Consider the following 57,315-nt stretch of genomic DNA (forward strand, 5'->3'; position numbering starts at 1 on the left):
ACCGCCACCGGCACCACCACGGCCAGCCCCAACTGGGGCAGATAGCGCGCGAAGTAGTCGTCCAGCGCGTCGATGCCCCGGGTGGCGAGGGTGGTGAGTTCGCCGGTCCGCTGGGAGTCCAGCCAGCTCGGCCCCAGCCGTACGGCCCGCTCCAGCAGCCGCAGCCGCAGCTCCGACTTGACCGCCGCACCGGCTCGATGGGCGGCCAGCTCGGTCAGCCAGGAGACGATCGCCCGGCCGGCGGCGACCAGCGCCAGCAGCCCCAGCGGAAGCGTCAGCGCCGTCACTCCGTCGCCCCGCTGGAAGGCGCCCACCACGATCTCGGCGATCAGCATCGCCTGCGCGATGACCAGTCCCGCTCCGGCCAGACCCAGCGCCACGGAGGCGGCGAGGAAGAAGCGGGTGGCCCGTGCGTACCGCAGCAGTCGGGGGTCGATTGGTTTCACGTGAAACACCGCACCCGCGTCAGTGGGCGGCGGGGATGTGCCGGGTACCGATGCGCTTACGGAAGACCCAGTACGTCCACGCCTGGTAGGCCATGATCAGCGGCATCATGATGACGCCGACCCACGTCATGATCTTGAGCGGGTAGGGGCTGGAGGCAGCGTTCGCCGCCGTCAGGCTCCACGCCGGATCCAGCGAGGAGGGCATGACGTCGGGAAAGAGCGCCAGGAAGAGCATCGCGACGGCCGCCGCGACGGCCACCCCGGACAGCCCGAACGCCCATCCCTCACGCCCCCGCTGGTTCATGATCAGCGCTGCGGCCAGGGCCAGAACGGCGATGACGGCCGCGACCAGGCTCCGGGCGTTCCCGCTGTCGCCCTGCGTCCAGCCGAGGAACGGCACCGCGACCACGACGGTGGCCAGACCGAGCCGGGCCGCGCACCGCCGCGCCCTGGTCCGGATGTCCCCGTCCGTCTTGAGCGCGGCGAAGACGGCGCCGTGGAAGGTGAACAGCACCAGCGTGACCGCCCCGCCCAGCAGGGCGTACGGCGTGATCAGGTCCGACAGACCGCCCGCGTAGTTCCCGTCCCGGCCGATCGGTACCCCGTGCACCAGATTGGCGAAGATCGCTCCCCAGAGGAACGCGGGCAGCAGCGAGCACCAGAAGATCGCATGCTCCCAGTTGCGCTGCCAGCGGTCCTCGGGGCGCTTGTGCCGGTACTCGAAGGCGACACCGCGCAGGATGAGGCAGACCAGGATGGCCAGCAGCGGCAGATAGAAGCCGCTGAAGAGCGTCGCGTACCAGTCGGGGAAGGCGGCGAAGGTGGCCCCGGCCGCCGTGATCAGCCAGACCTCGTTGCCGTCCCACACCGGCCCGATCGTGTTGATCAGGACCCTGCGCTCGGTGCGGTCGCGGGCGAGCAGCTTGGTCAGCACGCCGATGCCGAAGTCGAAGCCCTCCAGGAAGAAGTAGCCCGTCCACAGGAAGGCGATCAGCAGGAACCAGAAGTCGTGAAGGTGCATGATTCTCTCCGGTGATCCTCTACGGCCGTCAGTACGCGAAGGTCAGCGGCTTGTCGGCGTCCTCGTCCTCGGCGGAGGCCCCGCCGTCCGGACCGCCAGGACCCCCCGGACCGCCCCGGCCCCCCGGGCCGCTCGAGGGCAGCCGCAGCTTCGGGTCCTTGGCGGGCGGCTTCTCGTCGATGTCCGGTCCGGCCTTGGCGTACTTGGTCAGCAGCCGCACCTCGATCACCGCGAGCACCCCGTACAGCAGCGTGAAGACACCGAGCGAGATCAGCACCTCGGTCTGGCTGACGCCGGGGGAGACCGCGTCGGCGGTCTTCATCAGTCCGTAGACCGCCCAGGGCTGCCGGCCCATCTCGGTGAAGATCCAGCCGAAGGAGTTGGCGATCAGCGGAAAGCCCATCGTGAGGATGCCGATCCGCCAGGACCAGGTGGACAGCAGCGGGCCCATCTCACGCTTCTTGGTGAGCATGAGCCGGGGCACCTCGTCCTCGCCGGTGCGGAACGCGAGCGCCAGCCACCGCTTGCGGCGGGTCGTCCACAGCCCGATCAGACCGGCGACGAACGAGGTCATCCCGAAGCCGATCATCAGCCGGAAGCCCCAGAAGGTCATGAAGATGCTGGGGATGTAGTCATCGGGCTGACCGCCGTAGGCGTCGGCCTCCCGCTGGGCGATGTCGTTGATACCGGGGACGGAGTCGGTGAAGTTGCTGTGCGCCAGGAAGGAGAGCACCCCGGGGACCTCCAGCTCGACGCTGTTGTGCCCCTTGCTGACATCGCCGACGGCGAAGACCGAGAAGGGCGCGGGCGCCTGGGTTTCCCAGAGGGCCTCGGCCGCCGCCATCTTCATCGGCTGCTGCTCGAACATCACCTTGCCGAGCTGGTCACCGCTGATCGCCGTGCCGAGCCCCGCGATGACCGCGACGACCAGGCCCACCCGCAGCGAGGCCCGCATCGCCCCGATCTGCTTCTTGCGCCGCTCGCCCAGCTCCTCGCCGCGCTCCCGGCGGCGCTTGGCCCGCAGCAGATGGAAGGAGGAGATCCCGATGATGAAGGCGGCGCCGGTGAGGAAGGCCGCGGTCAGCGTGTGGAAGACCACGACCAGGGTGGTGTTCTGGGTCAGTACCGCCCAGATGTCGGTGAGCTGGGCCTTTCCGGTGGCCTTGTCGATCGTGTAGCCGGTCGGGTGCTGCATCCAGGAGTTGGCGGCCAGGATGAAGTACGACGAGAGGATCGTGCCGAGCGAGACGATCCAGATGCAGGCACAGTGGATCTTCTTGGGCAGCTTGTCCCAGCCGAAGATCCACAGACCTATGAAGGTGGATTCGAAGAAGAAGGCCAGCAGGGCCTCCATCGCGAGCGGGGCGCCGAAGACATCACCGACGAAGCGGGAGTAGTCCGACCAGTTCATGCCGAACTGGAACTCCTGCACGATGCCGGTGACCACACCCATCGCGATGTTGATCAGGAAGAGCTTCCCCCAGAACTTGGTGGCATGGAAGTACTTCTCCTTGCCGGTGCGGACCCAGGCGGTCTCCAGACCCGCCGTGATCGCGGCGAGAGAGATCGTCAGCGGCACGAAGAGGAAGTGGTAGACCGTCGTGATGCCGAACTGCCATCGGGCCAGAGTCTCCGGCGCCAGAGCCAGATTCACCTGAATCTCTCCTTACGGTCGTGCCTGCCCGCGGAGCGAGCTTGTGAACGTATTCACATTCACAAGCAATGATACGCACACGGCTTCGCCCCCTCCCACCGGGGGTGGTAGGGGGCGAATGGGACACGTATGGGTATGCTGCGCACCCCTCGGAAGGGCCGTTGGGCCCCTTGCGAGGCCCTTGCCAATGGCCCTCGACGGCTCCGAAAGACGGCGTCTCGCCCCGCGGCCGTTCCGCGCGGTGGCCGGACCCGCCGGGGCGGCGGCCGGCCCGCCCGGCTCAGAGCTCCTTGCGGTACGCCTCCGCCGTCCGCAGGAAGATCTCGTTCGCCTCGCGCTCGCCGATGGTCACCCGCACCCCCTCACCCGGGAACGGACGGATCACCACGCCCGCCGCCTCGCACACCTTCGCAAAGTCGGCCGTGCGCTCCCCCAGCCGCAGCCAGACGAAGTTCGCCTGGGAGTCCGCGACCGTCCACCCCTGGGCGGTCAGCGCCTCCCACACCCGGCCCCGCTCGGTGACCAGCGCGTCCACCCGCTCCCGCAGCGCGTCCTCGCTGCGCAGCGAGGCCACCGCCGCGTCCTGGGCGAGCTGGCTGACGCCGAACGGCACCGCGGTCTTGCGCAGCGCCGCCGCCACCGGCTCATGGGCGATCGCGAAGCCGACCCGCAGCCCGGCCAAGCCGTACGCCTTGGAGAAGGTGCGCAGCACACACACATTCGGCCGGTCCCGGTAGAGATCGATCCCGTTGGGGACCCGCTCGTCCCGGATGAACTCGATGTACGCCTCGTCCAGCACCACCAGCACATCGGACGGCACCCGCTCCAGGAACCGCTCCAGCTCCGCCCGGCGCACCACGGTGCTGGTCGGGTTGTTGGGGTTACAGACGAAAATCAGCCGGGTGCGGTCGGTGATGGCGTCCGCCATCGCCTCCAGGTCGTGCTCCTCGGCATCGTTCAGCGGGACCCGCACCGACGTCGCCCCGGCGATCTGAGTGATGATCGGATATGCCTCGAAGGACCGCCAGGCGTAGATCACCTCATCGCCCGGCCCCGCCGTGGACTGGACCAGCTGCTGGGCCACGCCGACCGAGCCGGTCCCGGTGGCCAGATGCTCCAGCGGTACGTCGAAGCGGCTCGCCAGCTCGGCGATCAGCTCGGTGCAGGCGAGGTCCGGGTAGCGGTTGAAGGAGGCGGCAGCGTTCGCGGCGGTCTCCAGCACCCCGGCCAGCGGCGGATAGGGGTTCTCGTTGGAGGAGAGCTTGAAGGCCAGGGGGCCGCCCGCGGCGGCCGGCTTACCGGGCTTGTACGTCGGAATGCCGTCCAGCTCGGCGCGCAGCTTGGGGCTCTTCTCGGTCACCGACAGTCCTCCTCGACCCATCCTGTTCCGGGCCGTGCACAGCGTTCGCACACGGCAATACTGCACACCTTATGAGGATTCCCCCGTCTCGCGTACCCGCCGGGCGCCGCCGCGTATCCGCCCCCGGCGCCCGCGTACCCATCGGGGGGAGCGCCCCGCTTTTTCACGCGCGCCGGTGGCGAGCGCCGTGGCGCGCATCACCCGTGCAGGTGAGTTGAGACCTCTTCGAGACATGTATCAATCACCAGGCGTGGATATGCCAGGGGCGATCAGAGGCCCGATGAAACCCCCAACTGGCTTCACTTCCAAGGGAATTGGGGAAGGCGCTCATGCAGAAACGTGCCTTCCGAATACCGATGGCGGAATCGCGCAACCCGCCCACCCGCGCCCTACTATCGGCTGGCCATGACAGCAGCAGGGAAGCACCAGGTGAGCCGGTCGGCCGGCCGCCGGTTAGGGCGGGCGGGCATCCGGGACGTGGCCGCCGCCGCCGGGGTCTCCATCACGACCGTCTCCGACGCGCTCAACGGCAAGGGCCGGCTCCCGGAGGCCACCCGCCGCCATGTCCGCGAGGTCGCCGAGCGGCTGGGCTATCGCCCGTCCGCAGCGGCCCGCACGCTCCGTACCGGCAAGTCCGGCCTCATCGGCCTGACCGTGACCACGTACGGGGATGAACCTTTCACCTTCACCGAGTTCGCCTACTTCGCCGAGATGGCGCGAGCCGCCACCTCCGCCGCGCTGGCCCGCGGCTACGCCCTCGTCATCCTCCCCGCCACCTCCCGCCACGACGTGTGGTCCAACGTCGCCCTCGACGGCACCGTGGTGATCGACCCCTCCGACCACGATCCGGTCGTCACCGAGCTCTTACGCCAGGGCATCCCCGTCGTCAGCGACGGCCGCCCCGCCGGCGCCCTCCCCGTCACCGCCTGGGTCGACAACGACCACGAGGCGGCGGTGCTGGGACTGCTCGACCATCTCGCCGAGGCCGGCGCCCGCCGGATCGGACTGCTCACCGGGACCTCCACCGACACCTACACCCGGCTGTCCACCACGGCGTACCTGCAGTGGTGCGAACGGGTGGGGCAGGATCCGGTCTATGAGGCGTACCCGGCCCACGATCCTTGTGCCGGTGCCGTCGCCGCCGACCGGCTGCTCGCCCGCCCCGACCGCCCCGACGCGGTCTACGGCCTCTTCGACCCCAACGGCACCGATCTGCTCGCCGCCGCCCGCCGCTACGGACTGCGGGTCCCCGACGATCTGCTGCTGGTGTGCTGCAGCGAATCGACCGTCTACCGCACCACCGAGCCGCCCATCACGACCCTCTCACTCAAACCCCGCCGGATCGGCACGGCGGTCGTCCAGTTGCTCATCGACGCCATCGAGGGCCTTGACACCGACCAGCCCGTTGAACAGGTCATACCCACCGAATTGATGGTGCGGACGTCCTCACAGCGCCGTCCGCCGCGTACGACGGTCAGCGCCCCGCGCAGCCGTGCTGGAGGCTGACCTGAGGGCGACTCAAGGATTACCCGAGGAGGACCTGAGGCCAATGGGCTTCCCCTACTGGGCCAATCCGGGATAAAAGTCCGACGAAGCAGGAACGAGCAGCGATTGACGGCACCCTGGTGCGTCACAAGCCCTCACGGACATTCCTATGATGGGCGGACGACACTGCGGACCGCCGTCGACCAGGCAAGGTCCACAAGGTGGCACGGCGGCGTGATGGTGGAGGGGTCGATGACTCAGGGGGCCGGTCTGGAAGCCACGGCAGGGACCACGGCTGCGATCCCTCCTGTGCTCGCGTACGGGGCGTACACCCCGCCCGGCATGGTCGCGCCCGGAGCCGTGCCGCCCGGGTCCGCGCCCGGCGCGCCGGGCACCGCGGCGCCCGTGCCGCAGCCCGCGCCCGCGCCCGAGGAGCCGGCGCCCGGCGCGCCCGCTCCCGGCGCACCGGCGCCCGAGGCGCCCGCGCCTGAGGCACCCGCGCCCGGAGCACCCGCGCCGGACACGCCCACGCCCCTGCCCGCCGAGTACACCCCGACCGAGCGGCTCCCGGTCCTGGTCATGGGCCCGGGGCACACCGTCCCGGACACCCCGCTCGTGCCGCCGCAGGACCGCCCCACCGTGGCGCTCGCCCCGGTGCCCGAGCCCGAGGACGGCCCGCTGGCCCAGGACGAGGGCCCCGGCCCGCTGTACGTCGTGGGCGATGTCCACGGCTACCACGAGGAGCTGCGCGAGGCGCTCGCCGCCGAGGGCCTGATCGACGCCAAGGGCAACTGGTCCGCGGGGAACGCCCGGTTGTGGTTCCTCGGCGACTTCACCGACCGCGGCCCGGACGGCATCGGCGTCATCGACCTGGTCATGCAGCTCTCCGCCGAGGCGGCCGCCGCGGGCGGCTACTGCAAGGCACTGATGGGCAATCACGAGCTGCTGCTGATCGGCGCCAAGCGGTTCGGCGACACGCCGGTCAACTCCGGTGCCGGAACGGCCTCCTTCCAGGCGGCCTGGCTGCTCAACGGCGGCCAGCGCAGCGATATGGAGCGGCTCGAGGACCACCACCTCCAGTGGATGTCCCGGCTGGACGCGATGGCGGAGGAGGACGACCATCTGCTGGTCCACTCCGACACCACCGCCTATCTGGAGTACGGCGACTCCATCGAGGCCGTCAACGACACCGTCACCGAGACGCTGCAGCGCAGCGACGCCGACGAGTGCTGGGACCTGTTCCGCAAATTCACCAAGCGGTTCGCCTTCCGCGACGAGGACGCCGGGCCCACGGCGGCCCGCGAATTGCTCGACACCTACGGCGGGGAGCGCGTCGTCCACGGCCACAGCCCCATCCCGTATCTGCTCGGCGAGGTCGGCTCCGAGGACGGCGAGGACGGCGGCACGCCCGCGGTCGAGGGCCCGCATGTCTACGCGGACAATCTCGCCGTGGCCATGGACGGCGGCATCACGATGGCCGGAAAACTGCTGGTCGTTCAACTTCCCCTGGCGAACTGAGGATTCAGCGGACGCTGTCCGGGGCAGATAGAGAGTTTCACCGACGCGGGAGCAATTCGGGAAACTTGCTGTCACCCCGCGCCGGATCGGCTCTACCATCGGCTTATCCGTCGCAGGCTCTCCTCCGTTTCCGCCCGACTGCCCGGCGAAAGCCGGCCGTCACGGCCCTACGGAGCATCGGGGGATGCACCATGAAAAGCGCTCCGCACCTGCTGACCGAGGACCGCCCGGAGTTCGAGCGGGTTCTCGACGAGGCACTGCGCACCGCGGACCGTCGCCCGGACCTCAGAGGTATCGGGCAGCGGCTCACTGCCGAGCAGCTGCGCACGATGGCGCTCGGGGCATCGACCGCGATAGCGGCATGCGCGGCCGACGAATACCAGACCTACCGCGACACTCGCGCCAAACTGCGCGAGCCCGCCCCGCTCTTCCCGCTCGCCGGGGACGTGGGCCAGCGCGAGCAGCCGGACGGCACGGTGGGGCTCGCCGGTGCGATGCAGGACGCCGCGGGGGCGGGGCTCGTCGCCATGCTCGCGGTGCTGGCCCCGGTGCTCGCCGGCACCGCCGCGATCATCTTCCTCATCGTCGGCTATGTCCTCAACGTCCTCGACCCGGCCCCGTCCATCGCCCAGCCGATGGTCACCGCGGGCTGGTTCTTCGCCGCGCTGACCGCCGCGGGCATCCTGATCGCCGCCGTCGGACTGCTCCTGACCGCGCTGCGCAACGGCTCGAGCGCGATCCGCGGCGAGGCGCGCAGCGAGCGGCTGGAGGAGGTGGACCGCGCGCGCGAGGTCTGGCGGGACGCCCTGCTGGAACGCGGCATCCTGCCGTTCCTCCGCGAGGCCCTGGCCAACCCCTCGGCCCCGTCCCCCTCCGCGTACGTCCCGATCGCCCCCGAGGCGGTCAGCCGCACCCCGCACCTCGGCTACAGCCGCCCCGGCTTCAGCACCGACGGCGAAGCCCCCAAGGCCCGCCCCCGCTACAGCAGCCCGGACTACACCAGCCCCGACTACGGCGGGCCGGAGCACCAGCCGGACTAGCACTGACGAGCGGTTCGTCCTCGGATTGACCGATTACCCACCGATCGAGCGAACTTCCGCCTATTCGAGGGAATTGATGGGCGGTGATGTTTAGCGTCCTCGGTGGAGGTGATGCGCGATGCGCAAACACAACACACCGCCGGGCCCGTCTGCCCGGCACGACGCCATGGACGTCAACGACTTCGTCTACGCGGCCACGGGGGCCCGGGTCCGAAGGCTGACCATGCCGGATGGCGAGCACTGGTTCCCGACGGTCGACGTCTGCACGGAACTCGGTCATACCAACCCACGAAAGGCGTTGGCAGATCATGTACAAGCTGGCGGAAAGTCTACGCTCGAGAACGTAACCTCACGTTACGGTCTCAGCATTCCCGCAGGTAGGGAGTGGCGCCGAGACTTGCATCTGGTGAATCTGCAAGGGCTGATTCAGCTGGTGAACGGCTGCACCAAGCCCGCGTGCCTGCCCTTCAAACAATGGGTCTCCAGAGTGATCGCCACCGTCCAGCGCGAGGGCTCATACGCGCTGGAGGTCTCCGAGATCTCCCGCCCCACTCCACCGAGCGAGCTCATGGACGCGATCGTCCGACTGGAGATGCGGACCGAGCGCTTCCATACGGAGGTACTGGATTCCCTGCACCGGTCCGAGCAGGCCTGGTCTCAGATCCTCGACGCGCTGGGCTGCCGACCGGGCGCAGAGCCCGAGCCGGACAAGCGGGAGCTGAGGCTCAGGACGGAGAACCTGTTCGCACAGTGGAAGGACCGGCTGAGCATCACCGAGGACGTGTGGGCGGTGGCCGTCTACATCCTTCCCACGCTGGCGGAAGCGGGCCAGGTCGGCCACTCGCCGGAGACGCTCGCGGCCAGGACGGGGCTCACCCGGCAGCGGGTGCACGACTGTCTGCGCTTTCTCCAGAAGCACCGCTGCATCCGTCAGAACGGGCTGACGGACAGCGGCAACCCGGTCTACGTGGCTGAGCTTCCGCCCGCGTAGCGGCATGGAGAGGGTCCGAAGTCGCAAATCCAAGTTGCGGCTTCGGACCCGCCCCGTAGCGTATCGCCTGGTTCATTCCGCAGGCGCCGCTTTGCCAGGCTCCACCCGCGTTCTCGGCCTACGCGTCCGCGCCTCAGTCCGCGATCGGCAGATACACGCGGTTGCCCGCCTCCGCGAACTCCTTGGACTTCTGAGCCATACCCGCCTCGGCCTCCGCCTCAACCGCGTCCATCGCGACGCCGTGCTCGCGGCGGATGTCCTGGGAGATCTTCATCGAGCAGAACTTCGGCCCGCACATCGAGCAGAAATGCGCCGTCTTGGCCGGCTCCGCCGGGAGCGTCTCGTCGTGGAAGGAGCGGGCCGTGTCCGGGTCGAGGGCCAGGTTGAACTGGTCCTCCCAGCGGAATTCGAAGCGCGCGTCGGAGAGCGCGTCGTCCCATGCCTGGGCGTCCGGATGGCCCTTGGCCAGGTCGGCCGCGTGGGCGGCGATCTTGTAGGTGATCACGCCGGTCTTGACGTCATCACGGTCGGGCAGGCCCAGGTGCTCCTTGGGGGTGACGTAGCAGAGCATCGCAGTGCCCCACCAGGCGATCATCGCGGCGCCGATGCCCGAGGTGATGTGGTCGTAGGCGGGGGCGATATCGGTGGTGAGGGGGCCCAGGGTGTAGAAGGGGGCCTCCTCGCAGACCTCCTGCTGGAGGTCGACGTTTTCCTTGATCTTGTGCATCGGGACATGGCCCGGGCCTTCGATCATCGTCTGGACGCCGTGCTCCTTGGCGACGCGGTTGAGCTCGCCGAGGGTGCGCAACTCCGCGAACTGGGCCTCGTCGTTGGCGTCGGCGATCGACCCCGGGCGCAGTCCGTCGCCCAGCGAGTAGGTGACGTCGTACGCCGCGAGGATCTCGCACAGCTCCTCGAAGTGGGTGTAGAGGAAGGACTCCTGGTGGTGGGCGAGGCACCAGGCCGCCATGATGGAGCCGCCGCGGGAGACGATGCCGGTCTTGCGGCGGGCGGTCAGGGGGACGTACGGCAGCCGGACGCCGGCGTGGACGGTCATGTAGTCGACGCCCTGCTCGGCCTGTTCGATGACCGTGTCCTTGTAGATCTCCCAGGTCAGCTCCTCGGCCTTGCCGTCGACCTTCTCCAGCGCCTGATAGAGCGGCACGGTGCCGATGGGGACCGGGGAGTTGCGCAGCACCCATTCTCTTGTGGTGTGGATGTTGCGGCCGGTCGAGAGGTCCATGACCGTGTCGGCGCCCCAGCGGGTGGCCCAGGTCATCTTCTCGACCTCCTCCTCGATGGAGGAGGTGACGGCGGAGTTGCCGATGTTGGCGTTGACCTTCACCAGGAACCGCTTGCCGATGATCATCGGCTCGATCTCCGGGTGGTTCACATTGGCCGGGAGGACGGCGCGGCCCGCCGCGATCTCCTCCCGGACCACCTCGGGGGAGACGTTCTCGCGGATCGCCACGTACTCCATCTCCGCCGTGATCTCGCCCCGCCGCGCATAGGCGAGTTGGGTCACGGGGGCGCCCGGGCGGCCGCGCCGCGGCTGGCGCGGACGGCCGGGGAAGACCGCGTCGAGGTTGCGCAGTCCCCCGCGGGGCGAGGTGTGCTTGAGCCCGTCGTCCTCTGGGCGGACGGGACGGCCCGCGTACTCCTCGGTGTCGCCGCGGGCGACGATCCAGTTCTGCCGCAGCGGCGCCAGGCCGCGGCGGACATCCGTTTCGATGGTGGGGTCGGTGTACGGGCCGGAGGTGTCGTACAGCGTCACATCCTGGCCGTTGGTGAGGTGCACGCGGCGGACCGGGACCTGGAGGTCCGGGCGCGAACCCGTGACATATCCCTTATGCCAGCCGAATTCGGCCGTCTCGGCGCGCGATGGTGCATCCTGCTGAGTCATGAGACCCACTCCCTACGCCGGCATTACCCGGTAACAGGTTCAGCGGTCGGCGCAGCTTCCGCGTCAGCGCCCTCTCAGCCCGGTGCTCCGAGCTCCCGCGATTGCAAAGGTTCGGCACCACGCTAACGGTTTATCCACAGCGCTGAACAGGGGGCCCACGTCTCTTGCGATGATGCGACCGTGACCGCCATCCAGCAGGACCACCCGCCCGAGCAGCCCCACCGCTCCGATCAGGCGCAGGGCCACGGCCACGGACATTCCCATGGCCACTCCCACGGCCATGGCCCCGCCACCCCTGTCTCCGCGCGTCTCCGCAAGATCATCGCGGCGGTGCTCATCCCCTTCACCGTCGCCGTCGTGGCCGGTCTGATCGTGCTCTGGCCGGGCGGCACGCCCGACCACAAGGCGCACGGCCGCAGCGGCCTCGGCTTCGACCAGACGACCGTGGCCGGGCGGGTGGTGAAGGTCGAGGAGGTGAACTGCGCCGATGTGAACGCCCAGCCGCAGGCGCCCACCGAGCCCGGCCAGGGCGGCACCGCCCAGAGCGGCGCCCCCGGCCAAAGCGGGAGCCCGGGGCAGGGCGGGAAGAAGAGCGTCTGCGAGAAGGCCACGATCGAGGTCACCTCGGGCAAGGACAAGGGCCGCACGTTCCCCGAAATCGTCCAGCCCAACGCCTCGCGCCACTTCAGCGCCGGGCAGGAGCTGAAGCTGGCGTACGCCCCCAAGGCGCCCAAGGAACTGCAGTACTCCGTGTCCGACGTCGACCGGTCGCTGCCGATGGCGCTGCTGGCGGGGCTGTTCGCGCTCGCGGTCGTGGCGGTGGGGCGGCTGCGCGGGGTATTCGCGCTGGTGGCGCTGGCGATCAGCTTCGGGGTGCTGACGCTGTTCATCCTCCCGGCGATACTCCAGGGTTCCAATCCGCTGGTGGTCGCGGTCGTCGGGGGTAGCGCGATCATGCTCCTCGCGCTGTACATGTGCCATGGGCTGACGGCGCGCACATCGGTCGCCGTGCTCGGCACGCTGGTGTCACTGCTGCTGATCGGGGTGCTGGGCTCGTTGTTCATCAGCTGGGCGAGCCTGACCGGCAACACGGACGACCAGACCGGGCTGGTGCACGGCCTCTATCCGAACATCGAGATACGAGGACTGCTGCTCGCGGGCGTGATCATCGGCTCGCTTGGCGTGCTGGACGATGTGACGGTCACCCAGACCTCGGCGGTGTGGGAGCTGAGGGAAGCGGACCCGAGCACGTCCCGGCGCAAGCTCTACGGGGCGGCGATGCGGATCGGGCGGGACCACATCGCCTCCGTCGTGAACACCCTGGTGCTGGCGTACGCGGGTGCGTCGCTTCCGCTGCTGCTGCTGTTCTCCATCGCGGACAGCGGGGTGGGCACGGTCGCCACGAGCGAGATCGTCGCGGAGGAGATCGTACGGACGCTGGTGGGCAGCATCGGGCTCGTCGCCTCGGTGCCGGTGACCACCGCGCTGGCCGTGCTCGTGGTCTCCGCTGACCGCGCCCCGGCGGCGGACGGCGGCGCGGAGCGGGTGGCCGGCGCGGGCGGCGCCCAGGCGGTCCAGGCGGTCCAGGCGCCCCGGACCGGCCGGGGCGGACGCGGGCGGCGCCGCCGGGCGAAGGGGCGCTGAGACGACGGGGCGCTGAACCGACGGCCACGCTGCCCGTCGGCCCGGCCACGGCACAACACCGGACACCGGACACCGGACCTCGGCCCGCCGCGCGCCCGGCTCTCAGCCCGCGTACCGGTCCTCGGCCAGGATCCGGTGGAGTTCGGCATCGAGATCGCCGACCGGGTCACAGGCCGCCGGCTCCTGGCCGAAAGGCACCACTCGGTCCGTCCGGTCGAGGAAGGCCACCAGAGGAGCGGCCCCGGCCCGGAACAGCGCCCGTTCACAACCCACTTGGAGTCTGATGAAGACGTCCGAAAGCCCCTCGGGAGCGGCGGGGGCGATACGCACATCTCCCTCGCCGGTGGGTCTGCTCAACCCGTCCAGCAGCAGCTCCCGCGCGAAGGCCCAGCTCACCGGCGCGTCACCGGGCAGATGGAAGGTGATCTCGACGGCATAGGGGTCGCCGCTGTCGTAGGACAGCTCGACCGGGATCCGGAAGGAGAGATCCTGCGAGACCAGGAAAGTCATCGTCACTTCCGCCTGAACTGTGTCACGCATCTCACGCATCGTTCGCCGCCCCGGGTTGTTTGCGCTTCGCCGACTCTGGAGCGTAGCGACTCGATTGCGGTGCGGAGTCGGTTTGCCTCGTGTGAGGGAACGAAAATGGCCAGTGTTGCCGTGGGGAGACCCGCGGGGCCGGGCGGCGCGGACGGCGCGGGCCCGGTGGGCGGGAGATCGGGGCCGGCGCACCGGCCGTATCGAAGATCGCTGTCGTCAACAGGCACCCCCGGGGTGTTGTTGCGAGGCAGACGCCGAAGGAAGAACGCCGAGGACTCGCACTGTAACGGCAGGGGTGGCGCGGGGCGGTGCTCCCGCCCCGGCGGTATCCCTCGCGCGGCGTATCCGCGCGCGGCGGGGTGCGCAGGGCGCGCGGGGACGCGTCAGGCCCTGGGTGACGCGGCGAGCGCCGCGGGGCGGGTCAGGAAGTGAACTTCCGTACGACGTAGATCAGCCCGGCGATCAGCACCACCAGCAGCAGCGCCTTGAAGACGAGGCTCACCACGAACCCGATCACGCTCATGACCAGGCCGCCGAACACGGCGAGGACGAGGACCGGTATCGCGATCCAGGTCACCCACCACGGCAAGCCCTGGAATATCCCCTTCGTGGTCACGTAACTCCCTGCTTTCTCTCCGAGCCGTGGGTCCGGACGCCGACGGCCGGTCTTCCCTGCCGTCGATGCTAGGACGGGACGGAGGCGCGCGGGCGACCCGCGCCCCCCGTCCTCCCCTGACCGGACCCCTACGGGACCGGCCGGCCACACATCGGCTCCGCGATGGACAAGCCCTGGACCGGGATCAGCTCGCCGGGACCGGCGGCATCAGGCCCCGGGACGGCTCAGCCCTCCGGCGGCATCAGGCCCCGGGACGGCCTCAGCCCTCCGGCGGCGAGAACACCACCAGCACCCTCAGGTCCTCGGTGATGTGGTGGAACTTGTGCGCCGTGCCCGCCGGGACGTACACCACGCTGCCCCGCCCCACCTGTGTCGTCTCCATCCCCACCGTGACCGACGCCCGGCCGCTCATCACGACGTACACCTCGTCCTGACCGTGCGGCGACTGCGGGTCGGCCTGGCCCGCGTTCAGCGCGTACAGCCCCACGGACATGTTCCGCTCGCGCAGGAACTGCAGATACGCGCCGTCGTTCGCGGCCCGCTCCGCCTCCAGCTCATCCAGCCGGAACGCCTTCATTCGCCTCTCCACCCCTGCCTGACCCATGCCTACGGTGCCCCTGCCTGCGCCGGGGCCTGTCTGCGACGATCTCAACCATGAAGAATTTTCTCGTCAAGACGATCGCGAACGCCGGCGCCCTCGGTGTCGCCATCTGGCTGCTCAAGGACATCACGCTGACCGGTGACAACACCGGCCGCCAAGCGCTCACCCTCATTCTCGTGGCGCTGGTCTTCGGCGTGGTGAACGTGGTGGTCAAGCCGATCGTCAAGCTGCTGGCCTTCCCGCTGTTCATCCTGACCCTCGGGCTGATCACGCTGTTGATCAACGCCCTGATGCTGTTGTTGACCTCCTGGCTGGCTGGAAAGCTCGACCTGAGCTTCGAGGTCGACGGCTTCGGCACGGCGGTGCTCGGCGGCCTGATCGTCTCCATAGTCGCGTGGGCCCTGCATGTCGTACTGCCCGATGACAAGGACTGATCACGGCCGGAGATGATGGAAGGCATGAGAGACCCGTCGCCCTACCGTGTCTGCTTTGTCTGCACCGGCAACATATGCCGCTCGCCGATGGCCGAATCCGTCTTCCGCGCCCATGCGGCGGAGGCCGGGCTGGACGGCCTCCTCGAGGTGGACAGCGCGGGCACCGGGCCCTGGCACGAGGGCGACGGGGCCGACCGCCGCGCCATCGACGTACTGACCGCCCATGGCTATGAGCAGGATCACATCGCGCGCCAGTTCCGGGCCGAGTGGTTCGATCGCGTCGATCTGGTGATCGCCCTGGACAGCGGCCATATGCACGAGCTGCGCGCGCTCGCGCCCACCCCGCACGACGCCGCGAAGGTGCGGCTGCTGCGGAGCTACGACCCGGACGCGGACCACGACGCGCTGGGCGGCCTCGATGTGCCGGACCCGTACTTCGGCGGGCTGGACGACTTCGAGGAGTGCCTGGAGATGGTCGAGGCCGCGAGCGGCGGACTGCTGGACGCGGTCGCCGAGGCCATCGACGCCCCGGCGGAGGCCGTGGAGAGCGTCGGTGTCGAGAACGCGCCGGCCGCCGATGGCCCGGACGCGGGAAAGGAATCCGCATGACCGGCGACGGCACCCGCACCGTACGGGCCGGACTGCCCGAGGCCGAGGCGTACGAGCCGACGCTGCCGGGCCCGGTCTTCGCCGCCCACTACCACCTCCCCGGCGACCCCGTCGGCCCCTACACCTACGGCCGGGACGCCAACCCCACCTGGTCCCTGCTGGAGCGGGCGATCAGCGAGCTGGAGTCGCCGGGCACCGACGCCGAGACGGTCGTCTTCTCCTCCGGTATGGGCGCGATCTCGGCCGTACTGCTCTCCCAGCTGCGCCAGGGCGACGCGGCCGTACTGCCGTCCGACGGCTATCAGCTGCTCCCGGCCCTGATCGAGCGGCTGACGGGCTACGGGGTCACGGTGCGCACCGCCCCGACCGGCGAGGACGCCCAGCTGACCGCCCTGGAGGCCCTGGACGCCGCGGGCGACCGGACGAAGCTGCTGTGGCTGGAAACCCCGTCCAATCCCGGACTGGACGTCTGCGACATCCGCCGGCTCGCCAAGGCCGCGCACGCCCGGGGCGCGCTGGTCGCCGTCGACAACACCCTCGCCACCCCGCTCGGCCAGCGCCCGCTGGAGCTCGGCGCCGACTTCGCCGTGGGGAGCGGCACCAAGGCGCTCACCGGCCATGGCGATGTGCTGCTCGGCTATGTGACCTGCCGCGATCCACGGCTCACCGCGGAGGTGCGGGCCTGGCGCAAGACGGTGGGCGCGATCCCCGGCCCCATGGAGGCATGGCTCGCCCACCGCTCCCTGGCCACCCTCCAGCTGCGCGTCGACCGCCAGGCGGCGACCGCGCTGGCCCTCGCCGAGGCGCTGCGCGACCGCCCCGAGATCACCGGGCTGCGCCACCCCGGACTGCCGACCGACCCCTCGCACCGGGTGGCGGCCGGGCAGATGCGCGGCGGGCGCTTCGGCTGTGTGATCTCCTTCACCCTGCCGGACAAGGAGCACGCGGAGCGCTTTCTGACCGCGCTGCGGCTGGTGGACGACGCCACCAGCTTCGGCGGGGTGCGCTCCACGGCGGAGCGGCGCGGACGGTGGGGCGGCGACGCGGTGCCCGAGGGTTTCATCCGGTTCTCGGTGGGCGCGGAGGACGCGGACGATCTGGTCGCCGATGTGCTGCGAGCGCTCGACGCGGCATCCGACACGGACCCGGCATCCGGCCCGGACGCGGCATCCAACACGGACCTGGCATCCGACCCGGACCCGGCATCGGGCACGACAAGCACCGGGGCGGATGGCTGAAAGCGGGCGGGTATGCCTGTGCGGGCGTCTCAAGCCTCCCCCCTCGTGGCTTGAGACGCCCCGGTTCTTCTCGTGGAGAACCGCTCGAACAAGGCTAGTTGACTCAGCGTCAGTGTCCAATCACAGTAGCGACATGGGCCTATCGGCATATTTATAGTTGGCATGCGTGCGGGGCGCGACGAGGCGAGGGGAACCGCATGGATCTGGCCCTCTTACGCACCTTTGTCGCGGTTCACCGCGCCGGGTCCCTCACCCGCGCCGCCGGCCTGCTCGGGCTCTCCCAGCCCGCCGTCACCGGCCAGATACGCACCCTGGAGCGGCAGCTCGGCCGCCCCCTGTTCCTCCGTACGGCGCGCGGCGTCGTCCCCACCACCGTCGGGGACGAACTCGCCCACAAGGCCGCGCCGCATCTCGACGCCCTGGTGGAGATCGCCGAGGCGGGTCTGGACGACCGCTCGGCGCTGCGCACCCTGCATCTCGCGGGCCCTCCGGAGTTCACCGCGCTGCGCGCCCTGCCCGCGCTGACCACCCTGGTCACCCAGGGGCTGGCGGTGCGCTGCGCCTTCGGCAGCGCCGAGGAGTTGTTCGAGGGGCTGGGCGCCGGCCATCACGACCTGGCCATCACCACCGCCCGGCCACGGGGGCGGCTGCTGGCCGCCACCCCGCTGTGCGACGAGGAGCATGTGCTGATCGCGGCCCCGCGCTGGGCCGCCCGGCTCGGCGGCCCAGCGGTGCTCCAGGTCAAGGGGGTACGGGCGCTGGAGGCGCTGCCCGTCGTCGAGGTGCATGAGAGCCTGCCGCTGGTCACCCGCTACTGGTCGGCCGTCTTCGACACCCGTCCGGTCACCGCCGGCACGATCATCGCGCCCGATCTGCGCGCGGTGCTCGCCTGCGTCGCGCAGGGCGCGGGGCTCGGCGTCCTGCCGCGCTATCTGTGCATGGACGCACTGGACGCCGGGGAGGTGGTGGCCCTGCTCAACCCGCCCGTGCCGCCGCTGCGCACCTATTTCCTGGTGGTACGGACGGGGGCACTCGCGCTGCCGCATATCGCGCGGGCGCACGAGTGGCTGTTGCGTGCGGCTGTCGATTGGTGAGTAAGTGGTTTCGCGGGACCGAGGGTGCGGCAGATGTCCTGCATGACCGAACGACCCGTGGTCAAGCGCACCGCCCGTGCCATTCTCCTCGAGGGCGACACCGCGCCCCGCATGATCCTGATCAAGCGCACCAAGCCCGGCCAGGCGCCGTACTGGATCACTCCGGGCGGCGGGATGGAGCCCGAGGACGCGACCGTCGTCGAGGCCCTGTACCGCGAGGTGGACGAGGAACTGGGCGCGAAGGTGACGGACGTGGTGCCCGCCTTCGTCGACACCGTCCCGCATTCCGATGAGAGCGCTGAGGGCGCCGAGGGCGCTGAGGGCTCTGGGGGTGTGGGCGCGGCCGGTGTGAAGGTGCAGCACTTCTTCGTCTGCAGACTCGCCTCGATGGACCTCAGCCGGCGGCACGGCCCGGAGGTGGACGAGCCGTGCGGGGAGTACGACGTGGTGAGCGTCCCGTTCACCCGCGAGGGGATCGCCTCGGTCGAGGTGGTGCCGCCCTCGCTGCGGGCCTATCTCGACGCCAACATCGAGGGCGTGCTGGCCCTGCTCGCGGACGACCTCGGCTGAGACCCCGGCTGACCGAAGCGAAGCCCTGACGGGCGGATCCTCGCGGACAGGACCAGCAGTCGCCGGGCTCTGTCGGGGCAGGGCCTAACGGAACCAGCCGCTGAACGGCTGCTGGGTCTTCCGGGCCGCCCGCTGACGTGCCTCGGCCAGCACCCGCTCGGCCTCCTCCCGCCAGTCCTCGGGCCCCGCCTCGTGACGGCCCGGCCGCCGGATGGCCGGGCTGAGATCACGCACGACGGAGGGCTCAGCGGCCCGCCGAGTGGGGTCGGCCGGTTCGGGCTGCGCGGCCGGTTGGGGCTGTGCGATCGGCTGGGGCTGTGCGATCGGCTGGGGCTGCGTCGCCGGTCCGGCGGCCGGGGCCCGAGGCCCCAGGACGTCCTGAGCAGCCGGGACCGCCGGGGCGGTCGGGACCGTCGGCGCGGTCTGGGCAGGCAGGCCCACCGGCCATGAGACCGGTGACGTGGGCGGGGCCGGAGGGATGGCCAGGACCTGAGTGTCCGAGTCCGTCAGCGGCTGAGGGTCCGGGGCGGCCGGGGCGGCCGGAGTCTGAGGGCGCGAGGCCGCCAGCTCGGACTGAGCGGCCGGAACGGGCCGGGCGGCCTGGCCCGGCAGGTCCACCGCCCACGAGGGCCGTGAGACGGGCGGAGCAGGCGGAAGGGGTTGGGCAGGAGGAGCGGGCAGGGCAGATGGAACGGGCTGGGCAAGAGGGGCGGACGGAGCAGGCGGAACGGGCGGCGCAGGCGGGACCCTGCGGCCCTCGCGGGCCTCGGCCGCGGCGCCGAAGAAGTCGCCGCCCTTCCGCTTGACGTCGTCCGTCCCCCAGTCCCGCTCCCGGTCGTGCTCGATGGCCTGGTCGCCGGAGGGCCCCCGGCGCCGGGCGGCGTCGCCACCGCCGGTGCGCCGCTGCGCCGGGACCTTCTGGAGGTGCGGGATGTGCTTGGCGCAGTGGATGTACGCCTCCTCGACGGTCACCTCGACCCACACCACCGCGCGCCGCCCCGGCACCGGGTCCACCGGCAGCCCGGAGTACGCCTCTCGCATCTCGGCGTCCTCCACCACCCGGGCCCGGCCGTTCACATGCAGCCCGATCCGGTCCCGGAAGAAGTCGACCATGAGAATGCCCAGGTGGGGGTTCTCCTGGATATTGCCGAGGCTGGCCAGGACGCCGTTCCCCCGGTATTCGGGATAGGCCAGCGTGTGCGCGTCGAGCACTCTCAGAAAGCCGGGCGGACCGGCCCGGAACGTGCTGTCGCACTCCCCGTGCTGGTCGGAGGTGGCCAGGAAGAACATTTCCTGGCGCCCGATGAACTCCCGCATCCGGACATTCAGGTGATCCAGCACCTGATCGTCGTAGAAGCGGTCGGCGCGGTCGACGGTGCCCAGTCGCCGCTGCAGATGGTGTTCGCCGTCGCTCCCGGGACGCCACGCGCGGTCGTCCAGGTGCTCCGCACTGTCCACGGTTCTCGTCCCCGTCCCTGTTCGCCGTCCGGAATCGCCGGAATGCCTGCCTAGTGTTGTTGTTTCGCCGTATGCCGTCCGTACCCGCGCCCTATTCCGCGGCCGCGGCGAGCTCCTCGATGGAGTCGTGCCGGATGCGGTGCGACGGAATGCCGACGCCCATCAGGGCGTCGACACCGCTGCGGATCATTCCGGGCGGCCCGGAGAGATAGGCGTCGAACGCGTTCCACGGGCCGTACTGCCGCACGGCGTCGGGCAGCCGGCCGCTGAGGCCGTTGGTCGGGCCGTCGGAGACGACGGGGCGGACCGCGAGCCATGGATGCTTCTGGGCCAGCCGCAGCATGGTGTCGATGTCGTACAGATCGTGATCGTTGCGGGCGCCGTAGAAGACCTCGACCGTACGGTTGCGGCCGTGGTCGGCGACGTCCTCGACCAGCGCCTTGATCGGCGCGATACCGGTGCCGCCGCCGAGGCAGAGCAGCCCGTTGTCGCTGGCGTGGTCGACCGTCATGGAACCGGCGGGGGGCCCGAGGCGGATCACATCGCCGGGGCGGGCCCGGTGCACCAGCGCGGAGGACACCCATCCGGCCGGGACGGCCTTCACATGGAAGGAGAGCAGCCCGTCGGGGCGCGGCGCCGCGGCGAATGAATAGTGCCGCCAGACCCGCGGCCACCAGGGCGTTTCCAGTGATGTGTACTGGCCCGCCAGAAAGGGGTACGGCTGGTCCGGGCGGACGGTGATCACAGCGATGTCGTGGGTGCGCAGCTCATGCCCGACCACCTCGGCCTGCCACCACGCGGGAGCGATCAGCTCATCCTCGGCGGCCGAGTCGATCATGATCTGGGAGATCGCGGTGTAGGCCCGCACCCAGGCGGCCTCGGCCTCGTCGTTCCAGGTGGTGACGGCGTAGCGGGTGAGCGCGCCGATCAGGCATTCGCCGACGGCGGGGTAGTGCTCGGGCTGGGTGCCGTACTTGCGGTGGCCGCGGCCGAGCCGGGAGAGGAACTCGGTGAGGATGTCGGGGTCGTCGATGAGCCGGGCGGCGGTGAGGATCGCCTTGAACAGCCGGTCGCGCTGGGCGTCCATGGCGGCGGGGAAGAGCGGCCGCAGCTCGGGGTGCTGGACGAAGAGCAGGGCGTAGAAGTACGAGGTGACCTTGTCGCTGATCGGCTCGACCTCGGCCATGGTGCGGCGCAGCAGGATCGCGTCGGGCGAGGCGGTCTCGGGGACGGCGAACGGCGAGTCGAGGCCGGGCCGGACGTCCTGCGGGGCCGGGGCCACCTCGTCGGGGCGCTGATGCTCCTCGCGCCCGCGGGCCGCGGGGCCGGGGGCGGGGGCGGCGGGACCGTGACCCGCGGGACCGTGGCCCCCGGGGCCGGGGGCCCGGCGGTCGTCCGGGCGGCGGTCGGCGGTACGGCGGTCGTCCGGACGGCCGCCGCCCGCTCCCGGGCCGGGCGCGGGGGCCGGTTCCGCGGGCGTACGGCGGTCGGCCTCGGTGCCGACCGGCCGTATCGGGTTCACCGGGCGGCTGGGCGCGCGCTCATCGCTCTGCTGGTCCGGGGCCCTGCGGTCGTCGGCCGGTTTCCTGCTCGGGGTGAACCAGCCCCAGTCGCCACTGTTTCCGCCGGAGCCGTCGCTGCCGGCCGACGATGTGGTGGTCGGAGCGTCCATGGTTGCCTCGCCTCGAACATCTTTCTGTCGGTCTTCGCACTTCCGCTGCCGGAATGTGCCCGCAATTCCCCGTCCTGGTGCACTGATTCAAGCGAGAATGGTCGTGCCGACCCTCTCCGTAACTCTCTTCCGGGCAGCATGCCATGCTCGTTCCCCGTCCCGGGCGCATAGCCCGAAGTCCGGGAAACGGGGGCTGTGTTCCCGTTATGCTGGTTGGCCCGGGATGCCCGTTCTGACCCCGTTACAGCACGCCGCACGGAACCGGACCCGACCCTACCGGCCCCGGATGAATTCACAAGCCCCAAGTGCCCCAGACCTGTTACACCCACCAACTCACGTAATTACCGATAGTTACGTGCGGTTACCCATCAATTCGTAAGCCTCTCGGAGATCACGACCGGTATAGGCGTGGGATGCGATTTCGCTCACATGGTGGTCGGCGTTCACGGCGACCGAGACCGGTACCACCGCGAACAGTTCGGCGTCCGAGCGGGAATCCCCGTAGGCCACACAGTGATCCCTGGTCAAGCCGAACTTCGCACAGAGTTCATCGGCGATCCGGACCTTCGCGGCCGGGGTCAGGATCCCCGCCGGATCCACCGGCTCCCGGAACGGCACGGCGGGCCACGTCGAGCCGTACGTGGCGTCCGCGCCCCAGTCCAGCAGCCGCGACACGAAGAAGCCCGGCGAGAGCGAGATCACCGCACAGCGCTCGCCCCGCGCCCGGATGTCCGCCCACACCTCGCGGATCCCGGCCAGCCACGGCGCCCCCTCGAACGCCGCCGCCACATGCTCCTCCGTCAGCGCCTCCCACAGCGCACAGGCCCGCTCCGCGAACTGGGCCGTCGTCAGCTCCCCGCCCGCGAACGCCCGCTCCAGCGCGGCGATCTCCCGCTCCAGACCGAGCTGCCGGGAGATCTCGATCGCGGCGGCCGAGCCGTGGATGAGCGTCCCGTCCAGATCGAACAGATGCAGTCTGGTCATACCAGCCGAGCGTAGATGCACCCGCCGGCCCCCACCGCCCCGGCCCGGCGTAACCGCCCCAGGCCCGGCGCCAACGGCCCGGTCCGACACCAACGGTCCGGTTCGATGCCAACGGTCCGGTCCAGCCCCCGTCGCACCGGTCCGGAGCCATCGCACCGGTCCGCCCGCGCCGCCGGAAGTACGCGCGGATACTCCCGGCGTCAGACGCCCCGGGGGCCGCCGCGCCGCCACGGTGGGGGCATGCGGCAACTCACCCGCCCCGCGCGCCGGGGCCTCCTCGTCGTTCATGTCGTCGTCTCCGTCGGATGGCTCGGGCTGACCCTCGGGATACTGGCCCTGGGGATCACCGGGGCCACGGCCGGCTCGGCCGAAGAGGCCGGGGCGGCGTACCGGTCCATGAATGTGCTGGGCGACTGGCTGCTGATCCCGATCAGCCTGCTGTCGCTGGTCAGCGGGATCGTGCTGTCGCTGGGAACGCCCTGGGGGCTGGCGCGCCACCGGTGGGTGTATGTGAAGTTCTGGCTGACAATGATCACCACCGCCGCCACGGCGTTCGCCCTGCGCGCCCGGATCGACTCCGCGATGGCCGATGTGGTGGCGGGCCGGGCGGTCGGGGCGACCACGGATCTCATCCTGGCCCCGTCGGTCAGCCTGGGCGTCTATACCTTTCTCACCGCGATCTCGGTGATCAAGCCCTGGGGACTGACCGCCCGGGGACGGCGGCTGCGGGCGACAAAGCGCCGATAATTGCATACGCGGTCTATTTCATCCCTGGACTATCCTGGAATCCGCTCACCCACCTAGGAGGGGTTCCATGCCGGACGAACCGCACGGCGCCGTCGCCCCGCCCGCGGGACAGGCACTCGCCCAGGGCTGGTGCGCCCTGTCCTCCCTGCACGGTCGGCTGGAGACGCATATCGAGCGTGCGCTGCAGGCCGGGCACGATCTGAGCGTCCGCGAATTCTCCGTGCTCAACGTACTCAGCGGGCAGCACGACGGCGACGGCGGACATCTGCAGATGAAGCAGCTCGCCGACTCCGTCGTACTCAGCCAGAGCGCCACGACCCGGCTGGTCACCCGGCTGGAGGACCGCGGTCTGCTCGCCCGCTACATCTGCCCCGGCGACCGCCGCGGCATCTACACCAATGTCAGCGACGACGGGCTCAAGCTCCTGGAGGAGGCGCGGCCGACGCATGACACCGCGCTGCGCGAGGCCCTCGCCGAGGCCGCCCGGCGGCCGGAACTGGCGCCCCTCGTCGCCGCTGTGGAGGGGCTGACCGGCACCACGTGCTGATGGGCCGGACGTACTGATCCCGGGACGTACCGATGCCGGGACGTGCTGATGCCGGGACGTGCTGATGCCGGGGCGTGCCGATGCCCGGTGGCCGGGGGCTCGTCTCCGCCGTCCGGGGCTCCCGGGCCCCCGGCGTAGGCTCCACCGCATGAGCGACTTCGAGATACGGCGCGCGACCACCGATGACATCCCGGCGATCGTGGCCCTGTTGGCGGACGACCCGCTCGGCGCCCGCCGGGAGTCCCCGGACGACCTGGCCCCGTACCGCGCCGCCTTCGAACGGCTGGTCTCGGATCCCCAGCAGCGGCTGGTCGTCGCGGTCCGGGAGGGCCGCACCGTCGGCACCCTCCAGCTGACCGTGATCCCTGGGCTGTCGCGGCGCGGCGCCACGCGCTCGATCATCGAAGGCGTCCGGATCCACTCCGAGGAGCGCGGCGGCGGACTCGGCACCCAGCTGATCGAATGGGCCGTCGAGGAGTCGCGCCGCGAGGGGTGCGTGTTGGTACAGCTCACCTCGGACGCGACCCGTATCGACGCCCACCGCTTCTACGAGCGGCTCGGCTTCGAGGCCAGCCATATCGGCTTCAAACTGCCCCTGGCCTGAACCGGCCTGGTCTCACTTCCCGGCCGGCGGCCTCACAAGGTCGCGAGGTCGACGGCCTCGGCCATCCGCCGGTAGCCCGCGTCGTTCGGGTGCTTGAAGTCGCCCGAGTCGTACGCCGGGTTCAGCCGCAGCGGATCGGACGGCGCGGCCATGACCTCCGCGAAGTCGACGACCGCGTCGAAGGCGCCCGAGGTGCGGATCCAGTCATTGATCGCGGCGCGCTTCGCCTCGGAGCGCGGGGTGTGGTACTCGGCGCCCTTGAACGGCAGGATCGTCCCGCCGATGGCCTTGATCCCGCGGGCGTGGGCGAGCGCGATCAGCTCCCGGTAACCGGCGATCACCTCCTCTGCCGACACCTGCGGATCGGGCTTGTAGGTGGGCAGATCGACCTCGCTGAAGCCGATGTCATTGAGCCCCTCGAGCAGGATCACCGACCGTACGCCCGGCTTGTCCAGGACATCGCGCCGGAAGCGGGCGCCCGCCCGGTCGCCGTACCAGGCCGAGTCGCGCAGCAGCAGATTGCCGCCGATCCCGGAGTTGAGGACGGGGCGCGGGGTGCCCGCGGCCGCGAGGCGCTCGGCCAGCAGATCCGGCCAGCGGTGGTCGGCGTCGTAGGTCGAGCCGAAGCCATCGGTGATCGAGTCGCCGAAGGCCACCACCGTGCCCGGGTGCCGGGAACCGCCGGTGACCTCGACATCGGAGAGGTAGTACCAGGAGTGGGTGGTCTCGGTGAAGACTGTCCCGGCACGGTCGGCGCGGTGGTCGCCGTCCGCGCGGAAGCTGCGGGCGTACGCCTGGGCGTGGAAGGTGGCGGGGCCGGTCGGGCGGTCGAAGTACAGCGTGACCGTGACCGGCTGACGAGCTGCCACCCGCAGCGGGGCCGCGTCGCTCACCGTCTCCCCGCCCGCCGGGATCTCCGCCGATCGCCGGTGCCCGAAGGTCAGCGCGCGCAGGCTCGCGCCATGGACGGAGGCGCCGTGCGCGGTACGGGCGATCGTCGCGCCCGCGATCCGCAGCGGGGTGGTGCCGTAGCGGTTCGACAGCCTGATCCGGGCCGCCGTGCCGCCGCCGGTGACCCGGACGACCTGACGCACGGTCTGGGCGGTGCGCTCGGCGAACCCGCTCTCGGCCCAGTTCTTCTCGAAGCCCGAGCTGGGGCGCTGGACGGGGGCGGCCCACCCGGCCGACCAGACGGTCCCCGGCCGGTCGCGGCCTGCTGACGGGCCTCCGGGCCGGGCGGTGGCCGTCCCGGAGGCGCCCATGGAGGCGGCCATGACGGTGGTGAGGGCGAGCAGGGAGGCGCTGAGACGAAGCGTGGACGAGCGCACGGCGGGGCTCCTGGGGGAGGCGAGGGGAGGGTGAGTGGGTCGGATCAGGCCACTCCCGTACGGAGATCCGGGGTACGTGGGTACGTGGGTACGGCGGTACGGGAGCACATGAGCTCCGGCGTATCGACGTACCGAAGTCCCGGCGTATCGACGTACCGAAGTCCCGGCGTACCGGCCGAACCGGCGTACCCGCGAACGACGTACCGGCGAACCGATGTACCGACGTACCCGCGAACCGAAGTACGGGAGAACCGGAAACCAACCTGCCGCCCACCGCACGCCCGACCCAGCCCCCGGCCGTGCGTACCACTGGCAGGGTCAGGCTACGGCCGCCGGATCCTCGACAACCCACCGGAACGCGGCACCCCGCTCCCGCCCCCCCGCCGCCTCCCCTCAGAGCGCGCGCCAGCCCTCCGGGTCGACCCCGCCGGGCACCACGTCATCCGGGGCGTACGGCTCCCGGGTGAACACGAAGGTGCCCAGGTCCAGATGGGCCGGGGCGCCGCCCTCCCCCTCGACCACTCGCAGCGTCTCCCCCGCGTAATAGCCGTCCAGCCCCGTCCAGGTGCCGTCCGGCTCGGCCCGGAAGCGGGAGGCCCGGCCTCCCCCGGTGGCCGGGGACAGCTCCAGTCCACGGTCCGCGCGCAGCCGCAGGTGGTGGGCGCGGGAGCCCCAGTACCAGGGGCCGGTCAGCGCCAGCAGCGCCGGATCGGCCTCGGTCAGCGGCCGCCAGGGCTCGGGGATACGGGGCTCGTGCTCCGCCACGATGCGTATGAGGTCGGCGGCGATGGCGCCGATCGCCGGCCCCGAGGTGGTGTTGGCCAGCGCGATCCCGGCCAGCCGGTCCTCGCCGCTCACCCACAGCGAGGCCAGGAAGCCGGGCATGGAGCCGGTGTGGCCGTGGAGGAACCGCCCGCCGTGCCGGACGAGCTGTGTCCCCAGGCCATAGCCGCCGTCCCAGTCCCCCTCCTCGGGGGCGACGGCTGGCGCCCGCATCTCGGCGAGCGACTCCGCGCCGAGCACCCGCTCGTCCCCGTCCAGCAGGAAGGCGGCGAAGCGGGCCAGATCCCCGGCGGTCGACCAGAGCTGTCCGGCCGGGCCCATCCGCCCGGTGTCCTCGGCCGGTTCGGGCAGCAGCACATCCGCCCAGGGGTGCACGGCCCATCCCCCGGCGTGCGGCGCCCGCGGCTCGAGCGATGTACGCCCCATCCCCAGCGGCTCCAGCACCTCGCGCGCGAGCACCTCACCCCAGGGCGCTCCGCGCAGCCGCTCGACCAGCGCGCCGAGCAGCGCGAAACCGGGATTGGAGTAGTGATGACGGCGGCCCGCGGGGTGGATCAGCGGGCGCTCGCCGAAGATATCGGCGGTCTCGGGCCGCAGCGCCCCGGGCGTGCGCTCCCACCACGGTCCTCGGGCCTCGGCGGCGAGCCCCGAGGTGTGGGAGAGGAGCTGGGCCACGGTCGCGCCCTCAGCCTCCGGCACGTCCAGATGCTTGGCCAGCGGATCGCCGAGGTCCAGCAGCCCCTCGTCGCGCAGCCGCATCACCAGCACCGCCACAAAGGTCTTGGTCAAGGAGCCGATGCGGTACTGGGTGTCGGTGTCCGGCGCGGATCCGTCCACAGAGCTGCGCGAACCCGTCCACACCAGCCGCCCCTCCCGCACCACGGCCCCGACCAGGGACGGGGCACGGCCCTCGGCCTGGCCGCGGGCAAGGCGCCGCAGCAGGGCACGGCGGGTGGCGGGCAGCGGCTCGGCGAACTCATCCACGTCGGGTGTGGTCATATCGGCACTCTACGGCGAGGGTGTGACAACGGTCAGTCATCGGTCGGCGGCCGGGTGCCACCCCGCCCCGCGCCGCGCTCTGGCCTTGACGCCGGGGTCAAGGTCTACCGTCAGGTCATGCGGATCGGAGAGCTGGCCGAACGGGCGGGTACCACCACCCGCACCCTGCGCTATTACGAGTCGCTCGGGCTGCTGCCCGCGCGCCGCACCGGCAATGGTTACCGGTCGTACGATGAGGAGGACCTGCGGCTGCTCCAGCAGATCCGCACGCTGCGGGACTTCGGCTTCGAGCTGGAGGAGACGCGTCCGTTCGTCGAGTGCCTGCGCTCCGGCCATCCGGCCGGTGACTCCTGCCCCGCCTCGCTGGAGGTCTACCGGCGCAAGCTCGCCGAGCTGGACGAGTGCATCGCCCGGCTGGGCGCGATCCGGGAGCGGGTCGGGACACAGCTCGACCAGGCGGAGCGGGCCCGCGCGGAGCTGGAGGCCGCGGCGACGACGCCCGCAGGGGCCCCGGAGCCGCGCTGTGAGCTGACACCGCCCGGTCCGTGAGCCCGCCGTAACCACAACAGCTCCACCCGCACGACGAAGACGCCAAGGGAGATATGACATGTCACTGACACACACTGGGGGAGTGGCCACGGTCACGGACGCCACCTTCGCCGAGGAGGTGCTGGCGGCCGAGCTGCCGGTGCTGGTGAAGTTCACCGCCTCGTGGTGCCCGCCGTGCCGGATGATCGCGCCGGTGCTGGCGGAGATCGCGCAGGAGGAGGGCCACCGGCTGAAGGTGGTGTCCCTGGACGTGGACGAGAACCCGTCCACCACCAACGCGTACGGCGTGCTCTCGATGCCGACCCTGATGCTGTTCCGGGCGGGCGAGCCGGTGCGGTCACTGGTCGGGGCCCGCAGCAAGCGACGGCTGCTGGAGGAGCTCGGCGAAGCGCTCTGACCCCGTGCCTGACCCCGTACCCGACCCCGTACTGACGCGATCTGACGCGCGCCGGAGCCGAGGCCGAACCGCCCCTGCTACGTTGGCCGGACATGACCATCAGCGGGGGCGGCCGTCAGCGGCCGTGAGCGGCCATCGGGCGGCCGGCAGTGGGGGCGGAAAAGGTGAGATCAGCGGTGCGCGTCCTGGTGCAGGGGAAACCCGTCGACTCCTATCCGGCGCTGCCTCCCGAGGCCGGGCGCGGTTCCCCGCGCCGGATCACCGAGGTCGGTGAGGAGGTGCTCCGCCGCTCCTGCCGCGAGGTGACCGAGTTCGGCACGCCCGAGCTGAGCGCCCTCATCGACGACATGTTCCTCACCATGTACATCGCCGACGGCGCCGGGCTGGCCGCCAATCAGGTCGATGTCGATCTGCGGCTGTTCGTCTACGACTGCCCCGACGACCACGGCGTACGGCACATCGGCCACATCATCAACCCCGTCCTGGACCAGCCCGACCCGGCCCACCGGCTGCTCATCGAGGAGGCCGAGGGCTGTCTGTCCGTACCGGGCGCGCGGATGGACGTACCGCGCACCGACCGCACCGTGGTCCACGGCGTCGACAAGGACGGCAACCCGCTGGTGATCGAGGGCACCGGCTACTTCGCCCGGTGTCTGCAGCACGAGGCCGACCATCTCTCGGGGCACCTCTACATCGACCGGCTCTCCAAGCGCGACCGCAAGGACGCGCTGCGGCAGATGGCGGACCGTCATGAGGAGGTCCTCGCCCGGCGCGTGGAGAAGGCGACGGCCCTGGGCCACCAGCTCCAGCCCTGACCGGCCCCGGCCACCGCTCACCGCAGCCGTCGCGCTCGCAGCACGGTGTCATGGGTGTGGTGGGTGCCGACGGGGGCGGGAGCGGTGCGTGGACGGGTCTCGTTGACCACAACCGCCCAGTCGTCGTCGAGCACCCCGGCGATGTCGTCGGGCTGGTAGTAGTCCCCGGGGTCGAAGCCCTGCTGCGGGTCCGCGCTCAGATCGGCGAGGTCATGCGTGGCGAACAGCAGCGTGCCCCCGGGCGCGACGGCATCCAGCAGCCTGCGCAGCGCCTTGTGGTCCGGCTGGCGCTTGAGCGGAAAATACTGGACCGACACCAGGTCGAACGCCGCCGCCGGGAGCGGCGTACCGGTCAGATCGGACCGCATCCACGCCACCCGGTCCCCGATGTCCGCGGCCGCCGCGGCGGCGCGCTCCAAGGCGACCCGGGAGATGTCCACCGCGGTCACCTGCCACCCCCGCCGGGCCAGCCAGACCGCGTCGCCGCCCTCCCCACACCCCACATCGAGCGCCTGCCCCGGCGGCATCTCGGCGACCTCGCTGACGAGCACCCCGTTGGGCGCCCCGCTGAAGAGCTGATCACGACTGCCATACATGTCGTCCCAGAACTGTCTGTCCATGCCCACCAACCTGCCCCCGCCCAGGGCGAGCCGACAAATTTCTTTGCGGGAACGGCAAAGCGCGGGCCGGGCAGCGGCTGTCAGGTCTGGGCCATGTCCACGAAGCGGGAGTAGTGGCCCTGGAAGGCGACCGTGATCGTCGCCGTCGGGCCGTTACGGTGCTTGGCCACGATCAGGTCCGCCTCGCCCGCGCGCGGCGACTCCTTCTCGTAGGCGTCCTCGCGGTGGAGCAGGATGACCATGTCGGCGTCCTGCTCGATGGATCCACTCTCTCGGAGGTCCGAGACCATCGGCTTCTTGTCCGTGCGCTGCTCGGGGCCTCGGTTCAGCTGGGAGAGCGCGATGACCGGTACTTCCAGCTCCTTGGCCAGCAGCTTCAGGTTTCGCGACATGTCCGAGACCTCCTGCTGACGGCTCTCGGGGCGCCGGGCGCCGCCGGACTGCATCAGCTGGAGGTAGTCGATGACGACCAGTTGGAGGTCACTGCGCTGCTTGAGGCGGCGGCACTTGGCGCGGATCTCCATCATCGACAGGTTCGGGGAGTCGTCGATGAAGAGCGGGGCCTGGGAGACGTCCGGCATCCGCCGGGCCAGCCGGGTCCAGTCCTCGTCGGTCATGCTGCCGGAGCGCATGTGGTGGAGCGCCACCCGGGCCTCGGCGGAGAGCAGACGCATCGCGATCTCGTTGCGGCCCATCTCCAGGGAGAAGATCACGCTCGGCATGGCGTGCTTGATGGAGCAGGCGCGCGCGAAGTCGAGGGCCAGGGTGGACTTACCCATGGCGGGGCGGGCGGCGATGACGATCATCTGGCCCGGGTGCAGCCCGTTCGTGAGGGAGTCCAGGTCGGTGAAGCCGGTGGGCACGCCGGACATCTGTCCGCTGCGCGAGCCGATCGCCTCGATCTCGTCGAGCGCGCCCTCCATGATGTCGCCGAGCGGCAGATAGTCCTCGCTGGTGCGCTGCTCGGTGACGGCGTAGATCTCGGCCTGGGCGTTGTTGACGATCTCGTCGACGTCCCCGTCCGCCGCGTATCCCATCTGGGTGATGCGGGTGCCGGCCTCGACGAGGCGGCGCAGCACGGCGCGCTCGTGGACGATCTCCGCGTAGTACTCCGCGTTGGCGGCCGTGGGGACCGACTGGACGAGGGTGTGGAGATACGAGGCGCCGCCGACCCGGGCGATCTCGCCGCGCTTGGTCAGCTCCGCGGCGACGGTGATCGGGTCGGCCGGCTCCCCCTTGGCGTAGAGGTCCAGGATGGCCTGGTAGACGGTCTCATGGGCGGGCCGGTAGAAGTCATTGCCCTTGAGGACCTCCACCACATCGGCGATGGCGTCCTTGGAGAGCAGCATGCCGCCGAGCACGGACTGCTCGGCGTCGAGGTCCTGGGGCGGAACGCGCTCGAAGCCGGAGCCCTCCCAGGCGGAGCCGCCGCCTCCGTCGCGGTCCTGTCCGTCGCGGCCCCGGCCGCCGCCCTCACCGCGGCGGAAGCGGGGGGACGGGAACCGGTCGGACGGGCCGGAGTCCGCCCATGGGTCGTCCATGGGCTCGGGCACGCTCACCCCGCCACCTCCTCCCGTCCGCGAAGCGGACCTCGCCGTGCCCGTCCTTCTTACGGCACGGCTATGACACAACTGAGCGGCCGGCTTTCCGGACACGGCGCATCGGAAGCTGGGGGTTCCAGGGCCGGATCGGGTGGCGGGCGCCGGACCACGGTAGGCCCGTCGGGACCGCCAGCCAACTTGGTTATCCACAGGGCATGTGGATGATGGGATCCATCCTGTGGGTAAGTCGCGCGAACCTGTGCACGGGCCGGGGGACAGTGCTGTGGACAAACACACAATCACCCCGAGAACCCAGTCCTGACCTGCGGTTTCTCTATCCAGTGCCTGTGCAGAAGAAAAACTTCCGCCCCCAGCGCAAGATCACGACAAAGGGCGCAGAGAAGATCGTCCCGCGCGCCGCCTTGTAAGGACCAGAAGCAGCTTGTGTCTCTTACCTGTGGACGATTACATTGCCCTCATGACACAGGCCCCCACGAGCGCGCGGAGCACCCCGCGCCACCACGACCGCGAGATCATCGCACTCGCGCTTCCCGCCTTCGGCGCACTCGTGGCGGAACCCCTCTTCGTCATGGTCGACAGCGCCGTCGTCGGCCATCTGGGCACCGCCCAGCTGGCCGGTCTGGGCGTCGCCGCGGCCCTGCTCACCACCGCCGTCAACATCTTCGTCTTCCTCGCGTACGCCACCACCGCGGCGGTGGCCCGCCGGGTCGGCGCGGGCGACCTCGCCGGGGCGATACGACAGGGCATGGACGGCATCTGGCTGGCCCTGCTGCTCGGTGGCGCCGTCATCGCCGTCACCCTTCCCACCGCCCCCGCCCTGGTCGACCTCTTCGGCTCCTCGGACACCGCCGCGCCCTACGCCACCACCTATCTGCGGATCAGCGCCCTCGGCATCCCCGCGATGCTGGTGGTGCTCGCCGCCACCGGTGTGCTGCGCGGCCTCCAGGACACCCGGACCCCGCTGTATGTCGCCATCGGCGGCTTCGGGGCCAACGCCGCGCTGAACGCCACCCTGGTCTATGGGGCCGGGCTGGGCATCGCGGGCTCGGCCTGGGGCACGGTGATCGCCCAGAACGCCATGGCCGCCGTCTACCTCGCCGTCGTCATACGTGGTGCGCGGCGCCATGGCACCTCGCTGCGGCCCGATGCCGCGGGGATCAGGGCCTGTGCCCACGCCGGGGCACCGCTGCTGATCCGTACGCTCTCGCTGCGCGCCGTGATGCTGATCGCGACGGCCGTGGCGGCCCGCCTCGGCGACACCGATATCGCCGCCCATCAGATCGTGCTCACCCTGTGGAGCCTGCTGGCGTTCGCCCTGGACGCCATCGCCATCGCGGGCCAGGCGATCATCGGAAGCTATCTGGGGGCGGGAGACGAGGAGGGGGCACAAGCCGCCTGCCGCCGCATGGTGCGGTGGGGTATCGCCTCCGGGGTGGCGCTGGGGCTGCTGGTGGTCGCCTCCCGGCCGCTGTTCATCCCCCTGTTCACCGCCGATTCCGCGGTACGGGACGCCCTGCTGCCCGCCCTGCTGGTCACGGCCCTCATCCAGCCGGTCTCGGGTGTGGTGTTCGTCCTCGACGGCGTGCTGATGGGCGCGGGCGACGGGCCGTATCTGGCCTGGGCGATGATCGCCACGCTGGTCGTCTTCGCCCCGGTGGCGCTGCTGGTGCCCCCGCTCGGCGGAGGCCTGACGGCGCTGTGGTGCACCATGGCGCTGATGATGTCGGTCCGGATGGCGACGCTGTGGCTGCGCACCCGCTCCGGCCGCTGGATCGTCACCGGCGCGGTACGAAGCTGAGTGCATGTCCCGCCAGTCGGCCCCCGGCACGACGGAGGGCGATACGACGGAGGGCGATACGACGGAGGACAACACGGCGAAGGCCCAGCACAGCGGAAGGCCGACACGGCGGAGGGCCGCACCCATAACAGGGGTGCGGCCCTCCGGTGCACTGTGCACGGTGCCGGTGGCGACCGTCACGGCCGTCGTCAGGCGGCGACGACCTCGACGCCGACCTTGGCGGCAACCTCGGCGTGCAGACGGACCGAGACCTGGTGCGCGCCCAGGGTCTTGATCGGGGCCTGCACCTCGATGCGGCGCTTGTCGACCTCCGGGCCACCCGCGTCCTTGATCGCCGAAGCGATGTCGGCCGGGGTGACGGAGCCGAACAGCCGGCCGGCGTCGCCGGCACGGGTCTTCAGGCGCACCTTGACGCCCTCGAGCCGAGCCTTGACCTCATTGGCCTGCTCGATCGTGGCGATCTCGCGGATGCGACGACCGCGACGGATCTGCTCGACGTCCTTCTCGCCGCCCTTGGTCCAGCGGAGGGCCAGACCACGCGGGACCAGGTAGTTACGGGCGTAACCGTCCTTGACGTCCACGACGTCGCCGGCGGTGCCGAGGCCGGAGACCTCGTGGGTGAGGATGATCTTCATGAGTCAGTCACCCTTCCCTTATCGCGCGGTGGAGGTGTAGGGCAGCAGCGCCATCTCACGGCTGTTCTTCACGGCCGTGGCGACGTCACGCTGGTGCTGGGTGCAGTTGCCGGTGACCCGGCGGGCACGGATCTTGCCGCGGTCGGAGATGAACTTCCGCAGCAGGTTCGTGTCCTTGTAGTCGACGTAGGAGATCTTCTCCTTGCAGAACACGCAAACCTTCTTCTTAGGCTTGCGAGCAGGCGGCTTCGCCATTGTCTCTCTCCAGTGTGATCAAGAAGTGTGTGCTGGTCGCCCTGACCAGACCGCGCGCTGTTTCACGTGAAACAACGCCTCGGGCCCGTTTCACGTGAAACAGCGCCTCGGGTCTAGAAGGGCGGCTCGTCCGAGTAGCCCCCGGAGTTGCCGGAGCCGGAGCCACCGCCCCAGCCACCACCACCGCCGCCCTGGCCACCGGCCGGAGCGCCGGTCGCCCACGGGTCGTCGGTCGGAGCGCCGCCGCCCTGCTGCTGGCCGCCGCCGCTGGGGCCACCGCCCCAGCCGCCGCCCTGGCCACCACCGCCACCGCCGCCGTAACCACCCTGACCACCGCGACCGGTGGTCTTGGTGACCTTGGCTGTGGCGTTGCGCAGGCTGGCGCCGACCTCGTCGACATCCAGCTCATAGACCGTGCGCTTGATCCCCTCGCGGTCCTCATAGGACCGCTGCTTCAGACGGCCCTGCACGATGACGCGCATGCCGCGCTGAAGGGACTCGGCCACGTTCTCCGCGGCCTGCCGCCACACCGAGCACGTGAGGAAGAGGCTCTCGCCGTCCTTCCACTCGTTGGTCTGCCGGTCGAAGGTACGGGGAGTGGACGCGACGCGGAACTTCGCGACCGCCGCACCGGACGGGGTGAAACGCAGCTCGGGGTCGTCGACGAGATTGCCGACGACCGTGATGACGGTCTCGCCTGCCATTGGGGGAACCTCTCGGCGGGTACTGCTGGGCTGCTTGCTACTCGTTGCGATTCGGCCCCGATGACCGCTGAACGCTTACGCGTCAGTGGGTCTCGGGACGGAGGACCTTGGTCCGGAGGACCGACTCGTTCAGGTTCAGCTGGCGGTCGAGCTCCTTGACGACCGCGGGCTCGGCCTGCAGGTCGATGACCGAGTAGATGCCCTCGGGCTTCTTCTTGATCTCGTACGAGAGACGACGACGGCCCCAGGTGTCGACCTTCTCGACCTTGCCGTCGCCCTCACGGACGACAGAAAGGAAGTTCTCGATCAGCGGGGAGACAGCGCGCTCCTCGAGATCGGGGTCGAGGATGACCATCACCTCGTAGTGACGCATGTGGAACCCACCTCCTTTGGACTCAGCGGCCACGGTCGTTCCGTGGCAGGAGGGTCGTGATGCGTATCCGCTTCGGCGTCAGTACAGACACCACCGCGGACGGTACACAGTACCCGGCTCCTGCCGCCCGCTTGAAATCCAGGCGCCTTGGCCCGCAATCTGTACACATCGGGTGTGAGCGGCGTAACACTTCGCCGCCTTGCTCTATGTGCCTACCTGGAGGTGCCTCATGGCACAGGCAGCACGATCCCAGCACAGCTTGTTCGCCTTCCTGGACACCGACGGCAAGTCGCATCCCCTGGAGAACACGGTCGCCGTGGTGACCCTGGTGATCGGCGTGATCGCCTTTGTCACGGCTCATTTCCCCCACCTCCACCTGGTCAGCTCGTGGGTCGGACTGATCGGGATGGTCAGCGGTGCCTGGGGCCAGCTGAGGTCAGTGACCACCGGTGAGCGGTTCCTGCTGATCATCGGGCTCGGTGCCGCCGGGGTCGGCTTCTACCTCGGCATGGCACATGGCGGACTCTTCGGCGGCGTGCTGGGCTGAGCCCGCCCGGAGCCCGGTTGTCCCCGGGCCCGAACGGGGCGTGTCCCGGTCGCAGTAGGCTTCGGCGCGAGAGCCGGAGCCCCGACCCTGGGGACAAACCTGCCGAGGAGCGCCCCACATGAGCCTGACCCTGAGGACGATCAGCCGAGAGCAGCATCTGGCGTACATCCAGAGCCTGCCGGCGGCAAGCCACATGCAGGTGCCTGCATGGGCTGACGTCAAGTCGGAGTGGCGCTCGGAGAACCTCGGCTGGTTCGACGCCACGGGTCAGCTCGTCGGTGCCGGTCTCGTCCTCTACCGTCAACTGCCCAAAATCAAGCGCTATCTCGCCTATCTCCCCGAGGGCCCGGTCATCAACTGGTACGCCCCCAACCTCGAGGACTGGCTGCGCCCGATGCTCGCGCATCTGAAGCAGCAGGGCGCCTTCTCCGTGAAGATGGGTCCGCCGGTCATCATCCGCCGCTGGGACTCCGCCGCGATCAAGTCCGGCATCCAGAGCCCCGACGTCAAGCGGCTGCGTGATGTCGAGGCCACCTTCATCGAGCCGCGCGCCTTCGAGGTGGCCGATCGGCTGCGGCGCATGGGCTGGCAGCAGGGCGAGGACGGCGGGGCCGGCTTCGGTGACGTCCAGCCGCGGTACGTCTTCCAGGTGCCGCTGGAGAACCGCTCCCTCGAGGATGTCCACAAGGGCTTCAACCAGCTGTGGCGCCGCAACATCAAGAAGGCCGAGAAGGCCGGTGTCGAGGTCGTCCAGGGCGGCTACGAGCATCTGCCCGAGTGGCAGCGGCTCTATGAGATCACCGCGGAGCGCGACCACTTCCGGCCCCGCCCGCTCAGCTACTTCCAGCGCATGTGGACGGCCCTCAACACCGAGGACCCCAACCGGATGCGGCTGTACTTCGCGATGCACGAGAACGAGGCCGTGGCCGCCGCCACGATGCTGATCGTCGGAGGCCATGTCTGGTACTCCTACGGCGCCTCCGCCAACCACAAACGCGAGGTCCGGCCCTCGAACGCGATGCAGTGGCGGATGCTCCGCGACGCCTACGCACTGGGCGCGACCGTCTATGACCTGCGCGGCATCAGCGACTCCCTCGATGAGACGGATCATCTCTTCGGCCTGATCCAGTTCAAGGTGGGCACCGGCGGGCAGGCTGCCGAATACCTCGGCGAGTGGGACTTCCCGCTCAACAAGCTCCTGCACAAGGCGCTCGACATCTACATGTCGCGCCGCTGACCACGATTCGCTGTCTCCCATACCTCCAATACACCGCGGCTACGAGAAAGGTTCCGGGACCGGCCAATGGCGCTCACCCTCTACGTCGACACCGCTCGCTGGCGGGCGCATCAGCAAACGGTGATCCAGCAGTTCCCAGGGATAGTCCCGGTCTGCAAAGGCAACGGCTACGGCTTCGGCCATGAGCGGCTGGCCGAGGAAGCCGCCCGCTTCGGCAGCGACATCCTCGCGGTCGGAACCACCTACGAGGCCGCCCGGATGAAGGACTTCTTCAGCGGCGACCTGCTCGTACTCACCCCCTTCCGCCGCGGTGAGGAGCCGGTGCCGCTGCCGGACCGGGTGATCCGTTCGGTCTCGTCGGTCGACGGCGTCTACGGCCTGGTGAACGCGCGCGTGGTCATCGAGGTCATGAGCAGCATGAAGCGGCACGGCGTCACCGGGGAGGACCTGCCCAAGCTGCACGCCGCGATAGAGAACGTCCGGCTGGAGGGGTTCGCCATCCACCTCCCGCTCGACCGCACCGACGGCCTGGACGCGGTCGAGGAGGTCATCGCCTGGATGGACCGGCTGCGGGCGGCGCGGCTGCCGCTGCACACCATGTTCGTCAGCCACCTCAAGGGCGAGGAACTGGCCCGGCTGCAGCAGCAGTTCCCGCAGACCCGCTTCCGGGCGCGGATCGGCACCCGGCTGTGGCTGGGCGACCACGACTCGACGGAGTACCGGGGCTCGGTGCTCGACGTCACCCGGGTCTCGAAGGGCGACCGCTTCGGCTACCGCCAGCAGAAGGCCGCATCCGACGGCCACCTGGTCGTGGTCGCGGGCGGCACCTCCCACGGGGTCGGTCTGGAGGCGCCCAAGGCGCTGCACGGGGTGATGCCCCGCGCCAAGGGGGTCGCCCGCGCAGGTCTGGCGACCGTCAACCGCAACCTCTCGCCGTTCGTGTGGGCGGGCAAGCAGCGGTGGTTCGCCGAGCCGCCGCACATGCAGGTGTCCATCCTGTTCGTGCCCAGCGATGTCCAGGCGCCCCAGGTGGGGGATGAGCTGGTGGCGCATCTGCGGCACACCACGACGCAGTTCGACCGGCTGCTCGACCGCTGAACCCACACCACCGGGAGGGGCTCCCGTCCGGGGCTCACTCCCGGTGGACGCCCCAGTCCACCAGCGCCGCGCCCTCATAGCGGGAAGCGCGCCGCGCCTCTCCCAGCACGAACGCGTCCGGGGCCCGGTCCAGCACGCCTCCTCCGGGGTCGTCCGACCCGTCCCGGCGCACCGGGTCCCGCTCCGGCACCAGCGCGTCCCGGATGATCAGGGCGCACAGATAGAGCGTCCCCAGCAGATGCACGGCGATCGCCAGCTGATAGCCCTCCGCGGGCAGCCCCCGGTGCTGGTCGCCGCTGCCCGTGTACGCGAGGTACATCCAGATCCCCAGGAAGTACATGACCTCGCACGCCTGCCAGACCAGGAAGTCCCGCCAGCGCGGCCTGGCCAGTGCGGCCAGCGGGATCAGCCACAGCACGTACTGCGGTGAGTAGACCTTGTTGGTGAGCACGAACGCCGCGACGATCAGGAAGGACAGCTGGGCCAGGCGCGGACGGCGCGGGGCGCACAGGGCGAGCGCCGCCACTCCGACGCAGGCCAGGAGCATCAGCACGGTCCCGTAGGTGTTGACGTCCGCCAGGGAGTTCCCGGTGCGCTGGGAGATGATCAGCCACACGGAGCCGAAGTCCACGGGGCGCTCCTGGCTGAAGGTGTAGAACGTCTTCCAGCCGTCGCGGATGTGCAGTCCGCCCTGCGTGCTGACCATCACGGGCAGGTTCACCACGAGCCAGGCGGCCAGGGCTCCGCCCGCGGCCGCCCAGAAGGCGCGCAGCCGCCCCGCCCGCAGGCAGAGCACCAGCAGCGGACCGAGCAGCAGCCCGGGGTAGAGCTTCGCGGCCGTCGCGAGCCCCAGCAGCACACCGGCGGCCAGCGGGCGGCTGCGGGACCACATCAGCAGGGCGGCGGCCGTAAGGGCGACGGCGAACAGGTCCCAGTTGATGGTGGCCGTGAGCGCGAAGGCCGGGGCCAGGGCGACCAGCAGCGCGTCCCAGGGGCGGCGGCGGTGCGTACGGGCCACACAGACCGCGATGACCGCGGTGCAGACCATCAGCATGCCCGCGTTGACCAGCCAGTAGATCTGCTCGCGGTCCTGGATGGAGCCGCCGTGCGGGGTCATCCAGGAGGCGACCTCCATGAAGAGGCCGGTGAGGACCGGATACTCCAGGTACTGCATCCCGCCCGAGACGTTGTCCGGTATCCGGTCGAAGTACGGCACGAGGTCGAGGGCGAAACCGCGGCCGTTGTAGAGGTGCGGTATGTCGGAGTAGCAGGCGTGGGTGTACTGGGCGGTGGCCCCGTAGAACCAGCCGCCGTCGTAACACGGCATCTTCTGCACCATGCCCAGGGCGAACATGCCGATGGCGACGATCGCCACGATCCGCACGGGGGTCCACCAGCTCGTGCCGAGCAGGGCCCGGCGCCCGGTCGGCCCACCGATCAGCTCGCTGCCGGCCGCGGCCACCGGGTCCTCGGAGGTCGGCCTGACGGGCTGGGCCTGTGGGTCCTCGCGCACGCTCATGGCCCCCATCCTGCCGTACGAGCCTCTGCGGAGGAGTCAGGACCGCCCCAGCGGCCGCTGAGCGCGCCGCGGACGCCGGGCGGGGCTCCGAGTCGGGGAGAGGCGTACCAGAGGCGCAGAGAGCCGTCCAGGGCCTGGAACGGCGCCGGCCGCGCCGGAGCGGGTTCGCTCCGGCGCGGCCGGCGAGGGGTGAACGGGTCGTACGGGACCGCGGGCTATTCCTTCCTGCGGGTCCCGGACGGGCCGCCGAATATGCCACCGGGGCCGCCCGGATCATCCGTGGTCGGCGACGTGGACGGCCCTCCCGGACCGCCGTTCGCGCCACCGTTCTGGTTGCCGCCGTTCCCGTTACCGCCGTTGTCGTTGCACTTCAGGTCCAGCGGGTCACAGGTGTCCGTCGGGGTCGGGCTGCCGGACGGCGACTCCGAGGGGGACTCCGACGGAGATTCCGAAGGCGACTCCGACGGGGTCTCGGTCGGCTTCTCCGTCGTCGGGGTCGGGCTCGGGCTCGCATCCTCGCCGAAGATCTTCTGGCCGATCGGAGTGGCCACGGGGAAGGCCTTGGCCGGCTTGCCCCTCAGCGCGCCGCGCATGTAGTCGGCCCAGATCTGCGCCGGGAACGACGCACCGTGGATCGACTCCTGACCGCCCACACCGCGCATGGACAGGAACTTCTGGCTCTTGGCCTGGTCGTTCACACGCCACATGCCGATCGCCGTGGACAGCTGCGGGGTGTAGCCGGAGAACCAGGCCGACTTGTTCTCGTCGGTGGTTCCGGTCTTGCCCGCGGCCGGACGGCCGATCTGCGCCGAGGTGCCGGTGCCGCGCTGGACCACGTTCTCCAGGACGTCGGTGACGTTGTTCGCCACGTTCGAGTCGAAGGCCCGCTTGACCTTGGCCTCTTCCTTGTGGTCGTAGACGGTGCCGGCCTTGTCCTCGACCCGCTCGACCGAGTACGGATCGGCCTGCTGGCCGCTGGCCGCGAAGGTCGCGTACGCCCCGGCGAGCCGGATGGCGCTGGGCGCGGAGGTGCCGAGCGAGAAGGTCGGGGTGATGGAGGCGAGCTGCTCCTTGCTGAGGCCCGCGGCCAGGGCCGCGCCCCGCACCTTGTCGGTGCCGACGTCCATGCCGAGCTGGATGAACGGGGTGTTCACCGAGAACTGCATCGCGGTGCGGAGACTGATCTTGCCCTTGTCCTCGTCACCGTCGTTGCTCTGGTGCCACTCCTTGCCGTCCTTGTCGTGCCAGACGGTCCCGTCGTAGTCCCGCAGGGTCACCTTGTTGTCGCCGTTGTAGACGGACTTCGGCGAGACCAGGGTGCGCTCGGAATCGGGTTGCTCCCGTGGCCCCTTCGGATCGCGGACACCGTCGGTCATCGCGGCGGCCAGCACGAAGGGCTTGAAGGTCGAGCCCACCTGGACGCCGGTGTAGTCCGCGTTGTTGCGATAGTGCTCCAGCGCGTCCTTACCGCCGTAGATGGCGAGGATCTTGCCCGTCTTGGGCTCCACCGAAGCGCCGCCGAACTGGACGTGTTTGTCCACTTCGCGCTCCTTCGGCTTGATGTTCGCCTTATAGACCTTCCCGACCGACTTGGTCAGCTCGTCGACCTTGCTCCGATCGAAGGTGGTGTGGATCTGATAGCCACCCTTGTCCAGTTTGCTCTTGCTGATACCGGTGTTGGCGACGATGTAGTTGTCGGCGAGGTCGGTGAGATAGCCGATCTGGCCCTGCTTGTTCGTCGCCACCTTCGGATCCCGCGGCATCGGGAACTGCTTGGTGATCCACTGCTGGCTCTCGGTCTTGGACATCCGGCTCACGGCGGCCTCACGCCGGAGGATCCACTCCCAGCGGTCCTTGGCCCGCTGGGTGTTGGCCTCCTTGGTGGCGGCGGCGCCGTAGCCGCCGTTGGGGTCGTAGAGGTTCGGACCGTTGAGCGTGGAAGCCAGGAAGGCGCTCTGGCTCGGCGTCAGGTCCTCGCAGTCCCGGTCGTAGTACGCACGGGCCGCCGCCTGGCAGCCGTAGGCGCCACGTCCGTAGTACGCGGTGTTGAGGTACCCCGCGAGGATCTCGTCCTTATCCATATCCAGTCCGACCTTGACTGAAATGAAAAGTTCCTTGACCTTACGCGTGACGGTCTGCGACTGGTCCAGGTATGTGTTCTTCACATACTGCTGAGTGATGGTCGAACCACTCTGAGTCGCGCCACCCTTGGCCATGTTGACGACCGCACGGGCGATACCCATCGGGTCGACGCCGCTGTCGTCGTAGAAGCTGGCGTTCTCCGCGGAGATCACCGCGTTCTGCATGGACTTGGGGATCTTGCTGAGGGGGACGATCTGCCGGTTGAGGTCACCACCGCCGGAGACCACCATCTGCTTGCCATCCGCCCAGTAGTAGACGTTCTTCTGGGTCTGGGACGCGGCCTGGGCGCTGGGGACCTGCACCAGCCACAGCCCTATGCCGACGGCGCCGAGAAGCACCGCGAAGAAGAAGAGGAAGGTGCCCGTCACCAGTTTCCAGGACGGGACCCAGCGCCGGCCCCCCGACTTACCCGCGCGCGGGTAATCGATGAAGCGCTTCTTACCAGGAGGCCCATCGCCCCCCGGGCCACGGCCGCCGCCGGTCCCCCGGCGGCCGCCTCCGCGACCGCCGGGACCCGCGCCGGCCGCGCTCGGATCGGCTCCTCCTCTACGGCCACCACTGCGTTGGGCGGCACGGCGGGCCGCCGCGCGGCCACCGTAAGGGCGCTCTTCCCCCTGCGGGGTGGCGCCCGACCCGGCTGCGGCGTTGTGCGTCGGTGCTGCGCGGCGGCCGGACGACTGCTGTCCGGCTCGCCGGGCCGCTGCTCGTCCGCCGCCTTGGGGTTGCGGCGGCTTGCGACGGTGCTCGCTCATGGAACGACTTCTCCTCGGGCAGGCGCTATCGCCTGAAAGCGGCAGATGGCTTCCGGTCCCCCCAATGTGCGATCCGGTCGCACCAGGCAACCGGACGCACTGCATCCGGGACGAGGACGCATCGCGGCGTCACTTGGTTCCCATAGGTCTGCATGGCGAACAGAGTACGCACGGTCAAAACCCGCCCAGCCGCCACCTTCACTCCATAACCGTCAGATTGAGTGTCTCGAATTGGTGATGTGACGGCGTTCACCGTGGTCCCTCTTGTCCCTTCCCGCGCACGGTTCTATCGTCTGGATGTATCGAGTCGATACATCAGCTCGACATAGCGGGCCCGGAGGAGAGGAGAGGCGGGGAATGAGCAGACGCTCAGGCGTCCTGGAGTTCGCCGTTCTCGGCCTGCTGCGCGAGTCACCGATGCACGGATACGAGCTGCGGAAGCGGCTCAACACCTCGCTCGGGGTGTTCCGCGCGTTCAGCTACGGCAGCCTCTATCCCTGCCTCAAGACGCTGGTCGGCAACGGCTGGTTGATCGAGGAATCCGGCAGCGCCTCCCAGGACGCTCTCGCGGCGCCCCTCTCCGGCCGCCGGGCGAAGATCGTCTACCGGCTCACGGCGGCGGGGAAGGAGCGGTTCGAAGAGCTGCTCTCCCACACCGGGCCGGACGCCTGGGAGGACGAGCACTTCGGCGTCCGGTTCGCCTTCTTCGGCCAGACGTCACGAGACGTTCGGATGCGGGTGCTGGAGGGGCGGCGCAGCCGCCTGGAGGAGCGCCTGGACAAGATGCGCGCCGCCATGGCCCGTACCCGCGAGCGCCTGGACGACTACACCCTCGAGCTGCAGCGACACGGGATGGAGTCGGTGGAGCGCGAGGTGCGCTGGCTGAATGAGCTGATCGAGAGCGAGCGGGCCGGGCGCGATCGGCGCGACGGCACCGCCGGGCAGGGCCGGACGACCGAGCGGGACGAGGACCGGCCGCCACAGCAGGACCAGTCAGAAGATGCGGACGGCCCGCCCCGGCACCGGGGTGGTTCCCGGCCGGATCCGTCCGATGACACCGCCAAGTGAGGCCCGGCATCCGCGGGGCCTCGTCCAGTACACACAGGGAGCAACCGGAATGGGTTCGGTTCGTGTAGCCATCGTCGGTGTGGGCAACTGCGCCGCCTCGCTGGTGCAGGGCGTCGAGTACTACAAGGACGCCGACCCGGACACCCGCGTGCCGGGTCTGATGCACGTGCAGTTCGGCGACTACCACGTGAAGGACGTGGAGTTCGTGGCCGCCTTCGACGTGGACGCGAAGAAGGTCGGCCTGGACCTCGCGGACGCCATCGGCGCCAGCGAGAACAACACCATCAAGATCTGCGACGTGCCGACGGCCGGTGTCACGGTCCAGCGCGGCCACACGCTCGACGGACTCGGCAAGTACTACCGCCAGACCATCGACGAGTCCGACGAGACCCCGGTCGACGTCGTCCAGGTCCTCAAGGACAAGCAGGTCGACGTTCTGGTCTGCTACCTCCCGGTCGGCTCCGACGACGCCGCCAAGTACTACGCCCAGTGCGCCATCGACGCGAAGGTCGCCTTCGTCAACGCGCTCCCGGTCTTCATCGCCGGCACCAAGGAGTGGGCGGACAAGTTCACCGAGGCCGGGGTGCCGATCGTCGGTGACGACATCAAGTCGCAGGTCGGCGCGACCATCACGCACCGCGTGATGGCCAAGCTGTTCGAGGACCGGGGCGTCGTCCTGGACCGCACCATGCAGCTGAACGTCGGCGGCAACATGGACTTCAAGAACATGCTCGAGCGGGAGCGCCTGGAGTCCAAGAAGATCTCCAAGACCCAGGCCGTCACCTCCCAGATCCCCGACCGCGACCTGGGCGCCGACAACGTCCACATCGGCCCCTCGGACTACGTGGCCTGGCTGGACGACCGCAAGTGGGCCTATGTCCGTCTGGAGGGCCGCGCGTTCGGCGATGTCCCGCTGAACCTGGAGTACAAGCTCGAGGTGTGGGACTCCCCGAACTCCGCGGGTGTCATCATCGACGCCCTGCGCGCCGCGAAGATCGCCAAGGACCGCGGCATCGGCGGCCCGATCCTCTCGGCCTCCTCGTACTTCATGAAGTCGCCTCCGGTGCAGTACTTCGACAACGAGGCGCGGGAGAACGTGGAGATGTTCATCAGGGGCGAGGTCGAGCGCTGAAGCGCCATGCGCTGATTCCCGCCGCGTGATCACGGGCCTCCGGGTAATCCACCCGGAGGCCCGTGTGGTGTGTGAGGCTGACGCCATGCCTGTTGTGCGTGATCTCCGCGTACTGCTGCAACTGCGGGACTTCCGCCGCCTCCTGGCCATCCGGCTGCTGTCCCAGTCGGCCGACGGCGTCTACCAGGTGGCGCTCGCCACCTATGTGGTCTTCTCCCCGGAGAAGGAGACCTCCGCCGCGGCCATCGCCTCCGCCATGGCCGTCCTGCTGCTCCCCTACTCCCTGCTCGGCCCCTTCGCCGGGGTGCTGCTGGACCGCTGGCGCCGGCGGCAGGTGCTGCTCTACGGCAATCTGCTGCGCTCGGGACTGGCCGTCGGAACCGCCGTGCTGGTGCTGGGCCAGGTGCCGGAGTGGCTCTTCTATGTCTCGGCCCTGTCGGTGACGGCCGTCAACCGCTTTGTGCTGGCCGGCCTTTCGGCGGCCCTGCCCCGGGTCGTGGACAGCCAGGAGCGTCTGGTCATGGCCAACTCCCTCTCACCCACCGCCGGAACGCTCGCAGCCACGGCCGGGGGAAGCCTCGCCTTCATCGTCCGGCTGTCGGGCCCCGGAGGCACCTCCTCGGACGCGCTGGTCGTCCTGGTGGGCGCCGCGCTCTATCTCATCGCCGGGCTCACGGCACTGCTGATGGCACCGGGTCTACTGGGGCCGGATCCCGCGGCCCTTCAGCCCCGCCTCTCCGCGGCCCTGATGAGCACCGCGCGGGGCCTGGTCGCTGGCGTACGCCATCTGCTGGAGCGCCGGGATCCCACCGTGGCGCTGACCGCGATGACGCTGATGCGCTTCTGCTACGGCGCGCTCACGGTGACGGTGCTGATGCTCTGCCGCTACGCATGGGCCGACACCGAGTCTCAGGGACTCGCGCTTCTGGGACTGGCCGTCGGCGTCTCGGGGGCGGGCTTCTTCGCGGCGGCCGTGATCACACCATGGGCGGTGGCCCGGCTCGGGGCCCGTTCGACCTCCCAGCCGGACGGCCGGCTCTCCTGGGTGATGGTGTGCGCGGGGAGCGCGGCCCTCCTGGAGCCGGGGCTCGGACTGCCCTTCGAGCCCGCTCCCACGCTGATCGCCGCGTTCGTCCTCGGGCTGGTCACCCAGGGCGCCAAGATCGCCACTGACACCGTGGTGCAGTCCGCCATCGCCGATGACTTCCGCGGGCGGATCTTCTCCCTCTACGACGTGCTGTTCAATGTCGCCTTCGTAGGAGCCGCGGCGGTCGCCGCGGTGATACTGCCACCGGACGGCAGATCGGCCACACTGCTGATCTGTGTGGCGCTGCTCTACGCGGCCACCGCGCTCCTGGTGAGGTTTCACGTGAAACATGACCGGCAGAGCGCCAAGCAGGTCGATGTTTCACGTGAAACGTGAGGGGGCTCAGTCCTCCGACTGAGCTTCCCACCACTCCTGAAGCGCGGAGATCGCGGCGTCCCTCGCCATCGGGCCGTGCTCCAGCCGCAGCTCCAGCAGATGCTTGTACGCCTTGCCGACCTGCGGCCCCGGCGGAATGCCGAGGATCTTCATGATCTCGTTGCCATCCAGATCCGGGCGGATCGAATCCAGTTCTTCCTGCTCCTGCAGCCGGGCGATCCGCTCCTCGAGGCCGTCGTACGCACGCGAGAGCGCCACCGCCTTCCGCCGGTTGCGTGTGGTGCAGTCCGAGCGGGTCAGCTTGTGCAGCCGGTCAAGCAGCGGCCCGGCGTCACGGACATAGCGGCGGACCGCGGAGTCGGTCCATTCCCCCGTGCCATAGCCGTGGAAGCGCAGATGCAGCTCGACCAGGTGGGAGACATCCTTGATCAGCTCGTTGGAGTACTTGAGCCTCGTCATCCGGTACCTGGTCATCTTGGCCCCCACCACCTCGTGGTGGTGGAAGGAGACCCGGCCGTCCTTCTCGAAGCGGCGCGTCTTGGGCTTGCCGATGTCATGCAGCAGCGCGGCCAGCCGCAGCGTCAGATCGGGGCCCTCGGTCTCCAGGTCGATGGCCTGGTCCAGCACCGTCAGCGAGTGCTCGTAGACATCCTTGTGGCGGTGATGCTCATCGCGCTCCAGGCGCAGCGCCGGAAGCTCCGGCAGAACGCGGTCGGCGAGCCCGGTCTCCACCAGCAGCCGAAGCCCCTTGCGGGGGTGATCGGCCAGGATGAGCTTGTTGAGCTCATCACGCACCCGCTCCGCCGAGACGATGTCGATGCGCTCGGCCATCGCCGTCATCGCGGCGACCACCTCGGGGGCCACCTCGAAGTCCAGCTGCGCGGCGAAGCGCGCGGCACGCATCATCCGCAGCGGATCGTCGGAGAAGGACTCCTCGGGCGTCCCCGGAGTGCGCAGCACCCGGGCGGCGAGGTCCTCCAGACCGTGGTGCGGGTCGATGAACTCCTTCTGCGGAAGCGCCACCGCCATCGCGTTGACCGTGAAGTCCCGACGGACCAGGTCCTCCTCGATGGAGTCGCCGTAGGACACTTCGGGCTTCCGAGATGTCCGGTCATAGGCTTCTGACCGATAAGTCGTGATTTCGATCTGGAAGCTCTGCTCCGACCCGCTTCCTGGCGACATGCCCTTTCGGCAGCCGACCGTACCGAAGGCGATGCCGACGTCCCAGACCGCGTCCGCCCAGGGCCGTACGATCTTCAGCACCTCGTCCGGCCGGGCGTCCGTCGTGAAATCCAGATCGTTACCGAGCCGGCCGAGCAGCGCGTCCCGTACCGAGCCGCCGACCAGGGCCAGGCGGAAACCCGACTGCTGGAAACGACGGGCGAGATCGTCGGCAACGGGAGAGACCCGCAGGAGTTCGCCCACGGCGCGGCGCTGCACCTGGCTGAGCTCGTTGGTCGACTGCGGGGATCGGCTGTCATTGTTGGCGTTCGGCACAACAGAACAGGGTACGTGGCCGTGCGCCCCCGGGACTCCACCCCCGATGCGGCCACCACTGCGTAACGATCTTGTGGAGCCCTCCACAGCACTTCGTCACAGCGGGCATCGTTACCATTTCGTGGACGCACATTGCGACGACCACTGACGACCTACTGACGACAAGGGACGGGCGAGCGCGTGGCCGATGCGGCAGACCTCCGGGGGACAACTTCCGCTCGTGCCCGGCGATGGTTGCGGCGCACGGCGGCCCTGCTGGCCGCGGCGCCGATGCTCGCGGGCCTGACACAGATTCCGGCGGCACCCGCCGCCCACGCCGAGAGCAAGGCCACGGGCTCGCGATCGGTGGATGTCTCCATCACCTCACTGACCCCCACCGCGCCGGAGAAGAGCGACACTCTCACCGTCAGTGGCACCGTCACCAACGACACCAAGGGCACGGTCTCGGGGGCTCGGGTGGGCCTCCGCGTCGGCCCGACCATGAGCGGCCGCAGCGCGATCGACACCACGGCCCACCGCACCGGCTATACGGAGGGGCTCGACGGCACCGAGATCGACGGCAAATACGCCAAGAAGATCGGCAAACTGGCGGCCGGCACCAGCCGTGACTTCTCCCTCTCCATACCGGTGGATCAGCTGCACCTGGGGGAGAACGGGGTCTACCAGCTCGGCGTCTCGCTCACCGGCGGCACCTCCAGTCAGCCCTGGCCGCAGGTGCTGGGCATCGAGCGGACCTTCCTGCCCTGGCAGTCGGGCCCGTCCCAGAAGAAGTCCCAGCTCACCTATCTGTGGCCGCTGATCTCCGCCACCCATGTGACCGCCCGCACGGACAACGACGAGGACCGCACCCCGATCTTCCGGGACGACCGCCTGGCCAAGGAGCTGGCCCCGGGCGGCCGGCTGCAGCAGATGGTCGCCCTGGGGAAGAACCTCCCCATCACCTGGGTGATCGACCCCGACCTGCTCGCCACGGTCGACGCGATGACCAAGAAGTACGAGGTCCAGAACCCCTCGGGCAACGGCACCAGGGCGGGCCGCGGCCAGACCGTCGCCAAGCAGTGGCTGGACTCCCTCCAGAAGGCCGTGGACGGCAAGCAGGTCGTCGCGCTGCCGTTCGCCGACCCCGACCTCGCCTCGCTCGCCCACCGCGGTAAGAACGTCACCGGCGCCCTCAGCCACCTCCAGGGCGCCACCGACCTCGCCTCGACGACCGTGGAGACCATCCTCGGAGTGCGGCCGCGCACGGACTTCGCCTGGCCCGTCGAGGGCGCGGTCGACTCCTCGATCGTGGACGTCGCCACCTCCGCGGGCGCCCACAACGTGATCGCCCGCAGCGACAGCCTGCGCGAGACCGGCGGACTCCCCTACACCCCCACCGCGGCCCGCCAGATCGGCGGCGGCAACACGGCGGTGGTCGCCGACGCGCGGCTGTCGACGGCCTTCACCGGCGACATGTCCAAGGCGGAGAACTCCACCCTCGCCATCCAGCAGTTCCTGGCCCAGAGCCAGATGATCAACCTGCAGGCGCCGGACAGGCAGCGCAGCATCGTGGTCGCCCCCCAGCGGACGCCCACCACGAGTCAGGCGCAGGCCATGGCGGCGGCCATGGAGGGCCTCTCCGGGCAGTGGACGCAGCCGCTGAGCCTGGGGCAGGCCGCGAAGGCCAAGCCCGACCCGAGCGCCACCCAGCGGGTGCCGAGCACCCGCTCCTACCCCCGGTCGCTGCGCGCGCGGGAGCTGCCCACCGAGGCGTTCGACCGGATCCAGGAGACCCAGGAGACCCTGGACAATTTCGAGCCGATCCTGACCGCCAAATACCGGGTGGTCACCCCCTTCGGGAACGCGATCAGGCGCGAGATGTCGACCTCGTGGCGCAGCGAGGCACAGAACGCGACCGGCTTCCGGCACGACGTGCAGACCTATCTCTCCGGGCTCACCAGGAAGGTGCGCCTGGTCCCGAAGACGGACATGACCCTCTCCGGGCGCAGCGCGACCGTCCCGGTGACCGTCCAGAACAACCTGGTGCAGAGCGTCGAGCTGCGGCTCGTCCTGCGCTCCCAGCAGGGCAACCGGCTTGCGGTCAGCGACCCTCAGCTGGTCAATGTGGAGGGCGGCCACAGCCAGTCCGTGAAGTTCGGGACCACGGCCAACGCGAACGGCCCGGTGTGGGTCTCGGCGCAGCTCTACACCCCGGACGGCCAGCCGTACGGCAACGAGATGATGTTCGAGGTGAATGTCACCGAAATCACGTCGACCGTGATTCTCGTGATCGCCGGCGGTGTGCTGCTGCTGGTCCTCGCCGGTGTCCGGATCTATGTCCAGCGCAAGCGCGCGGCCGCCAGGAGCGGTGAGGACGGCGGGGACGGGGAAGACGCCGAGGAGGCGCACGGGCAGGATGAGGACGACAGCGAGGCCCCGGAGAACGACCGGTGTGACCCCGCACACGCTCTCGTGCCCGAGCAGCCGAGTGACCCGGCGCCGGACACCGGATCGCAAAGCGCTGGCCCGTCCGGCTCGGGTGAGAAAGTGGACCATTGAGCAATGCCGGGGCCGGTGGGCCGCAGTGGACGATGAGGTGGGGTAGCGATGAACGCGCCGTATGACGGTGATGGCCGAGTGCCACCGCCGCCACAGCCGTCCCCTCACGGCCCCCACGACCCTTACGGACAGGAGCCGCACCAGCGGGATCCGTATCTGGGCGACGCCCACCAGGCGCCCCCGGCCGATCCGCGTCAGTCGTACGGCCAGCAGTACTACGCACCGGATCCGTATCTGGACGACTCGTACTCGACGGGCAGCTTCACGCCCTACCCGTATCCGACGCAGGATCGGTACGCCCACGATCCGCTGACGGACCCCCGGTACGACCGGCGCTCCGCCCACGCCCCGCAGCAGGACGGCTACCAGCAGCAGTACTACCAGCAGCCCCCCACACCGCAGGGCCCCGACCCGCGCGCCTGGTCCCCCGAGGCCGCCGCCGGCCACCAGGGCGCCACACAGCAGCCGTACACCGCCGATCAGGCGGGCCAGGGCTATCCGGGGGCCGGCGACGGCTACAGGGCGGGGGAGCAGCCGCAGCGGGACGCCTTCGCGCACCTCTACCGCGATCAGCAGCAGCCCTATGAGCCCCGGCCCGGCCAGGGCCAGGGCTATCCACAGGGCCCGGAGAACTACCCGCAGGGCCACGCGCCCGGTCAGGGGCAGGTGCCGTTCCCCGGACCGCCCAGATCGGCGGACGCCGGCGCGGCGGCCGCCGCCCCCACGGTGGCCGCCCCGGTGGTGACCGCCCCCGCGACCGAACCCGAGCCGAGGAAGCCCTCAGCGGGCAAGGGCCGCGCGTCCAGCGTGCTCCAGTCCAGCGCGCTGATGGCCGCGGGCACCCTGGTCTCCCGGCTCACCGGCTTCGTCCGGCAGATGGTGGTCCTCGCGGGCCTGGGCGCGGCCACCCTCGGTTCCACCTACGCCCTCGCCTACACGCTGCCGACAATGGTCTACATCCTCACCATCGGCGGCGGTCTGAACTCCGTCTTCGTCCCGCAGCTCGTGCGCGCGATGAAGGAGGACGACGACGGCGGCGAGGCTTTCGCCAACCGGCTGCTCACCCTGGTGATGGTGGTGCTCGGCCTCCTGGTCGCAGTCACCGTGCTCGCCGCGCCGGTGCTGATCCGCGCGATGTCGCCGACCATCGCGGACAACCCCGCCGACAACGAGGTCGCGGTCACCTTCGCCCGCTACTGCCTGCCCACCATCTTCTTCATGGGCATTCACGTGGTGGTCGGCCAAATCCTCAACGCCCGGGGCCGGTTCGGGGCGATGATGTGGACCCCCGTCCTGAACAACATCGTCATAATCTTCACCTTCGGCCTGTTCATCTGGGTGTTCGGCACCGCCGGCAGCTCCAAGATGGACACCACGACCATCACCGCCGAAGGCATCCGGCTGCTGGGCATGGGCACCCTGCTGGGGCTCGTCGTCCAGTCCCTGGCGATGTTCCCCTACCTGCGTGCCACCGGTTTCCGCTTCCGGCCGCGCTTCGACTGGCGCGGCCACGGCCTCGGCAAGGCCGCCAAGCTGGCCAAGTGGACGGTCCTGTTCGTCCTCGCCAACCAGGCGGGCGTGCTGGTCGTGACCCAGCTGTCCACCGCGGCCGGCGCCGAGGCCGAGAACCAGAACGCGCCGGGCATGAGCTTCGTCGGCTACTCCAGCGCCCAGCTCATCTGGGGCATGCCGCAGGCGATCATCACCGTCTCCGTCATGGCCTCGCTGCTGCCCCGGATCTCCCGGGCGGCCCACGACGGGGACGCCGGAGCGGTCCGCGACGACATCTCGCAGGGCCTGCGCACCTCCGCGGTCGCCATCGTCCCGCTCGCCTTCGGCTTCATCGCCCTGGGCATCCCCATGTGCACGCTCCTGTTCGGCGCCTCCGGCACCGACGCGGCCGTCTCCATGGGCTACATCCTCATGGCGTTCAGCCTGGGCCTGATCCCCTTCTCCGTGCAGTACGTCGTCCTCCGCGGCTTCTACGCCTACGAGGACACCCGCACCCCCTTCTACAACACGGTGATCATCGCCGCCGTCAACGCCGCCGGATCCGGGCTCGCCTATCTCCTGCTCCCCGCCCGCTGGGCCGTCGCCGGTATGGCGGCCGCCTACGGCCTGGCCTACGCCATCGGCGTGGGTGTGGCCTGGAAGCGACTGCGCAACCGGCTGGGCGGCGATCTGGACGGCCCCCGCGTCGTGCGCACCTACACCCGCCTCGTCGGCGCCAGCGTCCCCGCCGCCCTCCTGGGCGGCGGCTCGGCCTACACCATCATGCAGACCCTCGGAATGGGTGTCGCCGGCTCCGTAGCGGCTTTGCTGGGCGGCGGTCTCGTTCTTATCGCGGTCTTCTACATTGCTGCGAAACGGATGCGCGTTGATGAGCTGACGGCCATGGTCGGTATGGTGCGCGGACGACTCGGACGCTGATCATTGAGCACAACCATCGTCCGCCACCGTGTGTCGTGCATAGCGGCGGACTGTGGGCACAATTGTCTTGGCTCGGAGTAGGCGCAACGGATGGGGAGGCAGGAACGACGGTGGCGGAACGGAGCACGGCTGCCGTCGACGTGGCCGACAGCGGTGGAGAGGAGCCGCTGACCGCCAAGGCGGGTAAGGCCACGGCCGACGGGGCGGGGACGAAACAGAAGGTCGGCGAGGGGACAGAGGCCGCGGTCACCGACGATACGGGCGCCGCGGCCGAAGCGAACCCCCTCGAACTGCACAGCGGTCACAAGCTGGCCAGACGCTACCGTCTGGAGGAGTGCGTCACCCGTCTGGACGGATTCAGCAGTTGGCGTGCTGTGGACGAGAAACTGCGGCGCGCCGTCGGGGTGCACATCGTGCCCGCGGACCATCCGCGCGCCAGGTCGGTGCTGGCCGCCGCCCGTTCCGCGGCCCTGTTGGGCGATCCCCGCTTCGTCCAGGTCCTCGACGCCGTCGAGGAGAACGATCTTGTCTATGTCGTCCATGAGTGGCTTCCCGACGCCACCGAGCTCACCGCCGTGCTGGCCGCCGGGCCGCTCGAGCCGCACGACGCGTACCAACTGGTCAGCCAGGTCTCCCAGGCCATGGCCGCCGCCCACCGCGAGGGCCTGGCCCATCTGCGGCTGAACCCCGGCTCCGTGCTGCGCACCGAGTCCGGTCAGTACCGCATCCGCGGACTGGCCGTCATGGCCGCCCTGCGTGGTATCAGCGTCGACCACCCCCAGCGCACCGACACCGAGGCGATCGGCGCGCTGCTGTACGCGGCGCTCACTCAGCGCTGGCCGTACGAGGCCGACGCCTACGGCCTCTCCGGGCTGCCCAAGGGCGTGGGCCTGATCGCCCCCGACCAGGTCCGCGCCGGAGTGCACCGCGGTCTGTCCGAGCTCGCGATGCGCGCGCTCGTCAACGACGGGGCCACCGCCTCCCGTCAGGACCAGCCCTGCACCACCCCCGAGGAGCTGGCCAAGGCCGTCGGGGCGATGCCGCGCATCCGGCCGCCGGAGCCCGCCTTCACCCCGTCCCAGGCGTACCAGCGCACGACGTACCAACAGGGTGTGTACGGCCAGCAGCCGAACCGCGGCGGCACCGCTCACATGGCCCGTCCGGCCGCTCCCGTGCCGCCTCCGCCGCCGCTGCAGAGCCGCACGGGCAAGGCCCTCAAGTGGACCGTCTCCGCCCTTCTGATCGCCGCTCTCGGCCTCGGCAGCTGGCAGCTCGCGGACACCCTCCTCAAGGAGGAGAACAAGTCCAGCCCGGGCAAGTCCACCGGTGAGAAGGACGACGGCAAGGGCCTCAAGCTCGTGGGCAAGCCGCTCAGCATCGAGAGCGCCACGGAGTTCTCGCCGCTGGACGCGCCCTTCGCCCCGGACAAGGTCGATGGCGCCATCGACGGCGATACGGGCACCGCCTGGGTGACCAAGGAGTTCTACAACTACCCGAACTTCGGTAACCTGCCCAGGCGCAAGCAGGGCAGCGGCATCATCGTCGACCTCGGCAGCGCCAAAAGCGTCTCGAGCCTCGACATCGACTTCTACAGCGCCGGCCAGAAGGTGGAAGTCCTCGCCGCCGATCCCTCGGCATCCGACCCCACCTCACTCAGCGCCTTCTCCAAGCACCTCACCGATCTGAAGAGCGTCGGGAAGAAGCTGTCCACCGTTCTCGACGAGCCGGTACGGACGCGATACGTCCTGGTCCACATCACGGAGCTTCCGACCAGCACCCCCGATCGCTACCGTGGCGGCATCTCGGAGATCAAGGTCAAGGGCTGACCCTCTACGGTCGGCCGAGAGGGGAGGGGCTCAACGTTGGACGACGCCACCATCGGCGGAGCGAGCGACGGCGAGCTCCTCGCCCGGCACGTCGACGGCGACCCGGACGCCTTCAGCGAAATAGTGCGGCGCCACCGCGACAGACTCTGGGCGGTGGCGCTGCGCACCCTCGGCGACCGTGAGGAAGCGGCCGACGCGGTCCAGGACGCGCTCGTCTCCGCCTATCGCGCCGCCCACACCTTCCGGGGCCAGTCGGCCGTGACCACCTGGCTGCACCGCATCACGGTCAACGCCTGTCTGGACCGGGCCCGCAAGGCCGCCTCCCGTCGCACCTCCCCCGTCGACGACACCGAGCGGCTCGAACAACTCCTGGAACCCCATGAGTCGGCCGCCGCCCCCGCCGAACGGGGTGATCTCCACCGCGAACTCCTCCAGGCGCTGCGCACCCTCCCTCCCGAGCAGCGCGCGGCCCTGGTGCTGGTCGATATGCAGGGCTACCCCGTCGCGGAGGCGGCGAAGGTCCTGGACGTACCCACCGGCACCGTGAAGAGCCGCTGCGCCCGGGGCCGCGCACGACTGCTGCCCCTCCTCTCACATCTCCACCCCAGTGGGAGGGGTAGCTCACCCTCGAGCATGGGAAGGAACCGGACGCAGGGGACGTCCGTCCCACCGACGGCAGGACCGAACGACACAGATGCCGTGAAGGGCGGAGGTGGGCGAGCGTGACATCCTCGACGGACACGGAAGAGCACCCTGAAGTCGCGGAGATCTCCGCACTCACCGAGGGTCTGCTCTCTCCGTCCCGCGCCGTCGATGTGCGCACTCACCTCTCGAGCTGCGTGCTGTGTGCGGACGTATGGGAATCCCTGGACGAGATCCGCTCCCTGCTCGGAACCCTCCCGGGGCCGGTACGGATGCCCGCCGATGTGGCGGGCCGCATCGACGCGGCACTGGCCGCCGAAGCGCTTCTCGACGCGACCGCCCCCGAGCGCGTGGCCGATGTTTCACGTGAAACCCCGGATCCGGACGCCGCGCCCACGCCTGTTTCACGTGAAACGGCCGATGACGCCTCCGGCGACCCCGACTCCGACACCGTGGAGCCCACGGCCAAGCCGTCCATCACGGCGGACCGGCCCGCCGGGCGCCCGCGTGGGGCCACCGGGCCTGGACGGGGAACCACCGGACCCGGCACCCGCCCCGGTCGCTCCCGTCACTGGCGCAAGGCCGTCCTCGGCGGCGCATGCGCCGCCGCGGTGATCGGCATCGGATCCTTCTTCCTCCAGAGCGGCTCCTCCGGCGATCACGGCGACAGCGACCCCCAGGCGCACGCCAGCCAGAGCTCCACCGGGAACTCCACCCTCTCCTCGGGCACGCTCAAGGACCGCGTGCACGAACTGCTCGCCGACCGGAAGTCCACCGCGTCGGACGGCGTCACCGGCCAGGGCAACTCACCCGATGTGCCGCTGCGCGCCGACGACGACCCTGAGGTGCCCTCCTGCGTACAGAGCGGCACCGGCCGCAAGGAACCGGCTCTCGCGGCGCAGCAGGACACCTACGACGGCCAGAGCGCCTATATCGTCGTCCTCCCGCACCCCTCCGACAGCTCACGCGTCGATGCCTTCGTGATCGACGCGTCCTGCGTCTCCGCCTCCCCGACGACTCCCGGGGAGCTCCTGGTGACCCGGACCTACCCGCGGCGCTGAGGCACACCGCACACCGGGGCCCCGCCTGACAGCGCTCGGGAATGCCTGACCCGTAGGATCCGTTGGGTGGGGTGGCAGCGGAATTCCGGGGGGACCCGGAGCCGCCCGCCCAGTCAGCAGTCCGGCAGTCGGCAGAGACAAGGAAGACATCCGTGAGCGACGTCCGCAACGTGATCATCATCGGTTCCGGGCCCGCGGGCTATACGGCCGCGCTCTACACCGCCCGTGCTTCCCTGAAGCCGCTGGTCTTCGAAGGCTCCGTGACCGCGGGTGGCGCCCTGATGAACACCACCGATGTGGAGAACTTCCCGGGCTTCCGGGACGGGATCATGGGCCCCGACCTGATGGACAACATGCGGGCCCAGGCCGAGCGCTTCGGTGCCGAGCTCGTTCCGGACGACGTGACCGCGGTCGACCTCAGTGAGCAGATCAAGACCGTCACCGACTCCGCCGGTACGGTCCACCGGGCCAAGACCGTCATCGTGACCACCGGCTCTCAGCACCGCAAGCTGGGGCTGCCGCGCGAGGACGAGCTCTCCGGCCGCGGTGTCTCCTGGTGTGCCACCTGTGACGGGTTCTTCTTCAAGGACCAGGACATCGCCGTCATCGGCGGCGGCGACACGGCCCTGGAGGAGGCGACCTTCCTGTCGCGGTTCGCCAAGTCGGTCACGGTGGTCCACCGCCGGGACAGCCTGCGCGCCAGCAAGGCGATGCAGGACCGGGCCTTCGCCGACCCGAAGATCTCGTTCATCTGGGACAGCGTGGTCGAGGAGATCCACGGCGAGGGCAAGCTCTCCGGTCTCACGATC

Annotated in this window: 50 protein-coding genes and 1 pseudogene (2 of these 51 running past the window's edge); 29 read left to right on the plus strand and 22 right to left on the minus strand. The window is 70.1% G+C overall.

The features are described 5' to 3' along the window. From cydD to hisC, 4 genes are all read right to left on the minus strand, one after another. Positions 1-446, minus strand: partial view of a thiol reductant ABC exporter subunit CydD gene (gene cydD, locus JK364_RS41040; RefSeq protein ID WP_201856532.1) — the beginning only. Its footprint begins 3,520 nt before the window's first position; the window shows 446 of its 3,966 coding nt (coding positions 1-446); the start codon lies at positions 444-446; its stop codon lies beyond the left edge, outside the window. Between the two features lie 19 nt (positions 447-465). Next, positions 466-1,467, minus strand: coding sequence for a cytochrome d ubiquinol oxidase subunit II (gene cydB, locus JK364_RS41045; RefSeq protein WP_201856533.1), 1,002 nt, complete (start codon positions 1,465-1,467; stop codon positions 466-468). A gap of 28 nt (positions 1,468-1,495) precedes the next feature. Continuing rightward, the gene (locus JK364_RS41050) at positions 1,496-3,121 is read right to left on the minus strand and encodes a cytochrome ubiquinol oxidase subunit I (RefSeq protein WP_201856534.1); all 1,626 of its coding nucleotides are present in this window, start codon (positions 3,119-3,121) and stop codon (positions 1,496-1,498) included. Between the two features lie 280 nt (positions 3,122-3,401). Further along, positions 3,402-4,481 carry a histidinol-phosphate transaminase gene (gene hisC / locus JK364_RS41055; RefSeq protein WP_307841535.1) on the minus strand — a complete coding sequence of 360 codons (1,080 nt, stop codon included), beginning with the start codon at positions 4,479-4,481 and terminating at the stop codon, positions 3,402-3,404. A gap of 405 nt (positions 4,482-4,886) precedes the next feature. Here hisC and JK364_RS41060 point away from each other — a divergent pair, with 405 nt between their 5' ends. The 4 genes from JK364_RS41060 to JK364_RS41075 all read left to right on the plus strand — a co-directional run bounded on the left by JK364_RS41060 (position 4,887) and on the right by JK364_RS41075 (position 9,515). Next, positions 4,887-5,987, plus strand: a complete 1,101-nt coding sequence (locus JK364_RS41060) for a LacI family DNA-binding transcriptional regulator (RefSeq protein WP_138914833.1) — start codon at positions 4,887-4,889, stop codon at positions 5,985-5,987. Positions 5,988-6,218: 231 nt separating this feature from the next. Further along, on the plus strand, positions 6,219-7,484 hold the full coding sequence (locus JK364_RS41065) for a metallophosphoesterase (RefSeq protein WP_230993271.1): 1,266 nt from the start codon (positions 6,219-6,221) through the stop codon (positions 7,482-7,484). A gap of 191 nt (positions 7,485-7,675) precedes the next feature. Next, positions 7,676-8,524: a hypothetical protein gene (locus tag JK364_RS41070; protein WP_201856536.1), complete on the plus strand. Its 849-nt coding sequence runs from the start codon at positions 7,676-7,678 to the stop codon at positions 8,522-8,524. Positions 8,525-8,747: 223 nt separating this feature from the next. Beyond that, positions 8,748-9,515, plus strand: coding sequence for a BRO-N domain-containing protein (locus tag JK364_RS41075; RefSeq protein WP_307841539.1), 768 nt, complete (start codon positions 8,748-8,750; stop codon positions 9,513-9,515). 133 nt (positions 9,516-9,648) lie between these two features. On the opposite strand, the gene thiC is transcribed toward JK364_RS41075, so the two are convergent. Beyond that, on the minus strand, positions 9,649-11,418 hold the full coding sequence (gene thiC, locus JK364_RS41080) for a phosphomethylpyrimidine synthase ThiC (RefSeq protein ID WP_201856538.1): 1,770 nt from the start codon (positions 11,416-11,418) through the stop codon (positions 9,649-9,651). Between the two features lie 180 nt (positions 11,419-11,598). Between thiC and JK364_RS41085 the strand changes: the two genes are divergently transcribed. After that, entirely contained in the window at positions 11,599-13,062 is a 1,464-nt protein-coding gene (locus JK364_RS41085; RefSeq protein WP_201856539.1) for a YibE/F family protein, read from the plus strand. Positions 13,063-13,164: 102 nt separating this feature from the next. Here JK364_RS41085 and JK364_RS41090 read toward each other — a convergent pair whose 3' ends face one another. The 3 genes from JK364_RS41090 to JK364_RS41100 form a co-directional block, all read right to left on the minus strand. After that, positions 13,165-13,602 carry an SsgA family sporulation/cell division regulator gene (locus JK364_RS41090; protein WP_201856540.1) on the minus strand — a complete coding sequence of 146 codons (438 nt, stop codon included), beginning with the start codon at positions 13,600-13,602 and terminating at the stop codon, positions 13,165-13,167. Between the two features lie 421 nt (positions 13,603-14,023). Further along, complete coding sequence (locus JK364_RS41095; protein WP_201856541.1) at positions 14,024-14,218, minus strand: DUF5326 family protein; 195 nt, start codon at positions 14,216-14,218, stop codon at positions 14,024-14,026. A gap of 259 nt (positions 14,219-14,477) precedes the next feature. Further along, entirely contained in the window at positions 14,478-14,795 is a 318-nt protein-coding gene (locus JK364_RS41100; protein ID WP_201856542.1) for a cupin domain-containing protein, read from the minus strand. Positions 14,796-14,872: 77 nt separating this feature from the next. Here JK364_RS41100 and JK364_RS41105 point away from each other — a divergent pair, with 77 nt between their 5' ends. The 5 genes from JK364_RS41105 to JK364_RS41125 all read left to right on the plus strand — a co-directional run bounded on the left by JK364_RS41105 (position 14,873) and on the right by JK364_RS41125 (position 18,764). Further along, positions 14,873-15,253 carry a phage holin family protein gene (locus JK364_RS41105; protein WP_201856543.1) on the plus strand — a complete coding sequence of 127 codons (381 nt, stop codon included), beginning with the start codon at positions 14,873-14,875 and terminating at the stop codon, positions 15,251-15,253. Between the two features lie 87 nt (positions 15,254-15,340). Beyond that, positions 15,341-15,862 carry a low molecular weight protein-tyrosine-phosphatase gene (locus JK364_RS41110; RefSeq protein WP_372462065.1) on the plus strand — a complete coding sequence of 174 codons (522 nt, stop codon included), beginning with the start codon at positions 15,341-15,343 and terminating at the stop codon, positions 15,860-15,862. After that, positions 15,859-17,100: a cystathionine gamma-lyase gene (locus tag JK364_RS41115; RefSeq protein WP_230993272.1), complete on the plus strand. Its 1,242-nt coding sequence runs from the start codon at positions 15,859-15,861 to the stop codon at positions 17,098-17,100. The genes JK364_RS41110 and JK364_RS41115 overlap by 4 nt, the downstream gene beginning before the upstream one ends. Positions 17,101-17,297: 197 nt before the next feature. Continuing rightward, on the plus strand, positions 17,298-18,194 hold the full coding sequence (locus tag JK364_RS41120) for a LysR family transcriptional regulator (protein ID WP_201856545.1): 897 nt from the start codon (positions 17,298-17,300) through the stop codon (positions 18,192-18,194). 42 nt (positions 18,195-18,236) lie between these two features. Continuing rightward, on the plus strand, positions 18,237-18,764 hold the full coding sequence (locus JK364_RS41125) for an NUDIX domain-containing protein (protein ID WP_201856546.1): 528 nt from the start codon (positions 18,237-18,239) through the stop codon (positions 18,762-18,764). Positions 18,765-19,520: 756 nt separating this feature from the next. Here the strand turns inward: JK364_RS41125 and JK364_RS41130 are convergent. From JK364_RS41130 to JK364_RS41140, 3 genes and pseudogenes are all read right to left on the minus strand, one after another. Then, a pseudogene (locus JK364_RS41130) lies at positions 19,521-20,204 on the minus strand (pyridoxamine 5'-phosphate oxidase family protein); the annotation flags it as partial. A 109-nt stretch (positions 20,205-20,313) separates the two neighbouring features. Continuing rightward, positions 20,314-21,894, minus strand: a complete 1,581-nt coding sequence (locus JK364_RS41135; RefSeq protein WP_201856547.1) for a globin domain-containing protein — start codon at positions 21,892-21,894, stop codon at positions 20,314-20,316. A 351-nt stretch (positions 21,895-22,245) separates the two neighbouring features. After that, positions 22,246-22,878, minus strand: coding sequence for an HAD family hydrolase (locus tag JK364_RS41140; RefSeq protein WP_201856548.1), 633 nt, complete (start codon positions 22,876-22,878; stop codon positions 22,246-22,248). Positions 22,879-23,118: 240 nt separating this feature from the next. Between JK364_RS41140 and JK364_RS41145 the strand changes: the two genes are divergently transcribed. The 3 genes from JK364_RS41145 to JK364_RS41155 all read left to right on the plus strand — a co-directional run bounded on the left by JK364_RS41145 (position 23,119) and on the right by JK364_RS41155 (position 24,776). Beyond that, positions 23,119-23,625, plus strand: coding sequence for a DUF2269 domain-containing protein (locus JK364_RS41145; RefSeq protein WP_201856549.1), 507 nt, complete (start codon positions 23,119-23,121; stop codon positions 23,623-23,625). Between the two features lie 67 nt (positions 23,626-23,692). Beyond that, positions 23,693-24,172: a MarR family winged helix-turn-helix transcriptional regulator gene (locus JK364_RS41150; protein WP_201856550.1), complete on the plus strand. Its 480-nt coding sequence runs from the start codon at positions 23,693-23,695 to the stop codon at positions 24,170-24,172. A 148-nt stretch (positions 24,173-24,320) separates the two neighbouring features. Further along, entirely contained in the window at positions 24,321-24,776 is a 456-nt protein-coding gene (locus tag JK364_RS41155) for a GNAT family N-acetyltransferase (RefSeq protein WP_201856551.1), read from the plus strand. A 32-nt stretch (positions 24,777-24,808) separates the two neighbouring features. On the opposite strand, the gene JK364_RS41160 is transcribed toward JK364_RS41155, so the two are convergent. Together JK364_RS41160 and JK364_RS41165 are read right to left on the minus strand one after the other, a co-directional pair. Continuing rightward, entirely contained in the window at positions 24,809-26,104 is a 1,296-nt protein-coding gene (locus JK364_RS41160; RefSeq protein ID WP_307841536.1) for an SGNH/GDSL hydrolase family protein, read from the minus strand. Positions 26,105-26,497: 393 nt separating this feature from the next. Next, entirely contained in the window at positions 26,498-27,886 is a 1,389-nt protein-coding gene (locus JK364_RS41165; RefSeq protein WP_201856552.1) for a serine hydrolase domain-containing protein, read from the minus strand. A 117-nt stretch (positions 27,887-28,003) separates the two neighbouring features. Between JK364_RS41165 and JK364_RS41170 the strand changes: the two genes are divergently transcribed. The 3 genes from JK364_RS41170 (at position 28,004) to def (ending at position 29,647) form a co-directional block, all read left to right on the plus strand. Next, entirely contained in the window at positions 28,004-28,435 is a 432-nt protein-coding gene (locus JK364_RS41170; protein ID WP_201856553.1) for a MerR family transcriptional regulator, read from the plus strand. Positions 28,436-28,493: 58 nt separating this feature from the next. After that, positions 28,494-28,832, plus strand: coding sequence for a thioredoxin (gene trxA, locus JK364_RS41175; protein WP_044572667.1), 339 nt, complete (start codon positions 28,494-28,496; stop codon positions 28,830-28,832). Positions 28,833-29,008: 176 nt separating this feature from the next. Continuing rightward, positions 29,009-29,647: a peptide deformylase gene (gene def, locus JK364_RS41180; RefSeq protein ID WP_201856554.1), complete on the plus strand. Its 639-nt coding sequence runs from the start codon at positions 29,009-29,011 to the stop codon at positions 29,645-29,647. A gap of 17 nt (positions 29,648-29,664) precedes the next feature. Here def and JK364_RS41185 read toward each other — a convergent pair whose 3' ends face one another. Together JK364_RS41185 and dnaB are read right to left on the minus strand one after the other, a co-directional pair. Continuing rightward, positions 29,665-30,267: a class I SAM-dependent methyltransferase gene (locus tag JK364_RS41185; protein WP_201856555.1), complete on the minus strand. Its 603-nt coding sequence runs from the start codon at positions 30,265-30,267 to the stop codon at positions 29,665-29,667. Between the two features lie 80 nt (positions 30,268-30,347). Further along, a complete protein-coding gene (gene dnaB, locus JK364_RS41190; RefSeq protein WP_201856556.1) occupies positions 30,348-31,826 on the minus strand; it encodes a replicative DNA helicase in 1,479 nt (492 codons plus the stop codon). A 460-nt stretch (positions 31,827-32,286) separates the two neighbouring features. On the opposite strand from dnaB, the gene JK364_RS41195 reads away from it, so the two are divergent. Then, positions 32,287-33,627 carry an MATE family efflux transporter gene (locus tag JK364_RS41195; protein ID WP_201856557.1) on the plus strand — a complete coding sequence of 447 codons (1,341 nt, stop codon included), beginning with the start codon at positions 32,287-32,289 and terminating at the stop codon, positions 33,625-33,627. Between the two features lie 188 nt (positions 33,628-33,815). On the opposite strand, the gene rplI is transcribed toward JK364_RS41195, so the two are convergent. The 4 genes from rplI to rpsF form a co-directional block, all read right to left on the minus strand. Then, positions 33,816-34,262 carry a 50S ribosomal protein L9 gene (rplI, locus tag JK364_RS41200; protein ID WP_201856558.1) on the minus strand — a complete coding sequence of 149 codons (447 nt, stop codon included), beginning with the start codon at positions 34,260-34,262 and terminating at the stop codon, positions 33,816-33,818. 18 nt (positions 34,263-34,280) lie between these two features. Further along, positions 34,281-34,517, minus strand: a complete 237-nt coding sequence (rpsR, locus tag JK364_RS41205) for a 30S ribosomal protein S18 (RefSeq protein WP_003978893.1) — start codon at positions 34,515-34,517, stop codon at positions 34,281-34,283. 113 nt (positions 34,518-34,630) lie between these two features. Then, complete coding sequence (locus JK364_RS41210) at positions 34,631-35,221, minus strand: single-stranded DNA-binding protein (RefSeq protein WP_201856559.1); 591 nt, start codon at positions 35,219-35,221, stop codon at positions 34,631-34,633. Between the two features lie 82 nt (positions 35,222-35,303). Next, a complete protein-coding gene (gene rpsF, locus JK364_RS41215; RefSeq protein WP_020869989.1) occupies positions 35,304-35,594 on the minus strand; it encodes a 30S ribosomal protein S6 in 291 nt (96 codons plus the stop codon). A gap of 229 nt (positions 35,595-35,823) precedes the next feature. On the opposite strand from rpsF, the gene JK364_RS41220 reads away from it, so the two are divergent. The 3 genes from JK364_RS41220 to JK364_RS41230 all read left to right on the plus strand — a co-directional run bounded on the left by JK364_RS41220 (position 35,824) and on the right by JK364_RS41230 (position 38,476). Next, positions 35,824-36,141, plus strand: a complete 318-nt coding sequence (locus JK364_RS41220; protein WP_201856560.1) for a hypothetical protein — start codon at positions 35,824-35,826, stop codon at positions 36,139-36,141. 118 nt (positions 36,142-36,259) lie between these two features. After that, complete coding sequence (locus JK364_RS41225; RefSeq protein WP_201856561.1) at positions 36,260-37,378, plus strand: lipid II:glycine glycyltransferase FemX; 1,119 nt, start codon at positions 36,260-36,262, stop codon at positions 37,376-37,378. Positions 37,379-37,444: 66 nt separating this feature from the next. Then, positions 37,445-38,476: an alanine racemase gene (locus JK364_RS41230; protein WP_201856562.1), complete on the plus strand. Its 1,032-nt coding sequence runs from the start codon at positions 37,445-37,447 to the stop codon at positions 38,474-38,476. A gap of 34 nt (positions 38,477-38,510) precedes the next feature. Here the strand turns inward: JK364_RS41230 and JK364_RS41235 are convergent, their stop codons facing one another. Then, positions 38,511-39,995: a glycosyltransferase family 87 protein gene (locus JK364_RS41235; RefSeq protein ID WP_201856563.1), complete on the minus strand. Its 1,485-nt coding sequence runs from the start codon at positions 39,993-39,995 to the stop codon at positions 38,511-38,513. A gap of 215 nt (positions 39,996-40,210) precedes the next feature. Further along, a complete protein-coding gene (locus JK364_RS41240) occupies positions 40,211-42,889 on the minus strand; it encodes a transglycosylase domain-containing protein (RefSeq protein ID WP_201856564.1) in 2,679 nt (892 codons plus the stop codon). A 357-nt stretch (positions 42,890-43,246) separates the two neighbouring features. Here JK364_RS41240 and JK364_RS41245 point away from each other — a divergent pair, with 357 nt between their 5' ends. The 3 genes from JK364_RS41245 to JK364_RS41255 all read left to right on the plus strand — a co-directional run bounded on the left by JK364_RS41245 (position 43,247) and on the right by JK364_RS41255 (position 46,512). After that, entirely contained in the window at positions 43,247-43,957 is a 711-nt protein-coding gene (locus JK364_RS41245) for a PadR family transcriptional regulator (protein WP_201856565.1), read from the plus strand. Between the two features lie 49 nt (positions 43,958-44,006). Next, on the plus strand, positions 44,007-45,089 hold the full coding sequence (locus tag JK364_RS41250; protein WP_201856566.1) for an inositol-3-phosphate synthase: 1,083 nt from the start codon (positions 44,007-44,009) through the stop codon (positions 45,087-45,089). A gap of 85 nt (positions 45,090-45,174) precedes the next feature. Continuing rightward, positions 45,175-46,512, plus strand: coding sequence for an MFS transporter (locus tag JK364_RS41255; protein WP_201856567.1), 1,338 nt, complete (start codon positions 45,175-45,177; stop codon positions 46,510-46,512). A 6-nt stretch (positions 46,513-46,518) separates the two neighbouring features. On the opposite strand, the gene JK364_RS41260 is transcribed toward JK364_RS41255, so the two are convergent. Further along, positions 46,519-48,009, minus strand: coding sequence for a CCA tRNA nucleotidyltransferase (locus tag JK364_RS41260; protein ID WP_201856568.1), 1,491 nt, complete (start codon positions 48,007-48,009; stop codon positions 46,519-46,521). A gap of 180 nt (positions 48,010-48,189) precedes the next feature. On the opposite strand from JK364_RS41260, the gene JK364_RS41265 reads away from it, so the two are divergent. From JK364_RS41265 to trxB, 6 genes are all read left to right on the plus strand, one after another. After that, positions 48,190-50,547, plus strand: coding sequence for a DUF6049 family protein (locus JK364_RS41265; RefSeq protein ID WP_201856569.1), 2,358 nt, complete (start codon positions 48,190-48,192; stop codon positions 50,545-50,547). 48 nt (positions 50,548-50,595) lie between these two features. Continuing rightward, positions 50,596-52,977: a murein biosynthesis integral membrane protein MurJ gene (gene murJ, locus JK364_RS41270; protein WP_201856570.1), complete on the plus strand. Its 2,382-nt coding sequence runs from the start codon at positions 50,596-50,598 to the stop codon at positions 52,975-52,977. 110 nt (positions 52,978-53,087) lie between these two features. After that, positions 53,088-54,803: a protein kinase family protein gene (locus JK364_RS41275; RefSeq protein ID WP_201856571.1), complete on the plus strand. Its 1,716-nt coding sequence runs from the start codon at positions 53,088-53,090 to the stop codon at positions 54,801-54,803. 36 nt (positions 54,804-54,839) lie between these two features. Further along, a complete protein-coding gene (sigM, locus tag JK364_RS41280) occupies positions 54,840-55,529 on the plus strand; it encodes an RNA polymerase sigma factor SigM (protein WP_020869976.1) in 690 nt (229 codons plus the stop codon). Next, on the plus strand, positions 55,526-56,506 hold the full coding sequence (locus tag JK364_RS41285; protein WP_201856572.1) for an RsmA family anti-sigma factor: 981 nt from the start codon (positions 55,526-55,528) through the stop codon (positions 56,504-56,506). Before sigM ends, JK364_RS41285 begins: the two co-directional genes overlap by 4 nt. Positions 56,507-56,658: 152 nt before the next feature. Further along, positions 56,659-57,315 carry the 5' portion of a thioredoxin-disulfide reductase gene (gene trxB / locus JK364_RS41290; RefSeq protein WP_201856573.1) on the plus strand. The gene runs 294 nt beyond the window's last position, so 657 of the gene's 951 nt are visible here — the first part of the coding sequence; the start codon lies at positions 56,659-56,661; the stop codon falls past the right edge of the window.

Origin of the sequence: Streptomyces endocoffeicus (assembly GCF_016741935.1) — a bacterium.
Classification (GTDB): Bacteria; Actinomycetota; Actinomycetes; order Streptomycetales; family Streptomycetaceae; genus Streptomyces; species Streptomyces endocoffeicus.

What these genes read in the sequence shown, in the direction of transcription:
- cydB (WP_201856533.1), bottom strand. Translation starts at nt 1,467, where the DNA reads ATGCACCTTCACGACTTCTGGTTCCTGCTGATCGCCTTCCTGTGGACG.
- JK364_RS41060 (WP_138914833.1), top strand. Translation starts at nt 4,887, where the DNA reads ATGACAGCAGCAGGGAAGCACCAGGTGAGCCGGTCGGCCGGCCGCCGG.
- JK364_RS41065 (WP_230993271.1), top strand. Translation starts at nt 6,219, where the DNA reads ATGACTCAGGGGGCCGGTCTGGAAGCCACGGCAGGGACCACGGCTGCG.
- JK364_RS41070 (WP_201856536.1), top strand. Translation starts at nt 7,676, where the DNA reads ATGAAAAGCGCTCCGCACCTGCTGACCGAGGACCGCCCGGAGTTCGAG.
- JK364_RS41075 (WP_307841539.1), top strand. Translation starts at nt 8,748, where the DNA reads ATGCCGGATGGCGAGCACTGGTTCCCGACGGTCGACGTCTGCACGGAA.
- thiC (WP_201856538.1), bottom strand. Translation starts at nt 11,418, where the DNA reads ATGACTCAGCAGGATGCACCATCGCGCGCCGAGACGGCCGAATTCGGC.
- JK364_RS41090 (WP_201856540.1), bottom strand. Translation starts at nt 13,602, where the DNA reads ATGCGTGACACAGTTCAGGCGGAAGTGACGATGACTTTCCTGGTCTCG.
- JK364_RS41100 (WP_201856542.1), bottom strand. Translation starts at nt 14,795, where the DNA reads ATGAAGGCGTTCCGGCTGGATGAGCTGGAGGCGGAGCGGGCCGCGAAC.
- JK364_RS41105 (WP_201856543.1), top strand. Translation starts at nt 14,873, where the DNA reads ATGAAGAATTTTCTCGTCAAGACGATCGCGAACGCCGGCGCCCTCGGT.
- JK364_RS41110 (WP_372462065.1), top strand. Translation starts at nt 15,341, where the DNA reads ATGGCCGAATCCGTCTTCCGCGCCCATGCGGCGGAGGCCGGGCTGGAC.
- JK364_RS41115 (WP_230993272.1), top strand. Translation starts at nt 15,859, where the DNA reads ATGACCGGCGACGGCACCCGCACCGTACGGGCCGGACTGCCCGAGGCC.
- JK364_RS41120 (WP_201856545.1), top strand. Translation starts at nt 17,298, where the DNA reads ATGGATCTGGCCCTCTTACGCACCTTTGTCGCGGTTCACCGCGCCGGG.
- JK364_RS41125 (WP_201856546.1), top strand. Translation starts at nt 18,237, where the DNA reads ATGACCGAACGACCCGTGGTCAAGCGCACCGCCCGTGCCATTCTCCTC.
- JK364_RS41135 (WP_201856547.1), bottom strand. Translation starts at nt 21,894, where the DNA reads ATGGACGCTCCGACCACCACATCGTCGGCCGGCAGCGACGGCTCCGGC.
- JK364_RS41140 (WP_201856548.1), bottom strand. Translation starts at nt 22,878, where the DNA reads ATGACCAGACTGCATCTGTTCGATCTGGACGGGACGCTCATCCACGGC.
- JK364_RS41145 (WP_201856549.1), top strand. Translation starts at nt 23,119, where the DNA reads ATGCGGCAACTCACCCGCCCCGCGCGCCGGGGCCTCCTCGTCGTTCAT.
- JK364_RS41150 (WP_201856550.1), top strand. Translation starts at nt 23,693, where the DNA reads ATGCCGGACGAACCGCACGGCGCCGTCGCCCCGCCCGCGGGACAGGCA.
- JK364_RS41155 (WP_201856551.1), top strand. Translation starts at nt 24,321, where the DNA reads ATGAGCGACTTCGAGATACGGCGCGCGACCACCGATGACATCCCGGCG.
- JK364_RS41165 (WP_201856552.1), bottom strand. Translation starts at nt 27,886, where the DNA reads ATGACCACACCCGACGTGGATGAGTTCGCCGAGCCGCTGCCCGCCACC.
- JK364_RS41170 (WP_201856553.1), top strand. Translation starts at nt 28,004, where the DNA reads ATGCGGATCGGAGAGCTGGCCGAACGGGCGGGTACCACCACCCGCACC.
- trxA (WP_044572667.1), top strand. Translation starts at nt 28,494, where the DNA reads ATGTCACTGACACACACTGGGGGAGTGGCCACGGTCACGGACGCCACC.
- JK364_RS41185 (WP_201856555.1), bottom strand. Translation starts at nt 30,267, where the DNA reads ATGGACAGACAGTTCTGGGACGACATGTATGGCAGTCGTGATCAGCTC.
- JK364_RS41195 (WP_201856557.1), top strand. Translation starts at nt 32,287, where the DNA reads ATGACACAGGCCCCCACGAGCGCGCGGAGCACCCCGCGCCACCACGAC.
- rplI (WP_201856558.1), bottom strand. Translation starts at nt 34,262, where the DNA reads ATGAAGATCATCCTCACCCACGAGGTCTCCGGCCTCGGCACCGCCGGC.
- rpsR (WP_003978893.1), bottom strand. Translation starts at nt 34,517, where the DNA reads ATGGCGAAGCCGCCTGCTCGCAAGCCTAAGAAGAAGGTTTGCGTGTTC.
- JK364_RS41210 (WP_201856559.1), bottom strand. Translation starts at nt 35,221, where the DNA reads ATGGCAGGCGAGACCGTCATCACGGTCGTCGGCAATCTCGTCGACGAC.
- rpsF (WP_020869989.1), bottom strand. Translation starts at nt 35,594, where the DNA reads ATGCGTCACTACGAGGTGATGGTCATCCTCGACCCCGATCTCGAGGAG.
- JK364_RS41220 (WP_201856560.1), top strand. Translation starts at nt 35,824, where the DNA reads ATGGCACAGGCAGCACGATCCCAGCACAGCTTGTTCGCCTTCCTGGAC.
- JK364_RS41225 (WP_201856561.1), top strand. Translation starts at nt 36,260, where the DNA reads ATGAGCCTGACCCTGAGGACGATCAGCCGAGAGCAGCATCTGGCGTAC.
- JK364_RS41230 (WP_201856562.1), top strand. Translation starts at nt 37,445, where the DNA reads ATGGCGCTCACCCTCTACGTCGACACCGCTCGCTGGCGGGCGCATCAG.
- JK364_RS41235 (WP_201856563.1), bottom strand. Translation starts at nt 39,995, where the DNA reads ATGAGCGTGCGCGAGGACCCACAGGCCCAGCCCGTCAGGCCGACCTCC.
- JK364_RS41240 (WP_201856564.1), bottom strand. Translation starts at nt 42,889, where the DNA reads ATGAGCGAGCACCGTCGCAAGCCGCCGCAACCCCAAGGCGGCGGACGA.
- JK364_RS41245 (WP_201856565.1), top strand. Translation starts at nt 43,247, where the DNA reads ATGAGCAGACGCTCAGGCGTCCTGGAGTTCGCCGTTCTCGGCCTGCTG.
- JK364_RS41250 (WP_201856566.1), top strand. Translation starts at nt 44,007, where the DNA reads ATGGGTTCGGTTCGTGTAGCCATCGTCGGTGTGGGCAACTGCGCCGCC.
- JK364_RS41255 (WP_201856567.1), top strand. Translation starts at nt 45,175, where the DNA reads ATGCCTGTTGTGCGTGATCTCCGCGTACTGCTGCAACTGCGGGACTTC.
- murJ (WP_201856570.1), top strand. Translation starts at nt 50,596, where the DNA reads ATGAACGCGCCGTATGACGGTGATGGCCGAGTGCCACCGCCGCCACAG.